Origin of the sequence: Brachybacterium sp. P6-10-X1, assembly GCF_001969445.1 — a bacterium.
Lineage (GTDB): Bacteria > Actinomycetota > Actinomycetes > Actinomycetales > Dermabacteraceae > Brachybacterium.
Genome location: NZ_CP017297.1, coordinates 911,995 through 969,665, shown reverse-complemented (window position 1 = coordinate 969,665; position 57,671 = coordinate 911,995). Strand labels below are relative to the sequence as shown.

50 protein-coding genes (1 of these 50 running past the window's edge) are annotated in these 57,671 nt (G+C 72.0%); 37 read left to right on the top strand and 13 right to left on the bottom strand.

Annotation, left to right across the window (positions count from 1 at the left end):
- Nucleotides 1-1,718, bottom strand: partial view of a bifunctional proline dehydrogenase/L-glutamate gamma-semialdehyde dehydrogenase gene (locus BH708_RS04430; RefSeq protein ID WP_076810780.1) — the 5' portion only. 1,711 nt of this gene lie to the left of the window's left edge; only the first 1,718 of its 3,429 coding nucleotides appear in the window; it begins with the start codon at nt 1,716-1,718; its stop codon lies off the left edge, out of view.
- Nucleotides 1,719-2,124: 406 nt separating this feature from the next.
- Between BH708_RS04430 and BH708_RS04425 the strand changes: the two genes are divergently transcribed.
- Nucleotides 2,125-2,511 (top strand): hypothetical protein, encoded by a 387-nt coding sequence (locus tag BH708_RS04425; protein ID WP_076806934.1) that lies wholly within the window; start codon nt 2,125-2,127, stop codon nt 2,509-2,511.
- A 97-nt stretch (nt 2,512-2,608) separates the two neighbouring features.
- On the opposite strand, the gene BH708_RS04420 is transcribed toward BH708_RS04425, so the two are convergent.
- Together BH708_RS04420 and eis are read right to left on the bottom strand one after the other, a co-directional pair.
- Nucleotides 2,609-3,226: a thymidine kinase gene (locus tag BH708_RS04420; RefSeq protein ID WP_076806933.1), complete on the bottom strand. Its 618-nt coding sequence runs from the start codon at nt 3,224-3,226 to the stop codon at nt 2,609-2,611.
- Nucleotides 3,227-3,323: 97 nt separating this feature from the next.
- Nucleotides 3,324-4,544, bottom strand: a complete 1,221-nt coding sequence (eis, locus tag BH708_RS04415; protein ID WP_076806931.1) for an enhanced intracellular survival protein Eis — start codon at nt 4,542-4,544, stop codon at nt 3,324-3,326.
- Between the two features lie 66 nt (nt 4,545-4,610).
- Between eis and BH708_RS04410 the strand changes: the two genes are divergently transcribed.
- The 8 genes from BH708_RS04410 to holA all read left to right on the top strand — a co-directional run bounded on the left by BH708_RS04410 (nt 4,611) and on the right by holA (nt 15,658).
- The gene (locus BH708_RS04410) at nt 4,611-5,576 is read left to right on the top strand and encodes a sugar phosphate isomerase/epimerase (RefSeq protein ID WP_083713272.1); all 966 of its coding nucleotides are present in this window, start codon (nt 4,611-4,613) and stop codon (nt 5,574-5,576) included.
- 196 nt (nt 5,577-5,772) lie between these two features.
- Nucleotides 5,773-6,804: a 3-oxoacyl-ACP synthase III gene (locus BH708_RS04405; protein WP_076806929.1), complete on the top strand. Its 1,032-nt coding sequence runs from the start codon at nt 5,773-5,775 to the stop codon at nt 6,802-6,804.
- Nucleotides 6,805-6,860: 56 nt separating this feature from the next.
- Entirely contained in the window at nt 6,861-9,509 is a 2,649-nt protein-coding gene (locus BH708_RS04400) for an alpha/beta fold hydrolase (protein WP_371330006.1), read from the top strand.
- Entirely contained in the window at nt 9,506-10,501 is a 996-nt protein-coding gene (locus BH708_RS04395) for an NAD(P)-dependent oxidoreductase (protein WP_076806926.1), read from the top strand. The genes BH708_RS04400 and BH708_RS04395 overlap by 4 nt, the downstream gene beginning before the upstream one ends.
- Before the next feature lie 49 nt (nt 10,502-10,550).
- Nucleotides 10,551-11,246: a vitamin K epoxide reductase family protein gene (locus BH708_RS04390; RefSeq protein WP_076806924.1), complete on the top strand. Its 696-nt coding sequence runs from the start codon at nt 10,551-10,553 to the stop codon at nt 11,244-11,246.
- Nucleotides 11,247-11,385: 139 nt separating this feature from the next.
- Nucleotides 11,386-12,276 carry a helix-hairpin-helix domain-containing protein gene (locus BH708_RS04385; RefSeq protein WP_083713270.1) on the top strand — a complete coding sequence of 297 codons (891 nt, stop codon included), beginning with the start codon at nt 11,386-11,388 and terminating at the stop codon, nt 12,274-12,276.
- Complete coding sequence (locus BH708_RS04380; RefSeq protein ID WP_076806922.1) at nt 12,273-14,636, top strand: ComEC/Rec2 family competence protein; 2,364 nt, start codon at nt 12,273-12,275, stop codon at nt 14,634-14,636. The genes BH708_RS04385 and BH708_RS04380 overlap by 4 nt, the downstream gene beginning before the upstream one ends.
- 35 nt (nt 14,637-14,671) lie before the next feature.
- Nucleotides 14,672-15,658 (top strand): DNA polymerase III subunit delta, encoded by a 987-nt coding sequence (gene holA, locus BH708_RS04375; RefSeq protein ID WP_076806920.1) that lies wholly within the window; start codon nt 14,672-14,674, stop codon nt 15,656-15,658.
- A 271-nt stretch (nt 15,659-15,929) separates the two neighbouring features.
- Here holA and rpsT read toward each other — a convergent pair whose 3' ends face one another.
- Together rpsT and BH708_RS04365 are read right to left on the bottom strand one after the other, a co-directional pair.
- Nucleotides 15,930-16,196: a 30S ribosomal protein S20 gene (gene rpsT, locus BH708_RS04370; protein ID WP_076806919.1), complete on the bottom strand. Its 267-nt coding sequence runs from the start codon at nt 16,194-16,196 to the stop codon at nt 15,930-15,932.
- A gap of 359 nt (nt 16,197-16,555) precedes the next feature.
- Nucleotides 16,556-17,191: a type II toxin-antitoxin system PemK/MazF family toxin gene (locus tag BH708_RS04365; protein ID WP_076806917.1), complete on the bottom strand. Its 636-nt coding sequence runs from the start codon at nt 17,189-17,191 to the stop codon at nt 16,556-16,558.
- Between the two features lie 62 nt (nt 17,192-17,253).
- On the opposite strand from BH708_RS04365, the gene BH708_RS04360 reads away from it, so the two are divergent.
- The 5 genes from BH708_RS04360 to BH708_RS04335 all read left to right on the top strand — a co-directional run bounded on the left by BH708_RS04360 (nt 17,254) and on the right by BH708_RS04335 (nt 22,633).
- On the top strand, nt 17,254-18,981 hold the full coding sequence (locus BH708_RS04360) for a circularly permuted type 2 ATP-grasp protein (RefSeq protein WP_083713269.1): 1,728 nt from the start codon (nt 17,254-17,256) through the stop codon (nt 18,979-18,981).
- Nucleotides 18,962-19,876 carry an alpha-E domain-containing protein gene (locus BH708_RS04355; RefSeq protein WP_076806915.1) on the top strand — a complete coding sequence of 305 codons (915 nt, stop codon included), beginning with the start codon at nt 18,962-18,964 and terminating at the stop codon, nt 19,874-19,876. The genes BH708_RS04360 and BH708_RS04355 overlap by 20 nt, the downstream gene beginning before the upstream one ends.
- Before the next feature lie 113 nt (nt 19,877-19,989).
- The gene (locus BH708_RS04345) at nt 19,990-20,676 is read left to right on the top strand and encodes a M23 family metallopeptidase (RefSeq protein WP_076806913.1); all 687 of its coding nucleotides are present in this window, start codon (nt 19,990-19,992) and stop codon (nt 20,674-20,676) included.
- 140 nt (nt 20,677-20,816) lie between these two features.
- Entirely contained in the window at nt 20,817-21,950 is a 1,134-nt protein-coding gene (locus tag BH708_RS04340; protein ID WP_076806912.1) for a mandelate racemase/muconate lactonizing enzyme family protein, read from the top strand.
- A gap of 2 nt (nt 21,951-21,952) precedes the next feature.
- Nucleotides 21,953-22,633 (top strand): FadR/GntR family transcriptional regulator, encoded by a 681-nt coding sequence (locus tag BH708_RS04335; RefSeq protein ID WP_076806910.1) that lies wholly within the window; start codon nt 21,953-21,955, stop codon nt 22,631-22,633.
- A 91-nt stretch (nt 22,634-22,724) separates the two neighbouring features.
- Here the strand turns inward: BH708_RS04335 and BH708_RS04330 are convergent, their stop codons facing one another.
- Genes BH708_RS04330 through BH708_RS04315 form a run of 4 tightly spaced genes read right to left on the bottom strand, consistent with a single transcriptional unit; the run spans nt 22,725 to nt 26,399 of the window.
- Entirely contained in the window at nt 22,725-23,120 is a 396-nt protein-coding gene (locus BH708_RS04330; protein WP_076806908.1) for a universal stress protein, read from the bottom strand.
- Nucleotides 23,117-24,688 (bottom strand): tripartite tricarboxylate transporter permease, encoded by a 1,572-nt coding sequence (locus tag BH708_RS04325; RefSeq protein WP_076806907.1) that lies wholly within the window; start codon nt 24,686-24,688, stop codon nt 23,117-23,119. Before BH708_RS04325 ends, BH708_RS04330 begins: the two co-directional genes overlap by 4 nt.
- Before the next feature lie 21 nt (nt 24,689-24,709).
- Nucleotides 24,710-25,315 carry a tripartite tricarboxylate transporter TctB family protein gene (locus BH708_RS04320; protein ID WP_076810774.1) on the bottom strand — a complete coding sequence of 202 codons (606 nt, stop codon included), beginning with the start codon at nt 25,313-25,315 and terminating at the stop codon, nt 24,710-24,712.
- Nucleotides 25,316-25,367: 52 nt separating this feature from the next.
- Complete coding sequence (locus BH708_RS04315) at nt 25,368-26,399, bottom strand: tripartite tricarboxylate transporter substrate binding protein (protein WP_076806905.1); 1,032 nt, start codon at nt 26,397-26,399, stop codon at nt 25,368-25,370.
- Nucleotides 26,400-26,552: 153 nt separating this feature from the next.
- On the opposite strand from BH708_RS04315, the gene BH708_RS04310 reads away from it, so the two are divergent.
- The 9 genes from BH708_RS04310 (at nt 26,553) to BH708_RS04270 (ending at nt 36,914) form a co-directional block, all read left to right on the top strand.
- A complete protein-coding gene (locus tag BH708_RS04310; protein ID WP_076806903.1) occupies nt 26,553-27,437 on the top strand; it encodes a LysR family transcriptional regulator in 885 nt (294 codons plus the stop codon).
- Between the two features lie 148 nt (nt 27,438-27,585).
- The gene (kdgD, locus tag BH708_RS04305; RefSeq protein ID WP_076810772.1) at nt 27,586-28,557 is read left to right on the top strand and encodes a 5-dehydro-4-deoxyglucarate dehydratase; all 972 of its coding nucleotides are present in this window, start codon (nt 27,586-27,588) and stop codon (nt 28,555-28,557) included.
- Nucleotides 28,558-28,600: 43 nt separating this feature from the next.
- Entirely contained in the window at nt 28,601-30,241 is a 1,641-nt protein-coding gene (locus BH708_RS04300) for an aldehyde dehydrogenase (NADP(+)) (protein ID WP_076806901.1), read from the top strand.
- A gap of 53 nt (nt 30,242-30,294) precedes the next feature.
- A complete protein-coding gene (locus BH708_RS04295) occupies nt 30,295-31,563 on the top strand; it encodes an enolase C-terminal domain-like protein (RefSeq protein WP_083713860.1) in 1,269 nt (422 codons plus the stop codon).
- A 7-nt stretch (nt 31,564-31,570) separates the two neighbouring features.
- A complete protein-coding gene (locus BH708_RS04290) occupies nt 31,571-32,512 on the top strand; it encodes an AEC family transporter (RefSeq protein ID WP_076806898.1) in 942 nt (313 codons plus the stop codon).
- Between the two features lie 150 nt (nt 32,513-32,662).
- Nucleotides 32,663-34,537: a translation elongation factor 4 gene (lepA, locus tag BH708_RS04285; protein ID WP_076806896.1), complete on the top strand. Its 1,875-nt coding sequence runs from the start codon at nt 32,663-32,665 to the stop codon at nt 34,535-34,537.
- Nucleotides 34,537-35,289, top strand: a complete 753-nt coding sequence (locus BH708_RS04280; protein ID WP_076806894.1) for an MOSC domain-containing protein — start codon at nt 34,537-34,539, stop codon at nt 35,287-35,289. Before lepA ends, BH708_RS04280 begins: the two co-directional genes overlap by 1 nt.
- Nucleotides 35,286-36,461: a radical SAM family heme chaperone HemW gene (gene hemW / locus BH708_RS04275; RefSeq protein ID WP_076806892.1), complete on the top strand. Its 1,176-nt coding sequence runs from the start codon at nt 35,286-35,288 to the stop codon at nt 36,459-36,461. Before BH708_RS04280 ends, hemW begins: the two co-directional genes overlap by 4 nt.
- An 81-nt stretch (nt 36,462-36,542) precedes the next feature.
- A complete protein-coding gene (locus tag BH708_RS04270) occupies nt 36,543-36,914 on the top strand; it encodes an iron chaperone (protein ID WP_076806890.1) in 372 nt (123 codons plus the stop codon).
- Nucleotides 36,915-36,993: 79 nt separating this feature from the next.
- Here BH708_RS04270 and BH708_RS04265 read toward each other — a convergent pair whose 3' ends face one another.
- Nucleotides 36,994-37,980, bottom strand: coding sequence for a DUF4870 domain-containing protein (locus BH708_RS04265; RefSeq protein ID WP_076806888.1), 987 nt, complete (start codon nt 37,978-37,980; stop codon nt 36,994-36,996).
- Nucleotides 37,981-38,112: 132 nt separating this feature from the next.
- A complete protein-coding gene (locus tag BH708_RS04260) occupies nt 38,113-39,009 on the bottom strand; it encodes a DUF3097 family protein (protein ID WP_157235739.1) in 897 nt (298 codons plus the stop codon).
- Nucleotides 39,010-39,171: 162 nt separating this feature from the next.
- On the opposite strand from BH708_RS04260, the gene hrcA reads away from it, so the two are divergent.
- From hrcA to BH708_RS04230, 6 genes are all read left to right on the top strand, one after another.
- Nucleotides 39,172-40,182, top strand: a complete 1,011-nt coding sequence (gene hrcA, locus BH708_RS04255) for a heat-inducible transcriptional repressor HrcA (protein WP_172805787.1) — start codon at nt 39,172-39,174, stop codon at nt 40,180-40,182.
- A 106-nt stretch (nt 40,183-40,288) separates the two neighbouring features.
- A complete protein-coding gene (gene dnaJ, locus BH708_RS04250) occupies nt 40,289-41,425 on the top strand; it encodes a molecular chaperone DnaJ (RefSeq protein WP_076806882.1) in 1,137 nt (378 codons plus the stop codon).
- Between the two features lie 27 nt (nt 41,426-41,452).
- Nucleotides 41,453-42,241, top strand: a complete 789-nt coding sequence (locus BH708_RS04245; protein ID WP_076806880.1) for a 16S rRNA (uracil(1498)-N(3))-methyltransferase — start codon at nt 41,453-41,455, stop codon at nt 42,239-42,241.
- A 285-nt stretch (nt 42,242-42,526) separates the two neighbouring features.
- Nucleotides 42,527-43,522, top strand: a complete 996-nt coding sequence (locus tag BH708_RS04240) for an ATP-binding cassette domain-containing protein (protein ID WP_076806878.1) — start codon at nt 42,527-42,529, stop codon at nt 43,520-43,522.
- Nucleotides 43,519-44,346 (top strand): ABC-2 family transporter protein, encoded by an 828-nt coding sequence (locus tag BH708_RS04235; RefSeq protein WP_083713267.1) that lies wholly within the window; start codon nt 43,519-43,521, stop codon nt 44,344-44,346. Before BH708_RS04240 ends, BH708_RS04235 begins: the two co-directional genes overlap by 4 nt.
- On the top strand, nt 44,339-45,196 hold the full coding sequence (locus BH708_RS04230; protein WP_083713266.1) for an ABC transporter permease: 858 nt from the start codon (nt 44,339-44,341) through the stop codon (nt 45,194-45,196). The genes BH708_RS04235 and BH708_RS04230 overlap by 8 nt, the downstream gene beginning before the upstream one ends.
- A 484-nt stretch (nt 45,197-45,680) precedes the next feature.
- Here BH708_RS04230 and BH708_RS04225 read toward each other — a convergent pair whose 3' ends face one another.
- Nucleotides 45,681-46,223, bottom strand: coding sequence for an NADPH-dependent FMN reductase (locus BH708_RS04225; RefSeq protein WP_076806876.1), 543 nt, complete (start codon nt 46,221-46,223; stop codon nt 45,681-45,683).
- Between the two features lie 77 nt (nt 46,224-46,300).
- Between BH708_RS04225 and BH708_RS04220 the strand changes: the two genes are divergently transcribed.
- The 6 genes from BH708_RS04220 (at nt 46,301) to leuA (ending at nt 52,857) form a co-directional block, all read left to right on the top strand.
- Nucleotides 46,301-46,663, top strand: coding sequence for a histidine triad nucleotide-binding protein (locus tag BH708_RS04220; protein WP_076806875.1), 363 nt, complete (start codon nt 46,301-46,303; stop codon nt 46,661-46,663).
- Nucleotides 46,660-47,706, top strand: coding sequence for a PhoH family protein (locus BH708_RS04215; protein WP_076806874.1), 1,047 nt, complete (start codon nt 46,660-46,662; stop codon nt 47,704-47,706). Before BH708_RS04220 ends, BH708_RS04215 begins: the two co-directional genes overlap by 4 nt.
- Before the next feature lie 120 nt (nt 47,707-47,826).
- Nucleotides 47,827-48,288 (top strand): rRNA maturation RNase YbeY, encoded by a 462-nt coding sequence (gene ybeY, locus BH708_RS04210; protein ID WP_076806872.1) that lies wholly within the window; start codon nt 47,827-47,829, stop codon nt 48,286-48,288.
- Nucleotides 48,289-48,454: 166 nt separating this feature from the next.
- Nucleotides 48,455-49,792 (top strand): hemolysin family protein, encoded by a 1,338-nt coding sequence (locus BH708_RS04205; RefSeq protein ID WP_076806870.1) that lies wholly within the window; start codon nt 48,455-48,457, stop codon nt 49,790-49,792.
- Entirely contained in the window at nt 49,785-50,816 is a 1,032-nt protein-coding gene (gene era / locus BH708_RS04200) for a GTPase Era (RefSeq protein WP_157235736.1), read from the top strand. Before BH708_RS04205 ends, era begins: the two co-directional genes overlap by 8 nt.
- A gap of 331 nt (nt 50,817-51,147) precedes the next feature.
- The gene (leuA, locus tag BH708_RS04195) at nt 51,148-52,857 is read left to right on the top strand and encodes a 2-isopropylmalate synthase (protein WP_253705553.1); all 1,710 of its coding nucleotides are present in this window, start codon (nt 51,148-51,150) and stop codon (nt 52,855-52,857) included.
- A gap of 228 nt (nt 52,858-53,085) precedes the next feature.
- Here leuA and BH708_RS04190 read toward each other — a convergent pair whose 3' ends face one another.
- Complete coding sequence (locus BH708_RS04190; protein ID WP_253705468.1) at nt 53,086-54,132, bottom strand: DMT family transporter; 1,047 nt, start codon at nt 54,130-54,132, stop codon at nt 53,086-53,088.
- A gap of 91 nt (nt 54,133-54,223) precedes the next feature.
- Between BH708_RS04190 and BH708_RS04185 the strand changes: the two genes are divergently transcribed.
- Nucleotides 54,224-55,150 carry a LysR family transcriptional regulator gene (locus tag BH708_RS04185; protein ID WP_076810762.1) on the top strand — a complete coding sequence of 309 codons (927 nt, stop codon included), beginning with the start codon at nt 54,224-54,226 and terminating at the stop codon, nt 55,148-55,150.
- Nucleotides 55,151-55,267: 117 nt separating this feature from the next.
- Complete coding sequence (locus BH708_RS04180) at nt 55,268-57,592, top strand: M28 family peptidase (RefSeq protein WP_083713263.1); 2,325 nt, start codon at nt 55,268-55,270, stop codon at nt 57,590-57,592.
- The last annotated feature ends 79 nt before the right edge of the window (nt 57,593-57,671 follow it).

Genomic DNA, 57,671 nt, shown 5'->3' with positions numbered 1-57,671 from the left:
ATGACCTCCAGCAGGTCACCGCGGTGTGCGGCCAGGGTCCCGGCGGCGCGGCGCAGGACCTGGGCCCGCTTCTGGACGGGCAGCGCCGCCCAGTCCTGCTGGGCCTCGAGAGCGCGGGTCAGGACCGACTGCACGCCCTCGACCGTCTCGATCCAGGCGTCGGCCGCCTCCTGCTCCCCGAGGACGGAGGTGCGGATCCGGTAGGTGACGGCCTCGGCCCATTCCTGGTTCGCGGCGGTGGAAAGATCGGTGTCGGGAGTGTTGCGGAAGGCCCCGGGGACGGCCGGCAGCGTCGTCGTCCCGAGCTCGACGGCCTCGCCGGCGGGGCTCTCGTGGGCGCGGTCCTGGTCACGATGGGTGGCCACCGAGGTCTCGGTCAGCGCCCGGGCGAGGGCACGGGAGAAGCGCTGCTCCTCGCGGGTGAACAGGTCCGGCTCGGTGTCGAGCTCGAAGGCGGCCGACAGGAAGTTCTCCGAGGACGCGTTCTCCTCCAGCCGACGCACGAGGTAGGAGACGGCGACATCGAAGTGGCGGGGGTGGACCACGGGGACGTACAGCCGCATGCTGCCGGTCGCCTCGCGGACCACGGCCTGCTGCCCCGGGGCCATGCCCGCGAGCATCTCGAACTCGACCCCGCTCCCGGGGCCGACGGGGATCTCCCGCTCACCCATCAGCAGATGCGCGAAGGCGACGTCGAACAGGTTGTGCCCGGCCACGCCCAGCTGCACGGACCGCAGCTGCTCGGGATGCAGTGCCTCGAGCAGCATCCGCTTGTACTGCGCGTCGGTCTCCTCCTTGCTGAGCAGCGGAGCCTGCGTCCACCCGTGCACGGAGGCGTCGACCTTCTCCATCGCGAGATTCGCGCCCTTGACCAGGCGCACCTTCACCGGGGCCCCGCCGGAGGCGACACGCCGCTCGGCGAAGCGGCGCAGCCGCGCCATCGCCGAGGGGGCGTCGGGCAGGTACGCCTGCAGGACGATGCCGGCGTGGAGCTGGGCGAGCTCGGGGCGGTCCAGGAGCTTCTCGAAGACCTGCAGCGTCAGCTCGAGGTCCCGGTACTCCTCCATGTCCATGTTCAAGAACGTGGGGTGCTCCGCGCGGGCCGCGTCGAGGTAGAGCGGCAGCAGGACCTCGACGATGTGGTCGACGGTCCGGGAAGCGGCCCACAGCGGCAGGTGGTCCACGATCGACGAGACCTTGATCGAGGCGTAGTCGACGTCCGGACGGGCGACGAGCTCGCGCACGCCCTGCAGGCGCCGCGACGCCTCCTTCGCCCCGAGCACGGCCTCGCCGAGCAGATTGATGTTCAAGGTGGTGCCGTCCGCGGTCAGCCGCGTGATCGCGGTGGTCAGCGGTCCGCTGCGGGCGTCGAGGATGAGGTGGGAGACCATTGTGCGCATGGCGGCCTGCGCCGTGGGAACGACGACGGAAGGGGCCAGGTGGGACGCGCTGCCGCCGAGGGAGACCACTCGGCGCAGCGCGGGCGGGAGGAACCCGGGCGGGTCCTGGGCCAGGCGGCGCAGCTCGACGGCCGCGGCCTTCGGATCCTCGGGCCGGATCACGCGGTCGACGAAGTCCAGGGTGAAGTTCAGGCCCTGCGGATCGCGCAGCAGATCCGAGAGCATCTTCGCGGCTCCGGGGATCGGCCGGGTCGCGGCGGCCTCGACCCAGGCGCGTACCTGAGCGGCGACATCCTCGATGGTCAACGTGGTGGTCATGCGCTCATCGAGCGGGAACTGCGACGGGGACAACAGGTCATCTCCTCGGTCGCCGTGCAACCACGGCGGGAACGGTCGGCGCGGGGCATCGTTGCCCTGCAGTGATCGTAGAGCTTTTGCCGGCGCGTCGTCTGAGGATCCGATCGCGCGCGCGTGCGGATTGTGTGACCGGAGTGGAACGGGGCGGGGACGAGGCACGCACGACGCGGGGTGGGACGACCACGGCACGGGCACGAGACGCGCAGGAGAAACGCAGGGAGAGTGCTCCGACGGGGGCGCCGATAGCGGCGGAGGAGGCGGACGGTGGCGCTGTCGGGGCGAGGACCGGTCGGTCGGACTCTCGCCCCATCGTGACCCTCCTGTGACACGATGCGGTCCACGACATCGACGATCCCTGGAGGCAGCGATGAAGAAGTTCATTTTCCTGGCCGGACTCGCCATCGGCTTCGTGGTCGGCTCGCGAGCGGGTCGGGGCCCCTACGAGTCCCTCGAGCGCACCGCACGCCAGGTCGCGGACGATCCCGAGGTGCAGCGACGGGCTCACCAGGCCAAGGACACCGCCGAGCGGGTCGCGCAGGACACCGCGAGCACCGTCAAGGAGAAGGCACCCGAGGTCGCCTCCTCCGTCAAGGGCGGGGTGGCCGGGGCGGCCGGTTCCGCCAAGGAGCGCCTCGGCGGCGGAGCCGAGGGCGAACTCGATGAGGACGCCGAGGTCCTCGCCACGGCCTCGAAGGATTCCGCGGATGCCGGCGGCGACGGCGAGGTCGGGGAGGACCGCCCGCTCAGCTCCTGAGGAGCGCCCGCCGGACGATGTCATCGCGGGCCGTGCGCCGCTGACGGGCGCGGCGCGCCATGTCGTTCCCGGTCGGCCGACCACGCCATCTTCACAGTCAGCCCAGCACGTGCACGCCGGCCGTCTCCTGCTCCTGCATGAAGCACGGTCCGCACAGCGACACATAGCTGACGGGGCCCGCCTGCGCCTCGTCGATCGCGACCTGATCGCCCTCGAAGACGAAGCGGCCGTCGACCATGCGGCAGTTGAACTCGGCCTGCGATCCGCAGCGGCACATCGTCGGGAGCTTCTCGACGTTGTCGGCCAGCTCGAACAGTCGCAGCGCGCCGGGGAACGTCGCGGTGCGGAAGTCGGTGCGCAGCCCGTAGCAGATCACCGAGATGCCGTCCTGCTTGGCGACGCGGAACAGCTGATCGATCTGGGCGGGGTCGAGGAACTGCGCCTCGTCGACCAGCACGGCGTGCAGGGGCCGCAGGCCGCGCTCGTCGGCGATCGCATGCACGTGCTCGCGCAGCTCCTCGCCGGAGCGGGCCAGGACGTCGACCCGGCGCCGGGCTCCGCCACGCGCGACCACCCAGTCCTCGCCCTTGGTGTCCAGCGCCGGCTTCACCGTGAGCGTGGCCAGGCCCCGCTCGTCGTAGTTGTAGGCGGTCTTGATCAGGGTGTCGGACTTGCCGGAGTTCATCGCTCCGTACTTGAAGTGCAGCTTGGCCATGGGGACGGCTCCGGGGTCGATGATCGGCGGGGACCGGGGGCGGGGGATCGGTGCCGACCCAGCGTACGGGGCCGGCCCCGGTGCCCGACCCGACGGGTCAGAAGGCGTCCATCACGCTGGGCCGCGGCCCGGCCAGCAGGGCGTCCAGGAAGGCTTCGGCGGACGGCTCCGCCCGGGCCGCCAGGTCCAGCCGACGGGCATCGGCCAGGGTGCGGCCCCCCACGAGCAGCAGGGAGGCGGCGTGGACGTCCAGCCGCACGGTGCCCAGGATCTCCGTGTCGCCCTCCCCGTCCCCGTGCGTCACCGTGATGTCGCCGTCGGCCGCGGTCACGAGCCAGCGCCCTGCGGCACGGCCGGTGCCGGACGGAACCGTGTCGTCGACCACCTCGAGACGGATCGCGCCGCGCAGCGCGGCCGGCGCGCGCCGCGCCCGGAGCATCGCCGCGGTGTCGATCACCCGCATCATCACCAACGGCACCGGGCCCGGCGCCGGGCGTGAGCCGCCGCCGGGCAGAGCGTCGAGCACCGGGTCCTCCGTGCGCAGACGCAGCGTCGCCTCCTCGGTCACCGTCGACCATGACCCCAGCGAGCGCAGCAGGGCGAGACGGTCCTCGCGGGTGCGGCCGAAGATCTCGTGCACCTCGAGCCCGGAGCCCGGGCCGGAGCCCCGGGTCCAGGAGAGGTAGCCGTGGTCGGCGCCGGACTCGTCCGCGAGCAGCAGAGCGGACCAGCCCCCGCCGGGCATGCCCTGCGCGAACAGCGGCCCCTCGCGCCGCAGCATCGCGTTCTCCCCGGCCGTCAGCTCCCGGTACAGGGCATGCAGTCGCGGCAGGGTCACCTCCGTGACCGGGACCAGGCGCCGACCCGCGACCGGGGGCAGACGCTGCAGATCGACCAGCGGAACGACCAGGCGCTCGCCCCGGGCGACCACCTGGTAGCCGAAGCGGCGGTAGATCGACGGATTCGAGGGGTACAGCATCGAGGCCGCCATCGACTCCGCGGCGCAGCGGTCGATCACCCCCGTCAGCAGTTCCCGGAAGACCCCGCCCCCGCGATGGGCCGGGTGGACGGCGAGCCCGCCGACACCACCGCAGCGCACGACCCCGCCGCCGAGGGTGATGTGGTCGTGGCGGATCCGGGCACCGGCGGCGAGCACGCCCTCGACCCCTCCCGGCAGGTCGAGCGAATCGATCCCTATCGCGGTCTGGCCGGGGTCGAAGGGGCGCGGCCCGGTGTCCTCGAACACGCCGCCGAAGGCGTCGGCCGTCATGGCCCGGTAGGGGACGTAGTCATCGGCAGTGAGGTCACGCACGCGCATACTGCCGAGTCTAGGGCGAGTGCTGTTGCATACTGACTGCGCCCGTCCTACCGCTGAGGAGATGCCGTGAGCCCACGCCGTGACCGCCCGGCGACGAGCACGCCGCGCTCGGGTGCCCGAAAGCCCCTCACCCGGCCCAACAGGGCTCAGCGATCCAGCCGTGACGCGCTGACCCGTCGGCTCTCCGCGGGCGACCCGCGCAGCGACCAGGCACCGCAGCGTCGCATCCCCGTCGGCCTGTCGACCTCGTCCGTCTTCCCCTCGGGGGTGGAGGAGGCCTTCCGCCTGGCCGACCGGATCGGCTACGACGGCATCGAGGTGATGGTCTCCTACCCCAAGGACAGCCAGGACCCCGAGCTGCTGCGCACCTACTCCGAGCGCTATGACCAGCCGATCCTCTCCCTCCATGCACCCACCCTGTTCTTCCTGCAGGGCCTGTGGGGCCGTGACGCCTGGGTGAAGGTCGAGCGCACCGTCGAGATCGCCAAGGAGCTCGGGGTGCCCACCGTCGTGGCGCACCCACCGTTCCGCTGGCAGGGCAGCTACGCCCGCGACTTCGTCACCGGGGTGGCCGAGCTCGAGGACAGGCACGGCATCGCGATCGCCGTGGAGAACATGTACCCGTGGCGTCTGGGGGTGCGGGAACTGCTGAACTACCTGCCCGATCACGACCCCACGGACGAGGACTACTCGCACGTGACGGTCGACCTCTCCCACGCCGCGACCGCCGGCGACGACGCGCTGGAGATGATCGACCGGCTCGGGGACCGCCTGACCCACCTCCACCTGGCCGACGGCTCCGGTCGCACCACCAAGGACGAGCACCTGCCCCCGGGGGAGGGCAACCAGCCCTGCGCCGAGGTGCTGCGCCGCCTGGCCAACCGCGGCTGGGAGGGCTCCGTGCTGCTCGAGGTCAGCACCAGCAACAACACGGACAAGCGCGAGGCGATCCTGCGCCAGTGCCTGCTCTTCGCCCGCCACCATCTGGGCCACCACCTCGAGGACGACGAGCGCGGCGACAGCGGGGCGTGAGTCCCGGACCCCGCACGGTGGACGACGTGGGATCCGCCACCCGGGCAGACAGCCCTCAGGTGACGGTGTGAGAATGGCGGGTGCATGTACCCGTCCTGGTCGTGACCGCGCCACCGTGCGCGACGCATCTCAGCGGCGTCCGCTTCGCGGCCATGCCACCAGCAATCGCACGAGACGAACGAGGTAGCGCACGCAGATGGGGAACGGGAACACAGGATTCGTCCACCGCAATGCCTCCCTGCTCTCGGTCGAGATGACCCTGCCGCAGGTCACGGTCACCTCCGACGAGATCGACGACATGCTGGCCCCGGCCCGCAAGAGGCTGCGTCTGCCCAAGGGAGTGCTCCAGCGCGTCGCCGGCGTCTACGAGCGTCGGTGGTGGAAGGACCGTGACAACGGCTGGAAGCAGGGCGTCGTGCTCGCCGCCGAGCGCGCCATGGCCAAGGCCGGCATCATGCGCGACCAGGTCGGTCTGATGATCAACGCCTCGGTCTCCCGTCAGCACCTCGAGCCGGCCGTCTCCACCGGGATCCATCACTCGCTCGGGATGCCCCCCAGCTGCATGAACTTCGACATCACCAATGCGTGCCTCGGCTTCGTCAACGCCATGACGATGGCCGCCGGCATGATCGACGCGGGGCAGATCAAGTACGCCCTGATCGTCGGTGCCGAGGACGTCGAGGAGGTCCAGCGCGGCACCATCGACCGGCTGAACTCCAAGACCTCCACCCGGGACGACTTCAACAACCAGTTCGCCTCCCTGACCCTGGGTTCCGGGGCGGCCGCGGCGGTCATCGGCCCGGCCGACGAGCACCCGGAGGGCCATCGCCTCACGATCACCCAGGCCCGTGCCGGCACGCAGCACCACGAGCTGTGCGTGGCCGACATGCAGGACATGCGCACCGACTCCGCCGGTCTGCTGGAGAACGGGATCGAGCTGATCCTGGACACCTGGAAGAGCGCCAACGAGGCCGGCCACGACTTCAAGAGCATCGAGCACGTGGTCCCGCACCAGGTCTCGATGGTCTACACCCGCAACTTCTCGAAGATCACCGGGGTGGGCATGGAACGCATCCCGGTGACGTTCCCGGACTGGGGCAACATCGCCGCTGAGGCGGTCCCGATGACCCTGGCGCACATCCAGGACGACGTGCAACGGGGCGAGCGCGTGCTCCTGATGGGGGTCGGGTCCGGCCTGAACACCGCGATGATGGAGGTCCAGTGGTGAACACCGGTGCCCGCAGGACCGGCCGCCGTCGGGCGGCGAGCGCCGACGTGCCCGGCATGCCCGGCGTGGATCCCCGTCTCAGCCGCACCCTCGAGGTGCGCGACCACGCGGGGGAGCTGCGTCGCTGGCACCTGCTGGACTCGGGCCCCTGGCTCGCCGAGCGCGGCATCACCCCGCGCGGCACGCTGCTGGCCGTGCACGGCAACCCGACCTTCTCCTTCCTGTTCCGCTCCCTGGTGAGGGAGGACATCCCCTGGCGCCTGGTCGCGGTCGACCAGCTGGAGATGGGCTGGTCCGAGCGCACCGGCGTGAAGCGCCGCTACCAGGACCGGATCACCGACCTGTCGCTGCTGACCGACGCGCTCTCCCTGCGCGGCCCCGTGGTCACCGTCGGCCACGACTGGGGCGGCCTGATCTCCGCCGGATGGGCCCTGGACAACCGTCATGACCTGGCCGGGATGATCCTGACCAACACCGGCCTGCACCAGGAGCTGGGAGAGTCGCTGCCGAGGGCCCTGCAGCTGGCCACCGCCCCGGGGTTCCGCAGCGCCTCGACCTCGCTGACCGACACCTTCCTGCGCACCACCCTGTCGCTGTGCAGGCCTGCGCTGACGCAGGAGGTCCAGGACGCCTATCTCGCGCCCTACCGCACCCGTGCGCGCCGCAAGGGCATCGACCAGTTCGTCGCGGAAATCCCCGCCGCTCCCGACCACCCCTCCCGACCCACGCTCGAGCGCGTCGCGGAGGGCATCCGGGAGCTGACGGTCCCCACCCTGTTCGCCTGGGGCCCGAAGGACATCACCTTCTCCGACCGCTACCTGCGCGATCTGATCGATCGCGTGCCCCATGCGGACGTGCACCGCTTCGAGAAGACCTCGCACCTGGTCTGGGAGGACGCCGACGTCGCCGGTCTCGTCGCCGAGTGGCTGGCCGCGCGGCTGGGCCCCGACACCGGGCAGGACGATGTGTCGCAGGACGGGGCGGTCGGTGTCCGGCGCCCGGTCTCCTCCTACGCCGAGCCGGTCCCGGAGCGCCGTCTCGGCGAGCCGATCGCCCGCCTGGCCGCCGATCCCGCCCACGCCCACCGCCCCGCCGTGGTCGAGATGGCGGGCGCCGACGGGCGGCGCCGCGAGATCTCCTGGTCGCTGCTCAGCCGCCGCGTCGACGACATCGCCGCCGGCCTGCTCGGGCACGGCGTCCGTCCCGGCGACCGCGTCAGCATCCTGATCTCCCCCGGAGCCGACCTCACCGCCGTGCTGTACGCCTGCCTGCGCATCGGCGCCGTCGCCGTGATCGCCGACGCCGGCCTGGGCGTGCCCGGCCTCACCCGCGCCGTGATCGGCTCCCACCCCGATTGGGTGATCGGCATCCCCAAGGCGCTGGTCGGCGCCCGGGCGATGGGCTGGCCCGGCCGACGGATCAGCGTCGAGCAGCTGCCCACCGTCGACCGGGTCGCCCTCGGGGTCGAGACCTCGATCGCCCAGCTCGCGACGTCCGGGTCGATGATGCGTGAGCTCGGTGCCCCGCTGGACGCCCCCTGGCCCGAGCCCGACGCGGACGCGGCGATCCTGTTCACCTCCGGCTCCACCGGCCCGGCCAAGGGCGCCGTGTACACGCATCGGCAGATGAGCGCGATGTTCACCGCCGTCGGCGACACCCTCCAGCTCGATCCCGAGCGCGGCCTGGTCGCCGGCTTCGCCCCCTTCGCACTGCTGGGGCCGGCGCTCGGCGCGCCGTCCGTGGTGCCCGACATGGACATCACCCGGCCCGGTGAGCTGACCGCACCGGCCCTGGCCGCGGCGATCGACGCGCTCGGCGAGCCCGCCGTGTTCACCGCCCCTGCGGCGCTGCGCAACATCCTGGACACCGCCCCCCAGCTCGACGAGTACGGCCGGGCGGCGATCGCGAGCGCGGCGAGCTTCTTCTCCGCGGGCGCGCCGATCCCCGCGCACCTGCTGCGGGAGCTGCGCGCCCTGATGCCCCGCGCGAGGGCGCTGACCCCCTACGGCATGACCGAATGCCTGGCGGTCGCGGCCATCGACCTCGAGGGGATCGACGCGGCGGGCGAAGGATCCGGCGTGTGCGTCGGCCGCCCCGTGCCCCGGGTCGAGCTCGCCGTCGCCCCGATGGACGGCGAGGGGCGCACCAGCGGCGAGATCTCCCAGGATCATGGCGTGACCGGCGAGGTGCTCGTGCGCGCCCCGCACGTGCGCGACCGCTACCTGATGCTGTGGGGCACCACCCACCGCTCCATGCGCTTCCCCGGCTGGCACGCCACCGGAGACGTCGGCCACCTCGACGAGGACGGCCGGCTGTGGATCGAGGGCCGCGCGGATCACGTCCTGGCCACGGCCGACGGGCTCTTCACCCCGGTGCAGGTCGAGGACGCGGCCGAGACCGTGCCGACGGTGCGCCGAGCCGGCGCCGCCGCCGTCGGCCCCCGCGGCACCCAGCAGGTCGTCGTGATCCTGGAGACCGAGGACGGCTACCGGCCCGGCACGGCGGGGCGGCCCCGGGCCGCCACCACCTCCCTGCAGGAGGCCGTCCGCCGCGCCGTGCGCGAGCGCTCCGGCGCCGAGGCGGTCGCCGTGTTCACCACCAGCTGCCTGCCCACCGACATCCGCCACAACTCCAAGATCGACCGGGCGGCGCTGTCCCGCTGGGCCGGACAGACCCTGCGGGGGGAGAGGGCCGACGCCCTGTGAGCGCCCCGACGATCCTGGTCACCGGTGCCTCCGGCATGCTCGGCGGGGCCGTCGCGCGGACCCTGCGAGATCGCGGAGCCCACGTGCGCGCCTTCCAGCGCCGCCCGGCAGGGATCGACGGCGTCGAGGACGTCCTCGGGTCGCTGACCGAGCCCGGGGACGTCCGTCGGGCGATCGCCGGGGCCGACGCCGTCCTGCACCTCGCCGCGAAGGTCTCCATCTCCGGTCCCGAGCACGAATACCGCGCGATCAACATCGACGGCACCCGCAACGTGCTGGACGCCCTGCGTGCGGGCGGCGGCGGGACGCTGGTGAACGTCTCCTCCCCGTCGGTCGCCCACCTCGGCCGCGCCATCGAAGGCCTGGACGCCACTCCTGCGGACCCCTCCCGCGCTCGCGGCCCGTACTCCCGCACCAAGGCCGCCGCCGAGCTGCTGGCCATGGAGGCCGACGGGACCGATGGCCTGGCGGTGACCACCGTGCGCCCGCACATCGTGTGGGGGCCCGGCGACACCCAGCTGGTGGGCCGCATCGTGGACCGGGCGAAGAACGGCCGGCTGCCGCTGCTGGACGAGGGCATGGCCCTGATCGACACCACCTACGTCACCAATGCCGCCGACGCCATCGTCGCCGCGCACGACCGCATCGACGCGGTGCACGGCGAGAGCTTCGTGATCACCAACGGCGAACCCCGCACGGTGCGGGACGTGTTCCACGGGTGGTGCGACGCCGCGGGCGTCGCCCGCCCGAGCCTGCGGATCCCCGGATCCGTGGCCCGCTTCGCCGGCCGCGTCGTGGAGCGGGTGTGGGATGCGCGCCCCGGGCACGACGAGCCCCCGATGACCGAGTTCCTGGCCGAGCAGATGTCCACCGCGCACTGGTTCGACCAGCGCCGCACCCGCGAGCGCCTGCAGTGGACGCCGCGGGTCACGATGGACGAGGGCAACGAGCATCTCGCCGCCTGGTTCCGCGAGCACCCGGTCACCGCCTGAGTCCTCGTAGCGACCCCCCGCCACCGCCGCACGGAAGATGCCGCCCGCCATGAGCCAGAACGCCCCCGCCCCCGGACCCGACGGCAGCGCCGATCCCACCGACGCCGAGCTGCTCGCGGAGATCGACGCCGAGCTCGCCGCGGAGCGCGCCGCGGCCCGACGCGCGCCGACCCGGCTGACCGGCGCGGTGCTGCTGATCGGCGGCCTGCTCGGCTGGATCGCCGCGCTCGCGCTCCAGCTCGACAAGGAGATCCTGCTCGCGAATCCCGGGGCGTCCCTGGGATGCGACATCAACCCCTTCATCTCCTGCGGCGACGTGATGATGACCTGGCAGGCCTCCGCCCTGGGGATCCCGAACCAGGCGATCGGGCTGGCCGGCTTCGCCATCATGGCGGTTGCCGGCTCCCTGATGCTCAGCGACACCCAGGCGCCGACCTGGTTCCGCTGGGCCCGCCTGGGAGGGATGACCTTCGCGTTCGGATACGTCCACTTCCTGGCGATCTCCGCGATCTTCCTGATCGAGGCGCTGTGCCCGTGGTGCATGGTGATCTGGGCCGTGACCGCCCCGATGTTCTTCGCGAACCTCGCCCATCTGATCGAGAACGGCGACCTGCGCATCCCCGGGCCCCTCGGTCGCGTGCTGCGCCACTGGGTGGTCCTGAGCCTGATCTGGTACGCCGTGGTGATCATCGCGATCCTCGCCGCCTTCTGGCAGCAGTGGCTGGCGGTGGCCGGACTGTCCTGAGGGCGCCGGCGCGCCGGTCGACGCTCGCCGCGCGACGCCACCGCTGCGGACGCAGCGATCCTTCCTCCCCAGGGCCGCTCCGTCCCCAACGCGGTGTCGTCGCTGGTCCCCGCGCCGCGCCCTTCCTAGGGTCGCGGCCATGGGAGCACAGCCTGGATCCGCCGACGGGGGACGCGGCCCGGCCGGACGGCATCGCCGCACCGGTCAGGCCCTGATACCCCGCCGCGACCACACCGGCGGCGATCACACGGACGGCGACCGGCCCCGCCGCCTCGCGCTGCCCGCGCCGTCCCCGTCGGCGCTGGTGGGGATCGCCGTGCTCGTGCTCATCGCCGTGGGCGTCATGCACCTCTCCGGCGCGGGCTCCGCCGTCCCGCTGAGCACGGAGCCGGTCTCCGCGGAGGAGACGACGACGGCCGAAAAGAGCGGGAGCGAGGGCGGGAGCGCGGCCTCGGACAGCGGCGACGGCCAGGGGCCCCCGGCCTCCGGACAGAGCACCGCGGCCCCGGAGAGCGCGGCTGCCGACCCCTCGAGCCCGGCGGAGCTCGTGGTGCACGTCTCCGGGGCGGTCGCGAGCCCGGGCGTCGTGCGCCTGCCCGCCGGGTCCCGGGTGGACGACGCCCTGCGCGCCGCGGGCGGAGCGAGCGAGGACGCCGATCTCTCCGCCGTGAACCTGGCCCGGCCGGTGGCCGACGGTGAACAGATCTACGTGCCCCGACCAGGGGAGGAGCCGCCGGCCTCCGCTGCACGGGACCCCGGCGCTGCGGGGAGCGCCCCGGGTGCCGGGAGCGGCGCCGGAGTCGGAGCGGGAGGCGAAGACCGTGCGGAGGACGGGGGCACGCCGATCGACCTGAACACCGCCGGTCCCACCGAGCTGGAGGCGTTGCCGGGGGTCGGCCCCGCCATCGCTCAGCGCATCGTTGAGCACCGGGAGAAGAACGGTCCCTTCGCCTCGGTCGATGCCCTGCTGGAGGTCTCCGGGATCGGCCCCGCCACGCTCGAGGAGATCCGCGGGCGGGCCACGGTATGACCGCGGCCGATCTCCGCCTGCTCCCGGCCGCCACCTGCATCTGGGCTCTCGCGGTGCTCGGCGTCACCGCCGGCACCGCCGCAGCGATCGCCGGCGGCGCACTGCTGATCGCCGCGGTGCTGACCGCGCTCCTGCTGGTCGACAGGCTGCGGACCCGCCACGGGCTCCTCGCGCATCTCGCGATCGTGGTGCTCGCCGGCGCGCTGCTGCTTCCGGCCCTGGAGCGTCACGGCGGCACCGACCAGCGCCTGCAGGAGGCGGCCGAGGACGGCCTGATCGTCGAGCTCAGCCTGATCGCGGGGGAGGATCCCGCCCCGCCCGAGGCCGGGCCCGTCTGGGCCCGCAGCGGGATGCAGGCCATGGCGCGCACCGTCGCCGGACCGGCCCGCCTGGGTCGCGAGCGGGTCGAGCTCCCCGCCTCGCTGCCGGTGCTGGTGCGGGCCGAGGGCGACCATGCCGACGTCCTGGCGCAGACCCGCGACGGCGAGACGATCCACGTGCGCGGCGCCCCGCGCAGCAGCGGGGGCCTCATCGTGCTGGAGGCCACCGCGATCTCCCGGGCCGAGGTCTCGCCCGGGGCGGACCGGCTCCAGGCCGCCCGCCGGGCGCTGCGCGACCGGGCGCGGCAGGACACGGCGCATCTGCCCGCTGACGAGGCGGCGCTGGTCCGCGGGATGACCACGGGGGACACGGCCGGGCTCGGCGCCGGGACGGAGGAGATGATGCGACGCGCGGGGATCTCGCATCTGATCGCCGTCTCCGGGGCGAACATCGCCCTCGTGCTCGCCACCGTCCTGGGGCCGCTGCTGCTGGCCGGGGTCCGGCGTCGCCCCCGTCTGGTGGTCGCCGGCGCGGTGATGGCGGGATACGTGTGGCTGGTCGGTGACGAGCCCAGCGTCCAGCGCGCCGCGACCATGGCTGCCCCGCTGCTGGCCGCCCGCTTCGCCGGGGTGCGTGCCTCGCCGGTCGCGGCGCTCGCCCTGACCGTCGCCCTGTGGTCCGTCCTGGACCCGGTCACCGCCGCTTCCGTCGGGTTCCTGCTGTCCGCGCTCGCCACCGCTGCGATCCTGCTGGCCGCGCCGCCGGTGGCGGGGGTGCTGGTCGAGCTCGGCCGCGGACGGTTGGGCAGGACGGCGACGCTGGTGATCGCGGTGCCGCTGGTCGCCCAACTGGCCTGCACGCCCCTGCTGATCCTGCTCACCCCCGAGGTCTCCGCGTGGGCGGTCCCGGTCAACCTGCTGGTCGCCCCGCTCGTCGGCCCCATCACCGTGATCGGCCTGCTGGCCCTCGTGATCGGCACGGTCTGGCCCGCGGCGGCGCAGCTGCTGGACACCGTCGCGGCCGGGGGAGCCCACCTGGTGCTGCTCGTCGCACGCACCGCGGACTCCCTGCCGGGCTCGCGGATCCCGGTGCCCGAGGGGGCGACGGGCGCTCTGCTGGCGATCGCCGCGCTGCTGGGACTGACCCTCGCGATCGCCGCCCGCAGGGTGCCGCTGGTGCGCTGGGGGACCGCCGCGGTGCTGGTGGCCGCCCTCGCCCCGGGGATCGCTCGGGTGCTGCCGAGCGGCGACGTGCCCGACTGGACCCTCGCCGTCTGCGCCGTCGGCCAGGGCGATGCGGTGCTGCTGCGCGCGAGCGGGGATCCGCAGCATGCGCCGACGGTGCTGATCGACACCGGCCCGGATCCCGCCGCCCTGGACCGGTGCCTGGACCGGCTGCACGTGGCGAGCATCGACCTGCTGGTCCTGACCCACCCGCACCTCGACCACACCGGCGGCCGGATGACCCTGACCGGGAACCGCACGCCCGCCGCCCAGTGGATCTGTCCGCTGCCCGAGGCGGCGGACGAGGCGGTCCCCGGCGTCCCGACGACGGTGGCCACCACAGGCCGCTCCTGGCACGAGGAGGGGATCGCCCTGACCGTGCTGTGGCCCGGGTCGGCCGCGGACGCCGTGTCCGCGACCGCGCGGGAGGAGGGGGCCGGGGAGGGGGACGCGGCGAACGACTGCTCCGTCACCCTCGCGGCGACCTGGGCGGACGGCACCCGTCTGATCGCCCTCGGCGATCTGGAGCCCGCCGCCCAGGCCGAGGTGCTGGCGGCCGGCCCCGGCGCCGCGGACATCGTCAAGGTCGCCCATCACGGCTCCCGCCGTCAGCACGAGGAGCTGTACCGGCGCGTGGAACCCGAGCTCGCGCTGATCACCGTCGGCCAGGGGAACACCTTCGGTCATCCCACCGAGGAGACGCTCGGCCTGCTCGCCGGTCTGGGCACGCCCGTGATCCGCACCGACGTTCACGGCACGGTCGTGCTGCAGGCGGCCGACCCCGCCACGGCGCGATCCGTCGGCCCGGCCCGATAGGATCATCTCTCGTCCCCGAGCAGTCAGGAGCCCCCGTGAGCGATGTCGAGTGGCACAGCGTCGCCCTCGCACCGATCGTGCTCGTCCACGGCACCGAGACGCTGATCGCGGACCGAGCGGTGCGACGTCTGCGGGCGCTGGCGAAGGAGGAGGACCCCTCGGTCGCCTTCCACGACCTCTCCGGGGAGTCCGCCGGGCCCGGCTCCCTCACCCAGGTCGCCAGTCCTTCGCTGTTCGGGGAGCCCCGCTTCGTGGTCGTGCCCGATCTCCAGTCCGCCCCCGACGCCCTCGTGCTCGAGATCCAGGAGTACGCGAAGAACCCTGAGGCCGACGTGACCTTGGTGCTGGTCCACCGCGGCGGCAATCGCGGCAAGAAGCTGCTCGATGCTCTGAAGAAGGCAGGAGTGCCGCGGGTCGACGCGAGTCCCGTCAAGCGCGCCGGGGACAAACAGGCCTTCGTCGCCGCCGAGTTCGCCCGTGCCGAGCGGCGCATCCAGCCCGAGGCGGTGGCCGCCCTGGTCGACGCCTTCGGCACCGACCTGGCCGAGCTCGCCGCCATCAGCCGCCAGCTCATCGAGGACACCACCCCGGACGAGGGGGAGCAGGCCGCGCGACTCACCGCCCAGGACGTGCACGCCGTGACCGCGGGTCGCGTGGAGTCCACAGCCTTCGCCGTGGCCGATGCCGCGATCGCGGGCAAGGAGCAGGAAGCGCTCCAGCTGCTCGCACAGGCCCAGCTCGCCGGGGCGGATCCGGTCCCGATCGTCGCCGCGATCGCCTCCAAGATGCGCTCGCTGGCGAAGGTCACCGCCTCCGGGTCCGGCCCGCGCAGCCTCGGGATGCCCGACTGGATGCTGCGCAACCTCTCCCGGGAGGCCAGGAGCTGGACCGACCGCTCCCTGGCTCGCGCGCTGGAGGCAGTGGCCCGCGCCGACCACGAGGTCAAGGGGGCGGGGCGCGATCCGCGCTGGTCCGTCCAGCGCATGGTGATGGAGATCTGCCGCGCCCGCCGAGCCCGCTGAGGTGGGTCGGCGGGTCCTGCCCCTCGGGTGACCGCCGCATCCACCGGCGCTCCGCCAGCGATCAGGGCCTCCACAGGGGGTGCTTGCTGGCATGGCACCCGTGGATGCGATTCTCAGGCCTGCTCATCCGGGGCCGGGCCAGGTCGGTCCGGGCCATGGCATGCTCCGCAGCGCGAGCGATCCTCCGGCCTGCGATCCGGACCGCCCGTCATACGACGAGGCCCCGCACACCGTCGTGGTGTGCGGGGCCTCGGTCCGTCGAGCAGGACGCTCAGGCGTGCGCCCGAGCCACCAGCTTGGCGAGACCGGACTTGCGGTTCGCGGCCTGGTTCTGGTGGATGACGCCCTTGGAGACGGCCTTGTCGAGCTTGCGGGACGCGGTCTTCAGCGCCTCGTCGGCCGCGGCGGCGTCACCGGTGGAGACGGCTGCGCGCACCTTGCGGATGTGCGTCTTGAGCTCGGACTTCACGGCCCGGTTGCGCAGACGCGCCTTCTCGTTGGTCGTGTTCCGCTTGATCTGGGACTTGATGTTTGCCACGAAGACTCTTCTCTAGTGCTGCTGAGGTGGATCATCCGGGACGGCCGAGGACGGATCCGACGGGGACGGCGGTGGGGATTCGCCTGGAGACGTCGGTACCGGGTCGCTGCCACGGGTACGCGCCCGGGTCGCACCACCGTCACCCCCTGAGACACGGCGGGGACACGGCATGCGCACACCGAACGGTATGTCACACATACGAGATACGACTTTACCAGACCCTCGTCGCGGAGCACGCGTGGTGTGCGGCGTGTCTCGTGCCGGTCCGAGCAGGTCAGAGGGCTCGCCGTGGATGTGTCCGCCGGGGCCGCGGGAGGTGCGCCCGGTGTCGATCCGATGACGGGCGTCCCGCTGCCGGATCACCCTGCCCGGCCGCGCGCCCTGCGCACCGCGGCGGCCACCCGGTCGAACCGCGGCTCGTCCAGGCGTCCGCCCTCGCGGCGCACCGCATCCGGGTCCAGGCGCAGCAGACGATCGGCGCGCACCTCGGAGGGCCGGCCCTGCCGGTCCCAGTCACCGGAGCCGATGTCCACCCAGGTCGATCCGTGCTCATCGGTGATCACCTCGCCGCCGTCGGCCCGGTCGCGGGAGGTGAGCATCAGGGCGATCAGCACCTCCCCGGAGCCGTCGAACCCGCCGGCGGAGGCCTGCTCCCGGGCGAGCACCAGCACCGGTCGGTCCTTGCCGCGCGTGATGTCCTCCTGGAACGGCACCCACGCCCACACCACCTCGCCCGGATCCGGGCGGTGGTCCTCGCGCGGCGCGTAGGAGATCGCGAGGGGCCGGGATCCGCTCCGGTCCCGCAGCGCCCCGACCCCCTCGGCGGCGTCGCCCCGGTCCACGGCGGGACCCGCCGCACGGGAGCCCCCGTCGGCCCCGCGCGAATGCTGCGCGGCACGGACCGCGCGGCGCCCCAGGCCCCGGACCCCGCGGCGCACGGCGGGGGAGCGGGCAGCGGATCGGACCAGGGAGAGGAGGCGGGAGGGCAGGGACATGATGCTCGCTTCCTGGGCAGGTGCGCCCACGGCGACCGGAGGACGGTGTGAGAATGGTAGGCATGTCAGCCAGCTCCCTGTTCCGCCGCGTCCAGCCGGGCTCGGGAAGTGACGAGATGTTCGCGGCCGACGGGTCGGTGCGAGACACCTACGCCGCACTGCACGACGCTCTCGCCGGCCTCGGGCCCGAGGAGTTCCGCACGCGCTCCGAGTCCCTCGCCCACAGCTACCTCGACCAGGGGATCACCTTCGATTACGCCGGGGAGGAGAGACCCTTCCCGATCGACGCGATCCCGCGGGTGATCGCCGCGGACGAATGGGCCCGCGTCTCCCGGGGGGTGGCGCAGCGGGTGCGCGCCCTGGAGCACTTCCTCGACGATCTCTACACCGACCAGCGGGCCATCGCCGACGGCGTGATCCCCGCCGAGCTCGTCACCTCCTCGACCTATGTCGTCGACGCCATGCGCGGCTACCGGCCGCCCAATGGCGTGCGCATCCACATCTCCGGCATCGACCTGGTCCGCGACGGCTCCGGCGAGTTCCGGGTGCTCGAGGACAACGTGCGCACCCCGAGCGGCGTGAGCTACGTGCTCTCGAACCGACGCGCCATGGCCCAGACCTTCCCGGAGCTGTTCGCGCCCCGCCCCGTGCGGCGCGTCGGCGAGTACCCCGGTCGTCTGCTCAGCGCCCTGCAGGCCGCAGCGCCGGATACCGCGGGGGAGGAGCCCACCGTGGTGGTGCTGACCCCGGGCCGGTACAACAGCGCCTACTTCGAGCACTCCCTGCTGGCGCGCACCATGGGCGTCGACCTGGTGGAGGCCGACGATCTCGTGGAGCGGAGCGAGCGCATCTACATGCGCACCACCGCCGGTCTGCGCCGCGTGGACGTGATCTACAAGCGCACCGATGACGACTTCATCGATCCCGAGGTGTTCCGCTCCGACTCCGTGCTGGGCGTGCCCGGGCTGGTCCGCGCGATCCTCGCCGGCAACGTCGTGGTCTCCAACGCCATCGGCAACGGCATCGGCGACGACAAGCTCACCTACACCTACGTGCCCGACCTGATCCGGTACTACCTGCGCCAGGAACCGATCCTGCCCAACGTCGACACCTGGCGCCTGGAGGAGCCCGAGTCCCTGACCGAGGTGCTGGACCGCCTCGACGAACTGGTGGTCAAGCCCGTCGACGGCTCCGGCGGCAAGGGCATCGTCATCGGGCCGGCCGCGAGCCGCGACGAGCTCGACGCGCTGCGCGAGCGGCTGCTGACCGACCCGCGCGGCTGGATCGCTCAGCCCGTCGTGCAGCTGTCGACCATCCCCACCCTGGTCGACGAGGGCCCGGAGGACCGGCATGTGGACCTGCGCCCCTTCGCCCTGAACAGCGGCGACGACGTGTGGGTGCTGCCCGGCGGCCTCACCCGCGTCGCCCTCCCGCGCGGGGAGATGATCGTGAACTCCTCCCGCGGCGGTGGCTCCAAGGACACCTGGGTGCTCGCCACCGAGCGGGCCGCCGCTCCCGGAGCCGGCTCGGGGCAGCAGCGGAGCGCGAGCTCCGCATCCACCTCCGCCTCGGGCGAGGAGCGGATCGAGGACCCTCTGGACGAGGACTACGACGGGTTCGACGATCTCCCCGAGGAGGGCGCGGAGCGGACGGGACGCGAACCGGACCCCGTGACCTCGACGATCCCGCTGCTGGACGACGAGGATCTCGATGATCCGGATCGCACCGGCGGCGCACCGGCGGCCGTCGCCGAGAAGGAGGAGGACGCTGATGCTCAGCCGGATCGCTGATTCCATGTTCTGGATCGGCCGCTACGTCGAGCGCGCCGACCAGACCGCCCGCATCCTCGACGTGACGCTGCAGTCGATCACCGAGGACGCCGCGCAGGAGGAGCCCGTCGCCTGCGCCGGGGTCTACGAGATCTTCGGCGTCGCCGACCCGCCGGACGGCGACCTCACGGTCCAGCGGGTTCTCGACCACCTGGTCACCGACCGCCAGAACCCCTCCTCGGTGGCCGGCGCGCTGCAGACCGCCCGCGAGAACGCCCGCGGTGCCCGGGAGGTGCTGACCACCGAGGTCTGGGAATCGCTGAACACCACCTCCCTGGGCATGCCCCGCGGGGTGCGGCCCTCCCGCATGCACGGCGCCTTCCAGTTCGCGAAGGACCGCTGCGCGGTGGTCAACGGTCTGGTCGACGCCTCGATGACCCGCGATGAGGCGTGGCTGTTCCTGCGGATCGGCCAGCTGCTGGAGCGGGTGGACATGAACGCCCGGATCCTGCAGGCCCATGATCTGGAGGACTCCTCCGACGCGGCGACCGTGATGCTGCTGCGCAGCTGCAGCGCCCACGAGGCCTACATCCGCTCCTACCGCGGGCGCGTCCGGGCCTCCCAGGCGATCGAGTTCCTCCTGCTGGACTCGATCTTCCCCCGCTCGGCCGCCCACTGCCTGCTCGAGATCGACGAGGCGCTCGACACCCTCGCGAAGCTCCACGGCAGCAGCTTCGACCGGATGGGCACCGCGGAACCGGGTCGGCGGATCGTCGGGCGTGCCACCGCCAGCCTGCGCTTCCGCTCGCTCGAGGACATCGTCGCCGACTTCGACGACGAGATGGACCAGCTGCAGCGGGTGACCGGTGCCATCACCCGCGCGCTCGGCAGCACCTACTTCCACCCCGCGAACTGACTCACCGGTCGGGGAGCGGGTATGGCGGGAGCAGGCATGGCGGGAGCAGGCATGGCGGGAGCAGGAATGGCGGGAGCGGGTATGGCAGAAGCGAGGACGTCCGGAGAGCAGGGATGACAGCGCCGCTGCTTCTGGGGCATCCGGGCCACGGCCGCTGGCTGGTGCAGAACAGCCCTGCGGATCGGGTGCCCAGCCACGGCATCTCCCTGCTCGCCCTGGACCACTCGATCGACCTGGTCCCGGCCGACGACCGCGGCCGCACCGCACCGGTGCGCCTGCGCTCCCTGGTGGCCCCGGAGCCCCCCGAGGCGTTCCCCGGGTTCGGGCGGGAGCTGCTGGCGCCGCTGGACGGCGAGGTGGTGGCGGCCCACGACGGCGAGCCGGACCATCCGGCCCGTCGGGGTCTGCCGTCGGTCGGCTACGCGCTGACCCAGCGCCGCCGCCTCGCCGACGGCTGGGCCGGCCTGGCCGGGAACCACGTGATCCTGCGGGCGACGGCGCCGCGGATGTCGACCCACGACGGTGCTCCCGGCGACCCAGCCGACACCGGTGCGTCCGGCGACGTCCGCGTCGTGTACCTCGCCCTGTGCCACCTGCGGCGCGGCAGCCTCGTCGTGCGTCCCGGGCAGCGGGTCGCGGCCGGGGAGCGGTTGGCCGGCTGCGGCAACTCCGGCAACAGCACCGAGCCGCACCTGCACCTGCAGGCCATGACCGCCGCCGACCCCTCGGCCGCGGGCGCCGTGGCGATCACTTTCCCGGGCGGTCTGCCGCGCAACGGCACGGTGCTCGACATGCCATGAGCGGGTCGCCGGCGTCGAAGGAGTCCGTGGGGTCGAGGAGGCGGGCACGGCCGGGCGGGATCGACGTGCCCGCAACACGTATGAAACAGGTCACCGACTTGTATGATAGGTGAATCTCGACCGCCCGACGAAGGACTGCCATGACGTACACGCCCGATGCCATCCGCCACCTCCGCCTGTCGACGGCGACCCTCCCGCTGGCCACCCCGATCTCCGACGCGAAGGTCTTCACGGGGCGTCAGCGCCCGATGACCGAGGTCGTCTTCCTCTTCGCCGAGATCACCACCGAGCAGGGACACGAGGGCCTCGGCGTCAGCTACTCCAAGCGTGCCGGCGGTCCGGCGCAGTACGCGCATGCGAAGGAGGTCGCCGAGGCGGCGATCGGGGAGGACCCCAGCGACATCGCCAAGCTGTACACGAAGCTGCTCTGGGCCGGGGCCTCCGTCGGCCGTTCCGGGGTCGCCACCCAGGCGCTGGCGGCGATCGACATCGCGCTGTACGACCTCAAGGCCAAGCGCGCAGGGCTGCCGCTGGCGAAGCTGCTCGGGGCGCACAGGGACAGCGTGCGGACCTACGACACCTCCGGAGGATTCCTGCACGCTTCGCTGGACGAGGTGCGCGAGCGCGCCGACCGCTCCCTGGCCGAGGGGATCGGCGGGATCAAGATCAAGGTCGGCCTGCCCGACGGCGCCGAGGACCTGCGCCGGGTCGCCGCCGTCCGCGAGCACCTCGGTCCGGAGATCCCGCTGATGGTCGACGCGAACCAGCAGTGGGATCGGCGCACCGCCCTGCGCATGGGGCGGGCGCTGGAGGAGTTCGATCTGGTGTGGATCGAGGAACCGCTGGACGCCGAGGACGCCGAGGGCCACGCCGCACTCGCGAGCGCCCTGGACACCCCGATCGCCACCGGGGAGATGCTCGCCTCCGTGACCGAGCACGAGCGTCTGATCGACGCCCGGGCCTGCGACGTCCTCCAGCCCGATGCCCCGCGGGTCGGTGGGATCAGCCCCTTCCTGAAGCTCGCCACCCTCGCCGACCACGCCGGCCTCGATCTCGCCCCGCACTTCGCGATGGAGATCCACCTGCACCTGGCCGCGATCTACCCGCGCGAGACATGGGTCGAGCACTTCGACTGGCTCGACCCGCTGTTCGAGGAGCGGCTGGAGACCCGTGACGGCCGCATGCTGGTCCCCGACCGACCCGGCCTCGGCATCACCCTGAGCGGACAGGCGCGGGCCTGGACCACCGAGTCGGTCGAGTTCGGCACGGCCTGATCATGGCCGCGCACCGCACCGCCGCCCTCGTCGAGGAGCTGCGCCGCCGCATCGTCGACGGCGAGATCGCGCCCGGCCAGAAGCTGCCCAGCGAGAGCGAGCTCATCGCCGCCCACGACGTCAGCCGCACCGTCGTCCGCGAAGCCATCACCCGCTTGCGGGCCGACGGGCTGGTCCGCACCCGACGCGGCGCGGGCAGCTACGCGCTGACCCCGCCGGCCGACTCCGAGGGCGCGTGGCCGGCCCGACCGGTCCGCACGGTCGCGGACCGGCGCGCCCTGCTGGAGCTGCGCACCGCGGTGGAATCCGAGGCGGCCGCCCTCGCCGCCGAGCGTCGCAGCGAGGCGGACCTCGCCGCGATGGGCGATGCCCTGGCCCGCTTCGCCGAGGTCGTCGGGGCACCGGCCGCCGCGCTCGAGCACGACTTCGCCTTTCACCGCGCCGTCGCGGAGGCGTCGGGCAACCCCTTCGTCCTCGACCTGGTCGATGCTCTCGGGCCGACGATGATCGCCATGCCGCGCCGACGTCTCGAGGCATCCGCGGATTCCGCGACGACCGACGGGACCGTCCGTCACGAGCACGCCGCCGTCCTGGCGGCGATCACGGCCGGCGATGCCCGCGCGGCGGATGCGGCGATGCGCACGCACCTGGTGGGATCGCGGCGGCGGCTGGCGGGCCAGTGAGCGGCTGCCCTGCGGCGAGCGTGCCCCGGGGAAGCTCCGACCGGCGGTGAGCTCCCGGCCGGCGGAGCGCCCAGACTCGGGATGACACCTGTTACGCGGGCAGCTTCGCCGCCAGCACCGTGCGGTCGGCCTGCAGCAGGATGCGCTGCGCGGTCGATCCCATGATGAACTTGCCGACCTGCGAGCGATTGCGCACGCCGATCACGATCATGGAGGCGTCCCGCTCGGCCGCCAGCTCGAGGATCACCTCGGCCACGTCGTCACCGTGATGCTGGCGGTGGAACTGGACCGGAACACCGGCCGCCCGGACCTGCTCGTGCAGGCGGTCGCGGTCGGCATCGCTCGCGGCGGACTGGTCCACCGCCACCCCCTCCCGGCGGGAGTTGACGATCAGCAGATCCTCGTCGCGCTGGCGCGCCTGCTCGATGCCGGCGGCCACGGCGGCTTCCCCGACCGGGGTCGGGACATAGGCGATCACGATGGTCATGCGTTCTCCTTGGTGTTCTGCTCCGCGTCCGCGGCGGCGCCGGAGGGCCCGGCGGTGGTGCCGGAGGGCGTGGACGGTCCTGAGGGGGTGCGGCGGCGGGAGGCGGAGCGGATGATCGGCAGGACGGCGACGACGACGAACAGCGCCAGCAGCACGGCCGTGATCGGGCGGGTCACGAACCCGGTCAGGTCGCCGCCGAGGACCAGCAGGGACCGTCGCAGATTCGATTCCAGCAACGCTCCCAGCACGAAGGCCAGCACCAGGGGCCCCGGTTCGAAGGCGAACTTCTTCATCAGGTAGCCCAGCGCTCCGAACAGCACCACGAGCAGCACGTCGAACATCGAGTTGCGGACCGTGTAGGCGCCCAGCAGGGTGATCAGCGCCGTGATCGGGGCCAGGATCGCTCCGCGCACCCGCAGGATGCGGACGAAGAGGCCCACCAGCGGGATCGCCAGGATCAGCAGGATCAGATTGCCGATGTACATCGAGTTCACCACGCCCCAGAACAGCTCCGGGTCATCGGTGATCAGCTGCGGGCCAGGGGTGACGCCCTGGATCAGCAGGGCCCCGAAGATGACGGCCATGGTGGCGTTGGCGGGGATGCCGAGCGTCAGCAGCGGAATGAAGGAGCTGGTCGCGGCCGCATTATTGGCCGACTCCGGCGCGGCGACCCCTTCGACAGCGCCCCGACCGAAGCGCTCAGGATGCTTGTCGCGCTTCTTCTCCATCGCATAGGCGGCCATGGACGAGATGGTGGCGCCGCCTCCGGGCAGGATGCCGAGGAAGAAGCCGAGCACGGATCCGCGGCCGACCGGGGCGATCGAGGTCCTCAGGTCCGAGCGGGTGGGCCAGACGTTCTCGACGGCGATCGGGGACTGTGCGGTGCGGTGACGCTCCTCCATGTTGGCGAGGATCTCGCCGACGCCGAACAGCCCCATCGCCACGGTCACGAAGCTGATGCCGTCGGCCAGGGAGAGATTGTCGAAGGTGTAGCGCTCGGCACCGGTGAAGGTGTCCCGGCCGACGGTGGCCAGCAGCAGGCCGATCGCTGCGGCGATCATCGCCTTGAGCTTCGATCCGCTGGAGATGGTGGCGACCAGCAGGATGCCCACCAGTGCCAGAGCGGTGTACTCGGGCGGGCCGAAGTCCAGCGCGAAGCCGGCGACCAGCGGCGCCAGGACGGTGAGAGCGATGATGGCGACGGTGCCGCCGACGAACGAGGCGATGGCGGCGACACCGAGTGCGGTGCCGGCCCGGCCCTGCTTGGCGAGGGCGTAGCCGTCGAAGGTGGTGACCACGGTGGACGCCTCGCCGGGCAGGCGCAGCAGCACCGAGGTGATCGTCCCGCCGTACTGGGCGCCGTAGAAGATGCCGGCCAGCAGGATGATCGCGGTGACCGGCTCGACGGCGTAGGTCAGCGGCAGCAGGATCGCGATGGTCGCCGCCGGGCCGAGGCCCGGCAGGACGCCGACGAGCATGCCGATCACGACACCGAGCAGGCAGTACAGCAGGTTCGTGGGGTCCGTGACGGTGCCGAAGCCGTCCAGGACCGGCTGGAGGAAATCCATGGTGTGTCTCCGGGTCGGCGGTCAGAACAGGTGCGGGACGGAGGTGCCCAGCGCCGCGATGAAGATCAGGTAGAACGCGACGGGGATCAAGACCGAGCCCAGCAGCGCGGACCGCCAGGACTCACCGCCAAGGATCTTCAGCCAGACGAAGCAGAGCAGCGCGGCGGGGATCTCGAAGCCGACCACCGGCATCAGGGCCACCATCGCCAGCAGGGTCAGGAACCCGACGACGGGGATCAGGGAGGCCCGCGAGAACCGTTCGCCGCCGCTGCCGCGACGACCGACCAGCAGCTGGGCGAGCGCCAGCACACCGATCACCACGCTGATCACGAAGGGCCAGGTCCCGGGCTCGGGTCGGGCGGGGGAGCCCACTCCGAGCCCGACGGCGCCGACGACGCCGAAGACGGCCAGGGCGAGCGCGGCCAGGCCGGCCACGAGATTGGCCCCCGGGCCGGCAGGCCCCGGACCGTCCTCCTCGTGGATGACGAGGTCGGGTTCGTCGGCCGGGCCGAGGGCATGGGCCGCAACGGCCTGGTCCGAGGCATCCGGGCCCGGATCCGCGGCAGAGCCCTCGGGCGCGGTGTCGTCGGTGGCCGGGCCGGCACTGCGGTCGGTGGGTGGGGTCATGGTGCGGCTCATCTCCGTGCGCCTCCGGTCGGTGGATGGACGGCCTGCTCGCTCACTCCGCGGCGAGCGAGATGCCGTGCTGCTCAGTCAGCTCGCGGTAGGTCGTCGCCAGCTCGTTCCACGTCGTGAGGACCTCCTCGCCCGAGATGCCCGTGGGGGTGAACATGTTCTTCTCGTTGAACTCCTGGTAGGACTCCGATTCCAGCGTCGCGTCGATGCCGGCGATCAGCGTCTTCTTGACGTCCTCGGGCAGGCCCTTCGGAGCGGCGACCGCCCGGTACTGGGAGACCGGCACCTCGTAGCCCTCCTCGATCGCCGTGGGAGCGTCGGGCAGGTAGGTGTTGCGCTCCTCGGAGAAGATGACGATCGGGACCACGGTGCCGGCATCGATCTGCGGCTTCGCCTCGCCGAGCTGGATGGTGGCGACATCGACCTGATCGCCCATGACCGCCGTCAGAGCGGGCGAGCCGGAGTCGAACGGGACCTCGCTGCCCTCGATGCCTGCCTGGGCGAACAGGATCGCCTGGGACAGCTGGGAGCCGGTGCCGACGCCGGTGGTCCCCATGGTGAGGTCGCCGCTGGCGGCCTTGACGTCCTCGAGGGTCGTGAATCCGGACTCCGCGCTGGCGACCAGGATGTAGTCGTCCTGGGACAGGCCCTTGAGCACGTCCAGGTCGTCGAGCGAGGGGACCTCGTCCTCGCCCAGGGCGAGTGGGGTGATGGTGATCAGGGTGGCGTTGAGCAGGATCAGGTTCTGCCCGTCGGGGGCCATCCCGGCCACCTCCTGCGTCGCCAGCGCACCGTTGGCGCCGGGGCTGTTGACCACCGGCACGGAGACGCCGAGCTCGGCGCTGAGGCCGTCGGCCGTGGCGCGGGCGATGCGGTCGGTGGATCCGCCCGCGGCCTGACCGACGTGCAGGGTGACCGCGCCGGACGGGAAGTCGCCTCCGCCGCCGGAGTCGGAGGCGGCATCCTCGGGTCCGGACCCGGAGGCGAGGTTCCCGCCGCAGGCGGTGAGAGCGAGGGCGGTCGCGGAGGCCGCGGACAGCCCCAGGACGGAACGGCGATTCGGGGTGAAGGACACGGGGGATCTCCTGGGTCGGAACGGCGGTGTTCGGTGGGGCGGCGATCGGTCGGCGTGCACCGGACCACGAATGCTGCGATGCGTCGACCGTAGAGAGCGTCTACGATGCCTGTCCAAGCCCGTTACGGCATCGAGTGATACCTGGAGTGCATCGTGTTCACCTTGGACCAGGCCCGCCACTTCATCGCCGTCGCCGAGGAGCTGCACTTCGGCCGCGCCGCGGAGCGGCTCGCGATGACCCAGCCGCCGCTGAGCCGTCAGATCCAGAAGCTGGAGCGCAGCGTGGGTGTCGCCCTGCTGGAGCGCGACAGCCGGAAGGTGTCGCTGACCGCGGCCGGAGAAGCATTCCTGGCCGAGGCGCGGCGGCTGGTGGTCGCCGCCGACCGGGCTCCGGCCGCGGCGCGACGGATCGCCTCGGGCCGCGCCGGCGAGATCCGGATCGGCTTCACGGCCGCGACCGGGTTCAGCCTGCTGGGCCCGCTGCTGAGAGAGATCACCGGTGCCCTGCCGGATGTCGACCTCACCCTCGAGGAGCAGGTCACCGGCGAGCAGGTGAGTGCTCTGCAGGCCGGCGATCTCGATCTCGGGCTCGCACGGCCGCCGTTCGACTCCGAGCTGTTCGAGTCGTGGCTGCTGTTCTCCGAGCACCTCCTGCTCGCCGTCCCGACCGGCCATCCGCTGACCCGCCTGGGGCGAGGGCTGCACACGTCGGATCTCGGGGACGAGCCGCTGATCATGCACCACCCCACCCGCGCGCGGTACTTCTACGACCTGGTCATCCGACAGCTGCCGGTCGAGCACGGCAATGTCGTGCACACGGTGAGCCAGATCCTCACGATGATCTCGCTGGTCGCGGCGGGCCGAGGCGTCGCCTTCGTCCCGGAATCGGCACGCGTGCTCGGGATCGAGGGCGTCGAGTACCTGCGGCTGGCCGACCTCGCCCCCGACGCGGTCGAGCTGCACGCCATCTGGAGCCGCCGCGCCCACAACCCCGCGCTGTTCCGCGTCCTCGAGGCGCTCCGGACCATCTCGAGCTGAGGGTCGTCGCCGCGACGGCGCGGTCGGCAATACCCGTATGGCATCACTGGATGCCGAATCGGGCTTGGACAGGCATCACCAGATGTTCTTACGGTCGGGGCACGACCCCGTCCGCGCCACCCGGCGCCTCGCCCGAAGGATGATGCACGTGGCCCGTTACACCCCCCTGGAACTCGCCGACACCCTCAAGGAAGGGCTGCTGTCGTTCCCGGTCACCCCGTTCGACGCCGCTCTCGCCGTGGACGAGACCGCCTACCGCACGCACCTCGCGTGGCAGGCGAGCTTCCCCGTCGCGGGCCTCTTCGCCGCCGGCGGCACCGGGGAGGGCTTCAGCCTCACCCCCGCCGAGGCCGCGACCGTCACCCGCGCCGCCGTCGAGGAGGTCGGGGACCGCGTCCCCGTGCTCGCCTCGGCCGCCGGGTCCACCGCCCAGGCCGTCCAGAACGCCCGGGACGCCGAGGCCGCCGGCGCCGAGGGCCTGCTGCTGCTGCCGCCCTACCTGACCGAATGCGACCAGGAGGGACTGGGCGCCCACGTGGCCGCCGTCTGCTCCGCCACCCGCCTCGGCGTCATCGTCTACAACCGCGCCAATGCCGTCTACTCCGCCGGGACCGTCGCGCGCCTCGCGCAGCGCCATCCGAACTTCATCGGCTTCAAGGACGCGATCGGTGACATCGAGCAGCTCACCCGCGTCTGCACCCGCAACGGCGATCGACTGTTCTATCTGGGCGGTCTGCCCACCGCCGAGGTCTTCGCCCTGCCGCTGCTGCAGCTGGGCATGAGCACCTACTCGTCCGCCATGTACAACTTCGTGCCCGAGTTCGCCCTGGCGTTCTACCGTGACGTGCGCCATCAGGATCGCGCCGCGGTCACGGAGAAGCTCGAACGGTTCGTCCTGCCGTACCTGGAGATCCGCAACCGCGTGAAGGGATACGGCGTCTCGATCATCAAGGGCGGGCTGGCTGCCGTCGGGCGTGACGTCGGCCCGGTCCGCAGCCCGCTGCAGGACCTCACCGAGCGCGACATCGCCGACCTCTCCGCGCTCATCGACGCCGCCGGCGTCCGCCCCGGCAGCGGCGCCGAGCTGCCCGGCGTCCCCTCCGCCGCGCAGCCCGCCTGACCGACCGCCCCGCCCCCGCCGTCGCTGTCCCGAAGGAGCACCGATGACTGACACCACGACCACTTCGCACACCTCGACCACCTCGACCCGGGCGATCCCGACCGGTCGCTCGATCCTCGCCGGCGAGTCCGTCGTCGGCGCCGGAGCCACTGTCCACGGCGTCGACCCCGCCACAGGGGAGATCCTCGAGCCCGGTTACGCCCTGATCGACGAGGACCAGCTCCGCACCGCCACCGCCGCGGCCGAGGCCGCCTTCGCCTCCTTCCGCGGCCTGGCCCCCGAGGACCGCGCAGCCTTCCTCGAGCGCATCGCCGACAACCTTGACGCGGTCGGCGAGGAGCTGGTCGACCGCGCGATGGCCGAGACCGGACTGACCCGGGCCCGGCTGACCGGCGAGCGGGGCCGCACCACCGGTCAGCTGCGCCTGTTCGCGGGCGTCGTGCGCCAGGGCGACCACCACGGTGCGCGGATCGACCCGGCCAGGCCCGAGCGCACCCCGTCGCCGCGCGCCGACATCCGCCAGCGCACCGTCCCCCTGGGGCCGGTCGCGGTGTTCGGCGCCTCGAACTTCCCGCTCGCCTTCTCCACCGCCGGCGGCGACACGGCCTCGGCGCTGGCCGCCGGATGCCCCGTCGTGGTCAAGGCCCACAATGCCCACCCGGGGACCGCCGAGATCGTCGGCCGCGCTGTCACCGATGCCGTCGCCGAGACGGGCCTGCACCCCGGCGTGTTCTCGCTCGTGTACGGGCAGGGTTCGCTGATCGGCCAGGCCCTGGTCGCCGACCCGGCGATCCAGGCCGTCGGCTTCACCGGCTCCCGTGGCGCGGGGCTCTCCCTGGTGGCGACGGCCGCCGCCCGGCCCGTGCCGATCCCGGTCTACGCCGAGATGAGCTCGATCAATCCCGTGTTCCTGTTCGACGGCGCCCTGCGCGGCGACGTCGAGGCGCTCGCGACGGCCTTCGTCGGCTCCGTGACCGGATCCAGCGGACAGCTGTGCACCGCACCCGGTCTGGTGTTCGTCCCATCCGGCCCGGCGGGCGACGCTTTCGCGAGCGCCGTCCGGACGGCGCTGGGGACCACCTCGGGACAGACGATGCTCACCGCCGCGATCGCGGACTCGTGGACCGCCGGGGTCGAGGAGCTCGGCGGACGGGCCGGTGTCGAACTGCTCGCCCGCGGCATCGCCGGCGAGAGCGAGAACGCACCGGCACCGGCCGTGTTCGCCACCGACGTGGCCACCTTCCTCTCCGACGACGTGCTGCAGCAGGAGGTCTTCGGCGCGGCCTCGCTGCTGATCCGCTACTCCTCGGCCGACGAGCTGCTCGACGCCGCCGAGCACCTCGAGGGACAGCTCACCGCCACCCTTCATCTCACCGAGGCCGACCATCCCGCGGCGGCGCCGCTGCTGCCGGTGCTCGAGCACCGGGCCGGACGGATCCTGGCGGGCGGTTGGCCCACCGGGGTCGAGGTCGGCCACGCCATGGTCCACGGCGGGCCCTTCCCTGCGACCTCGAACAGCCGCACGACCTCGGTGGGGACCCTCGCGATCGACCGTTTCCTGCGTCCCGTCGCCTACCAGGACATCCCTGACGAGCTGCTGCCGGCACCGCTGCGAGAGGACAATCCGTGGCACCTCACCCGTCGCCGCGACGGTCTCCTCGAGTCCGCGGGGGAGGAGGCGTGAGCGGCCCTACCCTCGTCGACCTCGAGATCGTCCCGGTCGCCGGGCACGACTCGATGCTGCTGAACCTCTCCGGCGCGCACGGACCGTTCTTCACCCGCAACATCGTCATCGCGACCGACTCCGAGGGCCGCGAGGGCCTCGGCGAGGTCCCCGGCGGAGAACTGATCCGGACCACTCTCGCGGAGGCCGCCGAGCTCGTCGTCGGCCGACCCGTCGCCCAGTTCCGGTCGCTGCTGCGGGAGGTGTCGAGGACCTTCGCCGATCGCGATCTCGGCGGGCGCGGGAATCAGACCTTCGACCTGCGCACCACCATCCACGCCGTGACCGGCCTGGAGTCCGCGCTGCTGGACCTGCACGGCCAGTTCCTGGGCGTTCCCGTGGCGGAGCTGCTGGGCAGTGGCCGACAGCGCGACGCGGTGCCGGTGCTGGGCTACCTGTTCTACGTCGGCGACTCCGACGGCACCGACCTGCCCTACCTGCGCGAGAGCGACGGCAGCGACGACTGGAGCCGCCTGCGCCGCGAGGAGGCGATGACGCCCGAGGCGATCGTCCGCCTGGCCGAGGCGGCGCGGGACCGCTACGGGTTCCGCGACTTCAAGCTCAAGGGCGGGGTCCAGGCCGGCGAGGAGGAGGCCGAGGCGGTCATCGCGCTGAAGGAGCGCTTCCCCGAGGCCCGCATCACGATCGATCCCAACGGCGGCTGGCTGCTCCAGGAGGCGATCGGTCTGGGCCGGCGCCTGGACGGGGTGCTGGCCTACGCCGAGGACCCCGTCGGCGCCGAAGGCCGGTTCTCCGGCCGCGAGACCATGGCCGAGTTCCGCCGCGCCACCGGATTGCCGACCGCGACCAACATGGTGGCCACCGACTGGCGCGAGCTGGCGCACACGGTGCGCACCGACGCGGTGGACATCCCCTTGGCCGATCCCCACTTCTGGACGATGGCCGGTTCGGTGCGGGTGGCACAGCTGTGCGACGAGTTCGGCCTGACCTGGGGCTCGCATTCCAACAACCACTTCGACATCTCGCTGGCGATGTTCACCCAGGTCGGCGCCGCCGCCCCGGGGGACATCACGGCGCTGGACACCCACTGGATCTGGCAGGACGGTCAGGGGCTGACCACGCGGCCGCTGCCGATCCGGGACGGGGAGATCACGGTGCCGGAGTGCGCGGGGCTCGGCGTGCAGCTGGACCGGGAGCGGCTCGCGGCGGCGCATGCGCTGTACCGCGAGCAGGGGCTCGGCACCCGCGACGATGCCTCGGCGATGCAGTACCTGGTGCCGGGATGGGTGTTCGACCCGAAGCGCCCCTGCCTGGTGCGGTAGGGGCCGCGTGAGCGGGGTCCTGCTCGGATTCGGCATCGTCCTGGCCCTGATCGCCATCGGGGCCGTGGCCGCCGGCCTGCTGCCGAGCAGAGCGAGCGACATGCAGCGCGGGCTGCAGCCGACGATCTACTACGTCACCAATCCGGCCCTGATGCTGGTGCTGGTCTCGGACGCGGACCTCAGCGCGATCGTCGGCGTCTTCACGCCGATCGCTCTGCTCACCGCAGCGCTGGTCGGCGGTCTGTACGCGCTGGTCAGCCGTCTCGCCCTGCGCCGCCCGGCGGGCCAGACGGCGAGCGGCGCCATGGCCTCCTCGTATGTCAATGCCGGCAACATCGGGGTGCCGATCGCGATCTACGCGGTGGGCGGCACCGATCCGGTGGTGGCCGTGCTGCTGGCCCAGCTTCTGGTGATCGCCCCGGTCTACCTCACGATCTTCGCCTGGTGCAGCCGGGGTCCGGAGTCCGCACCGGCGACGGTCCCGACCTGGCGGAGCATCGCGTCGACCGTCGCGAACCCGGTCACCGTCGCCACCGCGGCCGCCGTGGCCCTGTCCGTCTCCGGGATCACCCTGCCGACGGTGCTGTGGACGCCGGTCGAGATGCTCGGTCACGCCTCGATCCCGCTGCTGCTGCTCGTGTTCGGGATGAGCCTGATCGGGAAGCGACCGCTGGGCGACCGGGAGATGATCGGTGACGTCCTGCTCGCCGCGGCCATGAAGCTCGCCGTGATGCCCGTTCTCGCGTGGGCCGTCGCGAGATTCCTGTTCGGCCTCGAGGCCACTGAGCTGTTCGCGGTCACGGTGATGGCGGCCCTGCCCACCGCCCAGAACGTCTTCCTGTTCGCGAGCCAGTTCCGCCTGCGGTCCTCCCTCGTGCGGGACGTGCTGCTGCTCAGCTCCCTGCTCGGCCTGCCCGCCGTGCTGATCGTCGCCCTCGCGCTGGGGTGACGCCGGCGCGGCCGGTGTGTGGTTGCTCCGCCCCGTGTGACGTCGGTCCGTCGGCCGCGGCGGGCTGGGAGAGTCACCGGCCCTCGTGAGACGATGTGGCGATGCCCCGCGCGCCCGTGCGGCGGACCCAGCGAGGAGAGGACGTAGCCGGTGACCCCGAGGATCGCGGCCGAGGAGGCCCGGGACATCCTTCCCGCGTCGACACCCCAGGAACGGCTGCGCAACTTCTGCATCATCGCGCACATCGACCACGGCAAGTCCACGCTCGCCGACCGGATGCTGCAGATCACCGGGATCGTCGACGAGCGCGCCATGCGCTCCCAGTACCTCGACCGCATGGACATCGAGCGCGAGCGCGGCATCACCGTGAAGTCCCAGGCCGTCCGGATGCCGTGGCAGGTCGACGGCACGAACTACGCCCTGAACATGATCGACACCCCCGGCCACGTGGACTTCACGTATGAGGTCTCCCGCTCCCTCGCCGCCTGCGAGGGTGCGATCCTCCTGGTCGACGCCGCCCAGGGCATCGAGGCACAGACGCTCGCGAACCTGTACCTCGCCATGGAGCACGACCTCACCATCATCCCGGTGCTGAACAAGATCGATCTGCCCGGCGCGGAGCCGGAGCGGTACGCCGCCGAGATCGGGCAGCTGGTGGGCGTGGACCCCGACGACGTCCTGCGCGTCTCCGGCAAGACCGGCCTCGGCGTCGAGGACCTGCTGGATCACGTGGTCGACACCGTGCCGGAGCCCGAGGGCGAGCCGGACGCCCCGTGCCGCGCGATGATCTTCGACTCCGTGTACGACACCTACCGCGGCGTGGTCACCTACATCCGTGTCGTCGACGGATTCCTGAAGTCCCGCGACCGCATCGACATGATGTCCACCGGGGCGCACCACGAGCTGCTCGAGATCGGGGTCAGCTCCCCGGAGCCGCATCCCACCCCGGGCATCGGGCCCGGCGAGGTCGGCTACCTGATCACCGGCGTGAAGGACGTCCGCCAGTCCAAGGTCGGCGACACCATCACCACGTCGGTGCGCGGCGCCGAGGAACCGCTGCCGGGGTACTCGGAGCCCAAGCCGATGGTGTTCTCCGGTCTGTTCCCGATCGACGGCTCCGAGTACCCGATCCTGCGGGACGCCCTCGACAAGCTCAAGCTCAACGACGCCGCCCTGAACTACGAGCCGGAGACCTCCACGGCGCTCGGCTTCGGGTTCCGCGTGGGCTTCCTGGGCCTGCTGCACCTGGAGATCATCCGCGAGCGCCTCGAGCGCGAGTTCAACCTCTCCTTGATCTCCACCGCACCCAGCGTGGTCTACCAGGTCACCATGGAGGACGGCACCGAGGTCGAGGTCATGAACCCCTCCGATTTCCCCGAGGGGAAGGTCGACTCGATCACCGAGCCGCTCGCCTCCGCCACCATCCTGGTGCCCAGCGAGTTCATCGGCGCCGTCATGGAGCTGTGCCAGTCCAAGCGCGGTGATCTCGGCGGCATGGACTATCTCAGCGAGGACCGCGTCGAGCTGCGGTACACCTTGCCGCTGGCGGAGATCGTCTTCGACTTCTTCGACCAGCTGAAGTCCCGCACCCGCGGCTACGCCTCGCTGGACTACGACGTCTCCGGCACCCAGGTCGCGGATCTCGTCAAGGTGGACATGCTCCTGCAGGGCGAGCCGGTCGACGCCTTCAGCGCGATCGTCCACCGCGACAAGGCCTACGGCTACGGCGTCGAGATGGCCGGGAAGCTGAAGAAGCTCATCCCCCGCCAGCAGTTCGAGGTGCCGATCCAGGCCGCCATCGGGGCCCGCATCATCGCCCGCGAGAACATCCGTGCGATGCGCAAGGACGTGCTGTCGAAGTGCTACGGCGGCGACATCTCGCGCAAGCGCAAGCTGCTGGAGAAGCAGAAGGAGGGCAAGAAGCGGATGAAGAACATCGGCTCCGTCGAGGTGCCGCAGGAAGCCTTCATCGCCGCGCTGTCCTCCGACGAGGGCGATATGCCCAAGGATTCCAAGAAGAAGTGATGAGCGCACCTGCTCCGCTGAGCGTCCGGATCGATCAGTCCACAGGCGGGACGATCGCCGCGGTCTGCACCGTCTCCCAGCTGTTCCCGGTCGCCGCCAGCGGCCTGATGAGCGGGATCGACAAGCGTCCCGTCGACGGGCCCGTCCGCCTGCTCACCCACGGGGTGCTCGGCGATGTCCAGGGTGACCGCGAGAACCACGGCGGCGTGTTCAAGGCCGTCTACGCCTTCTCCCGCGAGACCCGGCTGGCGCACGCCCGGGAGAGGGAGCTGGACCTGCCCGACGGATCCTTCGGCGAGAACCTCGTGACCTGTGGGCAGGACACCGACGAGACGGTGATCGGGGAGCGCTGGCGGATCGGCGGTGCCGAGATCGAGGCGACCACACCGCGCAACCCCTGCGGCACGTTCGCAGCCTGGATCGGGGACCCCCGCTGGGGCCGCCGCTTCACCGGTGCCGGCCGCGCCGGTGCCTACTTCCGCGTGCTGGTGCCGGGGGAGACGCGCGCCGGGGACGGGATCGAGGTGCTCTCCCGTCCCGGCCACGGCGTCACCATCGGCGATGCCTTCCGGGGCCTTGACGCCCGGCAGGCACGGGCCCTGCTGGGCTGGGCCCGAGAGACCGGGACGGTGCTGTACGACTCCCTGGCCCGCGTCGCCGAGACCGCTCTGCGCCGGGCGGGCGAGAGCACGGACTTCCCCGAGCACCTGCGCTCGAGCGGGCGCGGCCTCGGACCGGGGACGGGCCGGTGAGGGCGGGGTCCGCGGACGAGCGACCCCGCGACCTCTCCGTCTACATCCACGTCCCGTTCTGCGCCGTGCGCTGCGGGTACTGCGACTTCAACACGTACACCGCGACCGAGCTGGGCGGCGGCGGGTCCCAGGCGGAGTACCCCGCCAACGCACGGGCCGAGATGGACCTGACCCTTGCCGCCGATCGCGCCGCCGGCTACGACTACGAGCGGGTCTCGACCGTCTTCTTCGGCGGCGGCACACCCACCCTGCTGCCGGCCGACGACCTGGTCTCGATGCTCGACCATCTGCGCACGGTGATTCCGCTGGCCCAGGACGCCGAGATCACCACCGAGGCGAATCCGGATTCCGTCACCCGCGCGTCCCTGTCCCGCCTCGCCGCGGGCGGGATCACGCGGGTCTCCTTCGGCATGCAGTCCGCCGTTCCGTCCGTGCTGGCCACCCTGGATCGCACCCACGACCCCGAGCGGGTCCCGCAGGCGGTCGCCTGGGCACGCGAGGCCGGTCTCGACGTGAGCCTGGATCTGATCTACGGCACACCGGGGGAGACCGTCGCCGATGTCGAGACCTCCGTGAAGGCTGCGCTGGCCTGCGGGGTCGACCACATGTCGGCCTACTCCCTGATCATCGAGGGGAACACGGCGATGGCCCGTCAGCTGCGCCGGGGCGAGCTCGAGGCACCGGACCCCGACGACATGGCGGACAAGTACGAGCTGATCGACGATCTCGCCGCGGCCGACGGCCTCAGCTGGTACGAGGTCTCGAACTGGGCCCGCACCGAACCGCAGCGCTCCCGCCACAACCTCGCCTACTGGCGCGGCGGGGACTGGTGGGGGATCGGGCCCGGCGCGCACCGTCACCGTGACGGTCTGCGCTCCTGGAACGTGAAGCACCCCAGTCGTTATGCGCGGATGCTCGCGAGCGGCGAGATGCCCGTGGCGGACTCCGAGCAGGTCGCCGACCAGGACCGCCAGGTGGAGCGGATCATGCTCGAGCTGCGGCTCGCCGACGGGCTCCCCGTCGGAACAGTTCCCGAGCGGACCCGCGGCATGCTCGAGGTCCACCGCGAGCGCGGGCATCTGGATGCCGAGGCCCTCGCCGACGGGCGTGCGGTGCTGACCCGACCAGGCCGGCTGCTGGCCGACGCGGTGATCCGCGACCTCGTGCCCTGACCGGCGCCGATCGTGCCCTGACCGGCGCGGCGCACGCCCGGGTCTCGTCAGTCCCGGGTGGCGCGGTCCACAAATGGGGCGATGACCAAGCCCACCTCGATCGACGAGCACCTCGCGAGCCTCGATGGACGCGCGGCCTCCCGGCTGCGTGAGCTGCGAGCTCTGATCCACGAGGCCGCGCCCGAGGTCACCGAAGCCCTCACGTGGGGAAACCCGGCGTTCCTCCATCCCAGCGGCATGATCCTGGTGATCGTGGGGACCTACGCCGCCCATGCGAATCTCGCCGTCACGCCGAGCACCCGGGAGGCCTTCGCCGCCGAGCTCACGGAGTTCGGGACCGGCAAGGGCACGGTGAAGCTGCCTGACGACCAGCCGGTGCCCACGGATCTGCTGCGGCGGATGGTCGCCTATCGCCTGGCGGAGTACGAGCAGCGCGGCGTGACCTGGATGTAGCGGCCGACGACGGCGAAGCGCCCCCGGAGACCGAGGCGGTCTCCGGGGGCGCCGGGGCATGGCCCGCAGGCCGTGGACATCAGCGGAACAGGCGCAGGTTTGCCGGGTAGTTCCACCACTCGCCCTGGTAGGCCTTGATGGCACCGATGATCGCGAAGATCGCCTGGACCACCGTCGGCACGAACATGAGCCCGAAGAGCACGGCCCCGATGCCGAGAGTGAGGATCGTGATGATCGTGAACAGCACGCCCATCGCGAGGGAGACGACCAGCGCGGCGATGGTGCCGTTCAGCGCCTCGGCGGCGTTGTAGCGCACGAAGCGGTGACGGTCCTTGAACACCACGAACAGCACGATCTGGGCGATGAGGCCGCCGATGAACGGGATGACGAACTGCAGCAGCGCGGCCAGATGCACCACGAGCGCCCAGGTCTTCGCGTCGGAGTCATTCATCCCCTGCCCGGACAGCGGGCCGTCGTAGATGCCCTTGAAACCGGGCGGGGGAGTGTTCAGGTCGACAGCGCCGGGAGCGGCGTACCCCTCGGGCCCGCCGCCGTAGGAACCCTGCGGGCCGTACGTGCCCTGGGGGCCGTACGTGCCCTGCGGACCGGGCGCCCCCGGCGCGTCGTACGCGTCCTGGGGGTCGTCGATGCCCAGCGGGTCGTCGGTGCCCTGCGAGTCGCCGGTCGTGCCGGGTCCGGCCTGCTGACCCGGTTGACCGGGCGCTGCGTAGGGGCTCTGCGGGCCGGCCTGGCCCTGGGCGCCCGGGGTCCCGCCGGCGGGGGTGCCGTGGGGATCCTGACCGGCCGACGGGGAGGGGGCGGAGGTGCCTTCGGCCGCGGGGCCCGGCCGCATGCTGTCGTCGTAGGCGTAGGGATCGTGCGGGTGCAGCGCCGGATCAGAGGTCGGGCTGCCCAGCTCATGCTCCGGGACGTCGTGCTGCGCGCCGTCGCCCTGCGGCGCGGCGGCGTCCTGGGGCGCAGCGGTCCAGCCCGGGCTCTGCTGCTCGGGGGCGGCGCTGCCGGGCTCGGTACCGTACGGGTCGTGCGGGTGCGGAGTCTGGCTCATGGTTCCTTCTTCGAACGGGCCGGCCGGGAGGGCCGACGTCGGACTGACTCCCTCAGCCTAACCAGCGCGGTCCCCGTCGTCTCCGGGGCGGGCCGCCATGTCGGATGGGGGATGGCCCCCAGGCCCTGCTCGTCAGGAGGGATCGACCGTCACGAAGTCGATGAGCTCCTCGATGCGCCCCGACAGCGAGGGCTCGACGTCGGCGTAGGAGCGGACGGTCGACAGGATCCGCTGCCAGCCGATGCCGATGTCGGCCGTGTCCTCGTGCGGCCAGCCCAGCGCTGCGAGGGAGCCGACCTTGATGTCGGTCCCCTTGGGGATGTGCGGCCACTCCCGCAGCCCCACGCGGGCCGGGCGCACCGCCTGCCAGACGTCGACGTAGGGGTGGCCGAGCACCTCGACGTTCCCGCGGGCGCCGGGCAGCTTCATCACCTCGGCCGCGATCCGGGACTCCTTCGACCCGGGCACCAGGTGGTCCACCAGGATGCCGAGGCGTCGACCGGCCGACGGGCCGAAGGCCTGGACGCGCTCGACGAGGTTGTCCGCGCCCTCGAGCTGCTCGACCACGATCCCCTCGATACGCAGGTCGTGCCCCCACACCTTCTGCACCAGCTCGGCGTCGTGCGTGCCCTCGACCCAGATCCTCGAGGCGCGGGCGGTGCGGGCCCTCGCCCCCTCGACGAAGACCGAGCCGCTCGCGGAGCGCTTGCGCGCCGGGGCCTGCGCACGAGGGGCCGGCCGCGTGAGCAGCACCGGCTTCCCGTCGATCATGAAGCCCGGGCCGAGCGGGAAGGTGCGGCGCGCGCTGCGGCCGTCCTCGAGCTCGACGACGTGTTCGCCGGCGATCTTCTCCACACGGGTGATGGCGCCGGTGAATCCGGTGGAGGCCTCCTCGACGACGAGGTCGCGCCGGGCGGGGACCTCGCGGGCGACGGGGCGACGACGATGATGGGCGGGCGGACCGGAGGACAGCACGTCAGGGCCGTACCGGTCGGGGAAGCGATCGGATGCTGCAGGCACGCGCGACACCTTACCCCCGTGGCGAACGCCTCCCCGCGCGCATCGCCGGGGGCGCGTAGGATTGGCACTCGGCACGGGCAGGTGCCAGATCTGGTCCTCGCGACGCTGGTCACGCCCGTCGGCCCCCGATGACAGGAACGCACGGAACGCAGAACGCACGGCATGCAGGAGGTGAGGCACACGGACGCCCGGAAGCTGCAGATCCTCGGCGCGATCGTCGAGGACTACGTCTCCACCCGTGAGCCCGTCGGCTCCAAGTCCCTGCTGGATCGTCACGAGCTCGGGGTCTCCGCCGCCACGGTGCGCAACGACATGTCGCTGCTCGAGGAGGAGGGGCTGATCCATCAGCCCCACACCTCCGCCGGTCGTGTGCCCACCGACAAGGGGTACCGCGCCTTCGTCGACCACGTCGCGACCGTCAAGCCGCTGTCGGCCCCCGAGCGCAGCGCGATCCGCACCCTGTTGGAGGACTCCGGTGACGTCGAGGAGCTCCTCGGCCGCACCGTGCGCCTGATGGCGCAGCTCACCCAGCAGGTCGCGATGGTGCAGTACCCGGCCCGACGCCAGGCGCGCGTCCGCCACGTCGAGCTGGTCAAGGTCGCCGATTCGCTGCTCCTGGTCGTGCTGATCACGGAGTCCGGTCGGGTCGACCAGCGCACGGTCCCGGTGCTCGCGGCTCGGCCCGCCGAGTCCTACCTCGACCTGCGCGACCAGCTCAATCGGGCCCTCTCCGGCCGAGAGGTCACCGACCTCGCCGTGCCCCTGGCCGACCTGCTCGAGACGCTCCCGGCGGCGGAGCGCCCCTCGGCCCGGGAAGTGACCGATGCGCTCGTGTCCCTGGCGGCGACGCGGGCGGAGGATCGGATCGTGCTGGCCGGGACCGCCAACATCGCCCGCTCCGCCGAGGACTTCGCGCGCGACGTGGAGCCTCTGCTGGACGTGCTCGAGGAGCAGCTGGTGCTGATGCGCCTGTTCACCGAGATGCACGCCTCGCCGGGAGCGGTCGAGGTGCGGATCGGGTCCGAGCTGCACGATCGCGCCCTGCATCAGGCCGCGCTCGTCGGCGCGGGATATGGTGCAGGATCGCATCTGGCGATCCTCGGCCCCAGCCGTATGGACTACGTCGCCGGCATCTCGACCGTCCAGGCCATCGCCCGCTACGTGTCCCGCTACCTCGAATGACCTCCCGGCGCGCGGATGCGTGTCGACCTGCCAGCCCCACCGCCCGGTGCCTGCTGCCGCACGCCGCGGCCCGGCCACCCCGACTCCCCGGTAAGGAATCCTCACCGTGAACGACGACTACTACGAGCTCCTCGGCGTCTCCCGCGACGCCTCCACCGAGGAGATCAAGAAGGCGTACCGGAAGCTCGCCCGGACGCTGCACCCCGATGTGAACCCCGACCCGGAGGCGGCGGAGAAGTTCAAGAAGGTCTCCCAGGCCTACGAGACCCTCTCCCACTCCGACAAGCGCCGCCAGTACGACATGGGCGGCGGCCCGGGCATGGGCGGCGGTGGCGGCTTCGGGGGCTTCGGCGGAGGCGCCGGCTTCGACGTCAACGACATCTTCGACATGTTCGCCGGCGCCGCCGGGATGCGTGGGGGACGCGGCCAGGGCCCGGTGCCCCGCCAGCGCCGCGGCGGCGACGTGCTGCGACGGGTGAAGATCGACCTGCGCGACGTGGTCTTCGGCACCGAGGAGGAGGTCACTTTCCGGACCGCCGAACAGTGCGAGCGCTGCGACGGCTCCTGCTGCGAGCCGGGCACCAGCCCCACCCGCTGCACCGCCTGCAACGGCTCCGGCCACGTCCAGCGCGTCGCCCAGTCGCTGCTGGGCCAGATGGTGACCATGGCCCCGTGCCCCACCTGCGAGGGTCACGGCGACGTCATCGAGAGCCCCTGCACCGGCTGCTCCGGGCACGGCCGCACCCCGGCCGAGCGCACCGTCACCGTGAAGGTCCCCTCCGGGGTCGAGAACGGCACCCGCATCCAGCTGCGCGGCCAGGGCGAGGTCGGCGAGGCCGGCGGCCCCTCCGGCGACCTGTTCATCGAGCTCGCGGTCACCGACCATGAGATGTTCGACCGCGACGGCGAGGACCTCGTGACCACGATGTCGGTCCCGATGACCTCCGCCGCCCTCGGCGCGACGATCCCGCTGGAGACCTTCGACGGCAACCAGGACATCGACGTCAGGCCCGGCGCCCAGCCCGGCGACGAGATCACCCTCAAGGGCCTCGGCGTGACCCCGCTGCGCCGAGAGCGGCGCGGCGACATCCGCGTCGTCCTCGACATCGACGTGCCCACCACGCTCAGCGAGCAGGAGCGTGAGCTGCTCGAGCAGTTCGCCGCGCTGCGCGGGGACGAGACCACCCGCCGCAAGGGCCACGGCCCCTTCTCCAAGCTCCGCGATCGCCTGCGCGACCTCTGAGCGACCGACGACGGCAGTAGCCCTGACATGCCCTCCACCCCGCCCGGGTTCCTGATCCTCGACGACACGCTCGCGACCGCGCGCGAGGGCGAGGTCCTGACCCTGGACGGGGAGGAGGGACGGCACGCCGCCAAGGTCGCCCGCATCGGCGTGGGGGAGCAGGTCCTGCTCACCGACGCCCCGGGGCGCCAGGTGCTCGCGGAGGTCACCACCGCCCGCAAGGAGGCCCTCGAGCTGGCTCTGCTGGAGGACCCGAGCCCGGGCGTCGAGCGCCTGCCGCGCTTGAGCCTGGTCCAGGCCCTGGCCACCGGCGGCCGCGACGAGCAGGCGATCGAATCCGCCACCGAGCTCGGCGTCGACCGGGTCGTGCCCTGGATCGCGCGCCGTTCCGTCTCGATCTGGCGGGGGGAGAAGCTCGCCAAGGGCCGGGCCCGCTGGGCGGGCACGGTGCGGGCCGCCGTCAAGCAGTGCCGCCGCCCCGGGATCCCCGCGGTCGACGCCCCGGTGACGACCGCCCAGCTCACCGACGTCCTCGGGGAGCTCGCCGCCGACCGGACCCTCGTGCTGGTCCTGCACGAGCAGGAATCAGTGAGCCTGATGAGCCTCGCCGAGCAGCTGCAGGCGGCCAGCGAGAACGGGATCGAGGAGATCGTGGTGATCGTCGGCCCCGAGGGCGGGATCGACCCCGACGAGCTCGACGCCCTCCGCGGGGCCGGGGCGCTCTCCGTGCTGCTGGGCCCCGAGGTGCTGCGCTCCTCGACCGCGGGCCCCGCCGCGATCGCGGTGCTCAGCAGCCTCGTCGGCCGCTGGGGCTGAGCGGGTTCGACCGGCCGCTGGGGCCGATGCTCCTCCAGCAGCCGATGCTCCACCAGCGACCGGGGCTGCACCAGCGAGCGGGGCTGCCGCCTCGCCGACCGGCAGGGCCGCCGCACCTCCTCCCACCGGCCACCCGCTGTGATCTGCTCCCATCGGATCCGTGAAAAGCGGGTGAGCCGGGGCACACCGCTGTGTAGGGTCGATCACCATGAGCCCGGACGCCCTGCTGCCCGACGTCCTGGAACCCGACGTCTCGGCACCTCGGGGGACGAGGGGCGGGCATCGATGATCCTCGCCGAGAACCTGGTCAAGGAGTTCACGCGGCCGCAGCGAGTGCAGGGCCGCTTCTCCGGGGTGCGCTCCTTCCTCAGCACCCGGACCGTGACCACCCGTGCGGTCGACGACATCTCGCTGCGCATCGACGACGGCGAGATCGTCGGCTACCTCGGTCCCAACGGCGCCGGGAAGTCCACCACCATCAAGATGCTCACCGGCATCCTCGTGCCGACCTCCGGACACATCGAGGTCGAGGGGATCGTGCCGTGGAAGCACCGCCGGGCGAATGCGCGCAGCGTCGGCGCCGTCTTCGGCCAGCGCACCCAGCTGTGGACCGACCTGCCGCTGCGGGAGTCCTTCGAGCTGATCGCGAGGCTCTACGGGATGGGCCCGGCCGAGTACCGGCGCTCTCTGGAGACCTTCGTGGACCTGCTGGAGATGGGCTCGTTCCTCGACACCGCGGTGCGGTCGCTGTCGCTGGGGCAGCGGATGCGCGGGGATCTCGTCGCCGCGATGCTGTACCGGCCCCCGGTGCTCTACCTCGACGAACCCACCGTCGGCCTGGACGTCGTCGCCAAGGCGCGCATCCGCGACTTCATCGCCGAGCAGAATCGCACCGAGGGCACGACCGTGCTGCTGACCACCCACGACATCGCCGATGTCGAGCAGCTGGCCCAGCGGGTGGTCATCATCGACGAGGGACGGATCCTCTACGACGGCGACCTGGAGAGCCTGCGCGCCCGCTACGCCCCCTTCCGCGAGATCGTGGTGAGCGCCCCGACCCTCTCCGAGGACCTCGAGGTGCCGGGGCTGACGCTGACCCGCCTGGTCCCCGCCGGCGACGAGATGCGGGCCACCTTCCGCTTCGACCCCGCCCGGATCCCGGCCCCGGCGGCGATCGGGCGCCTCACGGGCAGCCTGGAGATCACGGACCTCTCCTCCCGCGAGCCGAACGTGGAGGATGTGATCCGCCGGATCTACACCGAGCGGGGTGTGCGGGCGTGAGCCTCGCAGCGCCCGTCGGCCAGGACCGCCTGCTGGTCGGGGGGATCCGGGCCTCGATCGCCCACGCCGCGCGCGCCCAGTTCGCCTTCCGCGCGTCCACCTGGACCGGGATCGTCGGCTGCGTGCTGCAGGTGATCCTCGTGCACCTGGTGTGGAGCGCGGTCTACGGCGACCGCACCGACGTCGCCGGCGTCGCCCAGGTCGATGCCATCACCTACGCCGTCCTCGGCGTGCTGACCACCACCGTCTTCCAGCCGTTCATGTTCGACTCCATGCTGGGCCGGCTGCGCACCGGGGCCATCGCCTTCGACGTGATGCGGCCGATCTCCGCCGTCCCGCTGGCCCTGGCCCGCCAGGTCGGCGGGACCGTCGGCCAGCTGCCTGCGGCTGCCATCGCCCTCGTCGTGGGCCTGGCGCTCGGGGCGATCGCCCTGCCGGGATCCTGGCTCTCGGGCCTGGCCTGCCTGGTCTCGCTGTCCTTGGGATTCGTCATCGCCCTGCTGGTGAACTTCACGGTCGGCCTGGTGGGGTTCTGGACCCTCGAGGTGGGCGGCGCGTTCCTGATCTACCGGATGCTCGCGCAGTTCTCCTCCGGGGCGCTGATCCCGCTGTGGTTCATGCCCGACTGGCTCACCGGCATCCTCACCCTGCTGCCGTTCTCCGCGCAGATCTTCGTGCCGCTGTCGATCTACGTGGATCGCGACCCCGGATGGCACACCGTCCAGGCGATCGGGATCCAGGCGGTCTGGATCCTCGTGCTCATCGCCCTGGCCGCCCTGGTGTGGCGACGTGCCATCCGACGGTTGGTGATCTTCGGTGGCTGAGGCATCCGTCGGCGCCGCGCCGATCCGCCGCGGCTCGCTCGCCCGGCCGATCCCGGCCTGGCGCACCTACACGATCCTGCTCGGGGCGACCTGGCGCAGCATGCGGGTCCACCGCGTGAACCTGATCCTCACCTTCCTGGGCAGCGCGGCGCTGCAGGGGACCCAACTGGCCTTCATCGGGGTGCTGCTGGGAGCCTTCGGCACCATCGCGGGCTGGGAGGTGTACGACGTGGCCTTCCTGTACGGGCTGCGACTGACCGCGCACGGCGTGTGCACCATCAACTTCGGCCAGCACCGGGCCAGTGCGAACGTGGTGCGCGACGGGCACTGGGACCGCTACCTCCTGCGCCCGGCGCCGCCGTTGATGCAGCTGCTGACCCGGTTCTTCAACCCGGGAACGCTCGGGGACCTCGTCCTCGGCCTGGCGATCCTCGGCGTCGCCGCTTCCCAGCTCGGCATCGACTGGTCGCTCTGGATCGTGGCGTACATCGCGGCCGCCGCGATCGGGGGAGGACTCGTCGAGGCCGGGCTGCAGATCGGCATCTCCGGGCTGGACTTCCGGATGGGGCCGACCACCCGCGTCAAGGACACCATCGACCGTGTGCTGACGGACTTCGGCGCGTACCCCATGACGATCTTCGGCACCGCGGGGACCTACCTGCTGACCTTCCTGCTGCCGCTGGCGTTCATGGCCTACCTCCCGGCGACGATCGTGCTGGGCCACGCGGATGAGCTGGTGGTGCCGCTCTGGCTCGCGCTCGGCTCGCCACTGGCCGGGCCGCTGATCCTCGGCGCCGGGGTGGCGGTGTTCCGGTACCTCTCACGGTTCTACGCGAGCCCCGGGCACTGATCGCGGCGCGCCCGGTGCCCGCTCGTCGGTTCCACCGATGCGTCCCGTGGGTGGTGCGGATCCGTGGAACGGGCGTGAGTCTGCGGCGCGCCGTGGGTTGGGCCGCGGAGGCCGTCGCGGGGCGCGCCCGGTGCCCGCTCGTCGGTTCCACCGATGTGTCCTGTGGGTGGTGCGGATCCGTGGAACGGGCGTGAGCTTGCGGCGTGCCGTGGGTTGGGCCGCGGAGGCCGTCGCGGGGCGCGCCCGGTGCCCGCTCGTCGGTTCCACCGATGCGTCCCGTGGGTGGTGCGGATCCGTGGAACGGGCGTGAGTCTGCGGCGCGCCGTGGGATGGGCGGCGGGGGAACCGAGGACGAGGCCCCGGTGCAGGCCGACGACGGGGCCCCATCCCGTGCAGGCCGACGACGAGGCCCCGCCGACGCAGGGGCGACGACGGGGCCGGAAGGCGTGGGGGAGAGGGATGAGACTCTCGGATCGATCGAACGTCAGGCGATGGGGGCGGGGACCTTCGACTCGATCGCGAGGAGCGCGGTCTCCAGGGCTGCGGCCTTCTGCTCGGTGATGAACAGCTCGCCGTCGACCGAGAGGTCCTCGCGGAAGCCGAGGCCCACCGTGCCGACGATGTCGGCATCCAGGCGCAGCATCAGCTTCTCGAGCAGCGGCAGCACCTCCTGTGCGGCGCCCCACCCGTAGCCGACCAGCACGGTGGGCAGACCGTTCCATTCGGAGTACAGGAAGTCGATCGCGTTCTTCAGCGCACCGGTGTAGGAGCCGTTGTACTGCGGGGTGAGGATCACCACGGCGTCGAGCGCGCCGATCCGCTCGCCCCAGCTCCGACCGTGGGCGGTGGTCTTGTCCGCGCCGGACTTCGGGCTCGTCGGCTCGTCGAAGGAAGGCAGGGCGACGTCGCGCAGGTCGATGAAGTCCAGGTCGAACCGATCCCCGGCGGATTCGGCGACCCAGCGGGCCACCTTCTCCCCGACGCGGTTGGGGCGGGCGCTGCTGATGATGATTCCGAGCTTCGTCATGATGATTTAAACTTCTCATACAGTCGCGGGCATCCCAAAACGGCTGTGCGATGAGTCGCTCCCGTAGACTTCGGGACATGCCTGAGACCGCCACCGAACACCATGACCCGGACTGCGTCTTCTGCAAGATCCTCGCGGGCGAGATCCCGTCCGATCGTGTGTACGAGGACGAGGAGGTCATCGCCTTCAAGGATCTGAATCCGAAGGCGCCGGTCCACGTCCTCGTGGTTCCGCGTGAGCACCGCCGCGACGTCCGGGAGCTCGCAGAGCAGCCCGAACTGCTCGCCCACGTCGCCACCGTTGCCGGGAAGATCGCTGCTGACCAGGCGAGCGGCGACTTCCGATTGATCTTCAACACCGGCGCCAGCGCCGGCCAGTCCGTCTTCCACGTGCACGCGCACGTCCTCGCGGGCGGCAAGCTCGCAGAAGGAGAGATGTGACCGACCCGCTCACCCCGGCCCCGGGCCGCGCCCCGCAGGCGCACGAACGGACGCTGGCGATCCCCGAGCATCTCAGCCCCTTCCAGGTGCTCGGCGAGAACGATCAGGCGCTGGCCGCTCTCGAGGACGCCGTCCCCGACACGGACGTTCATGTGCGCGGCCACCAGGTGACCCTGCGCGGCACCGAGGACGCCCTGCGGCGCAGCGAGCACATCATGCGCAGCCTGATCGACCTGGCCGGTACGGGCCAGGCCGTGACGGCCGAGGCGGTCCAGCGCGCCGCGAACCTCTACGGGGACGACCGCGGCTCGGGCCAGAAGCTCGAGCAGGTGCTCTCGCGCACGGTGCTGTCCTCGCGGGGCCGCAGCATCCGGCCCAAGACGCTGGGCCAGCAGAAGTACATCGAGGCCGTCGAATCTTCGACCGTCACCTTCGGGATCGGTCCGGCCGGCACCGGCAAGACGTACCTGGCGGTCGCATTGGCCGTGCAGCAGCTGCTGAGCAAGCAGGTCAACCGGATCATCCTCACCCGTCCGGCGGTGGAGGCGGGGGAGCGGCTGGGCTTCCTGCCCGGATCGCTGAACGAGAAGATCGACCCCTATCTGCGCCCGTTGCTGGACGCGCTGCATGACATGCTCGACCCCGAGTCGATCCCGCGCCTGATGAACGCCGGCACCATCGAGGTCGCCCCCCTGGCGTACATGCGCGGACGCACCCTGAACGACGCCTTCATCATCCTGGACGAGGCCCAGAACACCACTCCGGAGCAGATGAAGATGTTCCTGACCCGGCTGGGCTTCAACTCGACGATGGTCGTCACCGGCGACGTCACCCAGGTCGACCTGCCCGGCTCCCAGAAGAGCGGGCTGCGGGTGGTCGAGCAGGTGCTCGGCGGGATCGACGACATCTCCTTCTGCCGCCTCTCCTCCCGCGACGTGGTCCGCCACCGACTCGTCAGCGACATCGTCGAGGCCTACGGGCGCTGGGAGATCGATCCCGGCGGCCATCGCGACGTCCGGCACCGCCCCGCCTCGGGGACGTGAGCGGTGGCCCGCGGTCCCGGGACGGGAGTCCTGAGCCCCGACCCTGACGACCCGACCTGCATGACAGAGCACCGAGAACGAAGCACCGAGAACTGAGCGCCGAGAGCTGAGCACCGCACCATGACCATCGAGATCCGCAACGAGACCACCGCCGTCGTCGACGAGAACGAGTTCGTCGAGTGCGCACGCTTCGTCTTCGAGGCGATGCATCTGCACCCCGCCACCGAGATGTCGATCCTCTTCGTCGACGAGGACGCGATGGAGAAGCTCCACGTGCAGTGGCTGGATCTGCCCGGTCCCACCGATGTGATGAGCTTCCCGATGGATGAGCTGACGCCCGGTTCGGCCGAGCAGCCGGCCCCCGAAGGGCTGCTCGGCGACGTGGTGCTGTGCCCGAGCGTCGCCGCCAAGCAGGCGGCGGAGGCCGGTCACAGCGCGGTCGAGGAGATGCTGCTGCTGACCTGCCACTCCATCCTCCACCTGCTGGGCTACGACCACATGGAGGACGACGAGCGCACGGTCATGTTCGACCTCCAGCGCAAGCTCCTGCTGACCTTCCTCGCCTCGCGAGAGTCGAGCTGATCGCCCCCATGCTCGACGAACCTCATCCTCCCCCGGCCGCCGACTCCGGCTCTGCCCCTGTCGCCGGCCCTGCCCCCGTCGCCGGCAACGTCCCCGTCGCCGGCACTGCCCCTGATTCCGGTCCCGTCCCTGTCTCGGACGGGGCCTGTGCAGCACGGCGGTGCCCATGCTGACCGCCCCGCTGCTCGTCCTGATCCCACTGGGTCTGGCGGGGCAGGTGGTCGCGGCCGTGCTGACCGCGGTCGACGCGGCCCACCTGGCCGTCTCCCGCGGCTCGCTCGAGAAGGCCGTCGCCGATCAGCCCGGCCCGGTCCGCGCCCGCGTCCTGGACCAGCACGGCGACGGCGCCCGCACCCTCGCCTCGGTCTCGCTGGGGCGCATGCTCGCCGAGGCCGTCACGATCGCCTCCGTCGCCGCGATCACCTTCCTGATCTTCGATCAGCTGGGCGCCGACAGCGCCTGGGCCGCGCCGCTCCTCATCACCATCGTGCTGGCCGGTCTGCTGCTGCTGGTGGTGCTGGCCATCTCCCCGCGCACCATCGGCCGGGGCCGCCCCGAGTCCGTGCTGATCTCCACCCGGTGGCTGGTGGCCGCCGCCCGATTCGTCCTGTGGCTGCCGGCCGGCGCGCTGACCAGCGTCGGTGAGAACCTCGCCTCCCGGCCCGGGAATTCCGAGAGCCCCGAGGACGGAGCTGAGAAGGCGCGGCAGAACGTCGATCGAGCGCTCGAGGACGAGCATGTCGCGGACGGGGAGCGGGACATGATCCAAGGGGTGTTCGACCTGCGCGAGACGATGGTCCGCGAGCTGATGGTGCCCCGCACCGACATGGTGGCCCTGGACGTCGACGCCTCCGCGAAGAAGGCGATGCGGCTGTTCGTCCGCTCCGGCTTCTCCCGCATCCCCGTGATCGGCGAGACCGTCGACGACCTGCGCGGCATGCTGTACGCCAAGGACGTCATGAAGGCGATCCACTCGCCCTGGGACCCGCGCCCCGAGCGACCCGTCGGCGAGATCATGCGCCCGGCGCGCTTCGTGCCCGAGTTCGTCGCGGCCGACGAGGTGCTGCGCCAGATGCAGACCAGCCACGTGCACATCAGCGTGGTGGTCGACGAGTACGGGGGCGTCTCGGGCATCGTCACCATCGAGGACATCCTCGAGGAGATCGTCGGCGAGATCGCCGACGAGCACGACCCGGATGAGCCCGAGATCGAGGACCTCGGCGGCGGCCGCTACCGGGCACCCGCCCGGGCCGGGCTCACCGAGGTCGGCGAACTGTTCGACCTCGAGATCGAGGACGACGACATCGACAGCGTCGGCGGCCTGCTGGGCAAGGCGATCGGCCAGGTGCCGATCGTCGGCTCCCGCGCCGAGACGCACGGCCTGGTTCTCGAGGCCGAGAAGACCTCGGGGCGCCGCCGCCGGCTGTCCTCCGTGATCGTCTCCCGGGCTCCGGAGCCGGGGCCCCCGCCACATGATGCCGACCAGGAGAGCCCCGATGACTGAACCCCTCACCCCCGCCGGCGACGGCACCGGCGCGCGCCCCGCGCCGGACCCCGCTGAGCCGAACACGGACGCTCACGAGCCCGGCGCGCGCCCCGCGCACCGCGCAGGCTTCGTCGCCCTCGTGGGCCGGCCCAACGTCGGAAAGTCCACGCTGACCAACGCGCTGGTGGGGGAGAAGGTCGCGATCACCTCCAGCAAACCGCAGACCACCCGCCGCGCGATCCGCGGGATCGTCAGCGGTGAGGACTCGCAGATCATCCTGGTCGACACACCCGGCGTTCACCGCCCCCGCACCCTGCTGGGGGAGCGGCTGAACGACCTGGTGCGCGAGACCCTCTCCGAGGTCGACGTGGTCGGATTCTGCTTGCCCGCCGACCAGAAGATCGGGCCCGGCGACCGCTTCATCGCCCAGGACCTCGCCGAGATGCGCAGCGGCCGCCGCGGCCCGCGCGTGGTCGCCATCGTCACCAAGACCGACCTCGTCGGCCGCGACCGACTGGCGGAGCACCTGATGGCCGTGGACCAGCTGCTGGACGTCGACGAGATCGTTCCGATCTCGGCCGTCACCGGGGAGCAGGTCGACGTGCTGCTCGAGGTCGTCGCTCGCCACCTGCCCGAGAGCCCGCAGCTGTACCCGGACGACCAGCTCACCGAGGAGTCCCGGGACGACCGCATCTCGGAGCTGATTCGCGAGGCCGCCCTGGAGGGCGTGCGCGAAGAGCTGCCCCACTCGATCGCCGTGGTGGTCGAGGAGGTCGTCGAGACCGATCCCGACGGGGACCCCTTCGCCGAGGTCGCCCCCGGTGAGGGACGCCTGGTGGTGCGCGCGACCCTGTACGTCGAGCGCGACAGCCAGAAGGGCATCATCATCGGCAAGGGCGGATCCCGCCTGCAAGAGGTCGGCTCTCGCGCCCGTGCCGAGATCAACCAGCTGATCGGCCGGAAGGTGCATCTGGACCTGCGCGTCAAGGTGGCCAAGGAGTGGCAGCGTGATCCCAAGCAGCTGGGACGGCTGGGATTCTGACCCTCTGCTCCGAGGGAGCAGTTCGCATCGTGAGCGGCCTCGAGCCGGGCGGCCGACGGTGCTACCGTGACGATCATGCGTGGATCGCTGCTCCTGCTTAGCCGCCGCGACGGGACCTGAACGCCGGGACCCCGCCGCGGCTGACGTTGCGTCCGGCGACCGGTACCCCAGCGAGAAGGACCTTGTGATGACTGAATCCACGACGACGGCTGACTCCACGATCAGCTCCGTCCCCTCCACGACCGCCCCCACCCCGGCGATCGCCGCCGTCGGCGACCCGTCGACCCCCGTCGTCGGCTCCTCGGGCGGAGCCCCTCAGCAGCCCTCGGGCATGCCGATCCACAAGTACCTGCCCTTCCACGAGCAGATCAGCGTGGAGCTGCCGGATCGCACCTGGCCCACCCGGCGCATCACCCGGGCCCCGCGCTGGTGCGCCGTCGACCTGCGCGATGGCAACCAGGCGCTCATCGACCCGATGAACTCCGAGCGCAAGCTGCGCATGTTCGAGCTGCTGGTCGGGATGGGCTACAAGGAGATCGAGGTCGGCTTCCCCGCCGCCTCGACGACGGACTACGACTTCGTGCGCACCCTCATCGAGGAGGACCGCATCCCGGGCGACGTCTCGATCCAGGTCCTCACCCAGGCCCGAGAGCACCTGATCGAACGCACCTACCAGGCGATCTCGGGCGCTCCGCGCGCCGTCGTGCACCTGTACAACTCCACCTCCGCGGTCCAGCGCGACGTCGTCTTCCGGGCCGACGAGGACACCGTGCTGGACATCGCGGTCCAGGGCGCCCTGCTGTGCAAGAAGTACGAGGAGACGACGCCGGACACGCAGATCACCTACCAGTACTCCCCGGAGTCCTACACGGGCACCGAGCTCGAGTACGCCCTGCGCGTGTGCAACGCCGTCATCGACGTCATCAAGCCCACGCCGCAGGACCGGATGATCGTGAACCTGCCGGCCACGGTCGAGATGGCCACCCCCAACGTGTACGCCGACTCCATCGAGTGGATGCACCGTCACCTGGATCGTCGCGACTCGGTGGTGCTGTCGCTGCACCCGCACAACGACCGCGGCACCGGCGTGGCCGCCGCGGAGCTGGGCTACCTCGCCGGTGCCGACCGCATCGAGGGATGTCTGTTCGGCAACGGCGAGCGCACCGGCAACGTGGACCTGGTGACGTTGGGTCTGAACCTGTTCACGCAGGGCATCGACCCGCAGATCGACTTCTCCGACCTCGACGAGGTGCGCCGCACCGTCGAGCACTGCAACCAGATGCCGGTGCCCGAGCGCAGCCCGTACGGCGGCGATCTGGTGTTCACCGCGTTCTCCGGCTCGCACCAGGACGCCATCAACAAGGGCCTGGAGCGGATGGAGTCCGACGCCGAGAAGGTCGGCAAGGCCGTGGACGACATGGTCTGGAGGGTGCCGTACCTGCCGGTGGACCCCAAGGACCTGGGCCGGTCCTACGAGGCCGTGATCCGCGTGAACTCGCAGTCCGGCAAGGGCGGCATGGCCTATCTGCTGCGCACCGAGCACGGTCTGGATCTGCCGCGGCGTCTGCAGATCGAGTTCTCGGGCATCGTCCAGCAGAAGACGGACTCCGACGGCGGCGAGGTCAGCCCGGAAGCGCTCTGGGAGGCCTTCACCGACGAGTACCTGCCGGCCACGGAGGAGTCCAAGCGCTGGGGTCGCTTCGCCATCACCTCCATCCATCAGGAGTCCACCGGCGAGGGCGCGGATCGCATCATGGTCACGCTGGTGGTGGACGGCCAGGAGCACACGGTCACCGGCATCGGCAACGGTCCCCTGGACGGCTTCGTCAAGGCCCTGGCCGAGCGCAAGATCGACGTGCGGATCCTCGACTACGCCGAGCACGCGCTGACCGAGGGCGACGACTCCCTGGCCGCCTCGTACATCGAGTGCGAGATCGGCGACCGCATCTGCTGGGGCGTGGGCGTGGACGGCTCGATCACGCGCGCCTCCCTCGAAGCGATCATCTCGGCCCTGAACCGCGAGCAGCGCGCCGGGCGCTGAGGCGGCACCTGAGCAGAAGAGGGACGCCAGCGACACACCGCGACGTCATACGTCGCGCCGTGCCGCTGGCGTCCCTCATGTGTCGGGTGACGGGCCGGAGTCGGGTGGCGGGCAGGAGTCGGGTGGCGGGCAGGAGTCGGGCGTCGGGCAGGAGGCGGGTGATGGGCAGGTGCGGGGTGGCGGGCAGGTGTCGGGTCCCCGGCCGGCCTGCCGCCTCGCCGCCCGATGTCAGCCGTCTGTGCGGGCCGGCTCCTCGTCGGCGAACACCACCGGCATCTCGCCGGTGACGGTCGCGTGGGTGGGGATGGGCATGTCCCAGCCCGGTTCCTCGTCGATCGGCTGCGGCTCGTCGGGCGCGCCGCTGCGCGCGGTCAGGGTCACCCCGACGCTCGCCCCGACCACCAGGACCGCCGCCAGCACCCGCAGCGGCGTGGCGTCCTGACCGATCAGCAGCACGCCGGTGATCAGGGCGAGGACGGGCTCGAGGCTGAGCAGGATGCCGAACGCGTGCCGGGGCAGTCGACGCAGGGCCGTCAGCTCGAGCGTGTACGGGAGCACGGAGGCCATGATCGCGGTGGCGGCGGCGAGCGCCAGCAGACGCCAGTCCATGAGGCCGATGAGGGCTCCCTCGGTGCCGAAGGGCAGCACGGTCAGGGCGCCGACCGCCATGGCGATCGCGAGGCCGTCCTGGCCGGGGACCAGGCGACCCACCCGGGCGCTGGTGAGCACGTACAGCCCCCAGAACACCGCTGCGATGAGGGCGAACATGACCCCGATCAGGTCGAGGGAGGCCGCACCGGAGAGGGATTCGATGCCGAACAGGCTCACCCCGGCCAGGGCGAGCGCCACCCACAGCAGATCGCTGCGGCGGGTGGACAGCACGGCCGCGACGGTCAGCGGGCCGAGGAACTCGAAGGCCACCGCGGTGCCCAGCGGGATCCGTTCGATCGCGGCATAGAAGTTCCCGTTCATCGCGCCGACCACGACGCCGAAGACGATCATGGCGATCCACTGCTCGCGGGTGAAGCTGCGGACCCTGGGGCGCACGATCACCAGGAGGATGACGGCGGCGATCGCCAGGCGCAGCGTCGTCGTGCCGAAAGCGCCGAGCTCGCCGAACAGCTGGGTGGCGAGCGCGGCACCGACCTGGAGCGAGGTGCACGAGCCCAGGACGAAGAGGATGGGGGTCATCGGCAGGCCGCTCCCGGCGCCGCCGGGAGTCGCGCCCACCGCCGGCACGTTGCCGGTGGAAGCGGGAGTCGTCGAAGTGGTCACGATGCCACTGTGCCTCGCGAGTACCGACAGGTCTAGCGAATGTTCCCAAGGTGTACCGTGAAGTAGATATTATCGGTTCAAGGAGGTTGTGGTGCTGAGCCTGCATCGCCTGTTCCTGTTGCACGAATTGCACAGGCTGGAGACCATGTCGGCGGTCGCGCAGACCCATTCGATGTCCCCCTCGGCGGTGTCCCAACAGCTCTCTCAGCTGGAGCGGGAGACCAAGGTCACCCTGTTCGAGCAGGCCGGACGACGGGTCGTGCTCACCGATTCCGGGGTGCGGCTGGCCCGCCGGGCCGAGGAGATGCTGGGCCTGCTGGAGTCGGCGGAGGGCGAGCTGAGGGAAGCCCAGGGGGATGTCGGCGGCGTGCTGCGCGTCGCCTCCTTCCAGACGCCTCTGATCGCGCTGGCCCCGGCCGCCATCAGCGTGCTCGAACAGCGCCATCCGCAACTGCGGATCGAGCTGGCCCAGCGCGAGGTCGAGGGGGCCTACGAGGGTCTTCTCGCCCATCGCTTCGAGGTGATCCTGGGGGAGGACTATCCGGGAGGACAGCGGGTCGTGCGTCGCGGCACCGACCGGGAAGGACTGCTGCGCGACCCCATGCTGCTGGTGCTGCCCGACCACGGCCCGTGGTCGCGGGTCCGGTCCGTCGCGGATCTGGCCGACGCCCCGTGGGCGCTGGACCCCGAGGCCGCCCGCACCGGGATCTGGGAACGCACCTACCTGCGTTCCGCCGGGGTCGAGCCGTGGGTCCGCTTCGACACGCCGGATCCGCTTCTGCAGGTGCATCTGGTCCGCTCCGGGCACGCGGTCGCCTTCGTCCCGGGGATCATCGCCTCGGAGCATCTCGGCGGGACCCGGCCCGTGCGCCTGCCCGGCGACCCCCACCGCTCGCTGTACACCGCGGCGCGGGCAGGCGCCGCCTCCCACCCCTCGCTGCTCGCCTTCCGCGCCGCGCTCCTCGAGGCCGGCGGGATGATCACCGAGCTGCAGGGGCTCGAGCGCCTGGCCGGCTGAACCGCCGGAGGCGGGGGACTCGTCACTGCTGCGGGCGTCGGTCCCGTCCTCGCCGCCGGCGCAGATCTCGTCCGGGGGAGGGAGGCGAGAGGCCCACCGACCCTGTAGAACGGGTCCATGACGTCACGACCCGGCAACGATGCTCCGACCGGCCCCGACGACGGAGGACCCGTCGGCCCAACGGACTCGGCGGGCCGCCCGACGGACGACGGCGCAGCGTCCTCCACCGCCGCCGGCCCGTCCCGCCCCGGCGGGCAGAGCCTCCAGCGGTGGCAGATCCCCGCCCTCCTGGCGGTCCTGCTGCTGGTGGCCGGCGTCGGGGTCGCTTCCCGCGGCGTCACCGCCCCGCGGGGGGAGGACGCCCCCGACGGTGTCTTCAGCGCCGCGCGGGCCTCGCAGGCCACCGAGCAGATCCTCGCCGAGCCCCGCCCCGTCGGCAGCACGGCGAACTCCGAGGCTCACGCCGAGCTCTCTCAGCAGCTGTCCGCGCTGGGCTTCGAGACCGCCTCTCAGGAATCGATCGGCATGCGGGCGATCGACGGCGGGGGCACGGCCGGGTACACCGACAACCTCATCGCCACCCGTCCCGGCACGGACCCCACCGGATCGATCGTCCTGGCCACGCACATCGACTCGGTGCCAGGTGCCCCGGGCGCGGCCGATGCCGGCGTCGGCCTCAGCGTGATCCTGGAGACCGTCCGGGCGCTCGGGCCCGAGGCGCAGCGCAACGATCTGGTGGTGCTGCTGGTCGACGGGGAGGAGCGCGGACTGCTCGGCGCCCAGGCCTATCTCGCCGAGGGCGCCGATCAGCTCACCGACCCGGTCGTCGTGCTCAACCACGAGGCCCGCGGCGTCTCCGGTCGTCCGATGGTCACTCGGACCAGCGGCCCGATGCACGCGGTGCTCGGCGCGATGCCGCATCCCGAGTTCGAGTCGTTCACCGGCGCCCTGTTCACGATCATCCCCAACGACACCGATTTCACGCTCTACCGCGACGGCGGCTGGTGGGGCATGGACATGGCGATCATCGACGACGCCTGGGCGTATCACAGCCCCCAGGACGACTCCGAGCACCTCGACCCGGGCACCCTGCAGCACTACGGCGAGATGACGCTCGGCCTGACCCGCGACCTCGCGGCCCGGGACCTGGCCGTTCTCGGGACCCGGGCCGACCGGACACCTGTCCAGACCACCGCCCCCTGGGGGATCGTCGCTCTGCCCCCGCTGCTGGTGACGATCGCCGGGGTGCTCTCGCCCCTGGCGGTGTTGGCCGCGATCCTGGTGCTGCGCCGACGCGGGAGCCTGAGCCTGCGGGGCACCGCGCTCGGTGCCGTGGCCGGGCTGGTCGCGCTGGCGCTCAGCGTCGTCGGGGCGTTGCTGACCTGGGAGCTCGCGGCCGACGCGAACCCGCAGATGCTCTCGCAGGCCATGCAGGAACCCGTGCGCGCCGACCTGTTCCTGCTCGCCGACATCCTGGTCGGCGCGGTGGCGGTGGCCTTGTGCTGGGTCCTGGCCCGACTCCTGATCAGCCGCGCCGCGCTGCTGGCCGGTGCGGGCCTCGCGATGACGGTGCTGCTCGCGGTGCTGGCCGTGCTCTCCCCGCAGCTGGGCAGCTCCGTGATCCCGCCCGTGGTGGTCGCCGCCGCCGGGGTCCTCCTCGCCACCGTGCTCGCCCCGAAGCCCGGCCTCATCGTACGGACCCTCGCCCTGCTGCCGACGGGATGGGTGCTCGGGACCCAGACCTCCGCCCTGTGGGAGTTCGGCATCGCCTCCTCCGCAGGAGGCCTGGCCGGGACCACGGTCCTCCTGCTCGCCGCCGCGGGCCCGCTGCTGCTGTCCCGCCCCGGAGCGGCACCGTCCACCGCGCGCCGCGCTCGACGCCTGCTGATGCCGGTGCTGCCCGCCGTGCTCACCGTCGCCGCCGTCGCCGGGGGCACGGTGCTGACGCTCGCGGCACCGGAGCCGGTCCAGGAGGATGTCCTCGCGCGGGTGGACGGACGGACCGGTCGGACCACCTGGGACGTCCGGGGCACGACCGACTGGGGCCGCGCCCTGGACGGCACGCTCGCCGCCTCCGACCTCCCGCCGCCGACGGTCGAGATCCGGCCCGTCGGCGGTTCCGATCCGCAGGAGGTGAAGATCGTCCTGGTCTCGCCCCGCGAGGCCGCGCAGTTCGACCTCTCCCTCGACGCGGGAGCGCTCGGCGACGTGCGGATCGACGGCAGACCGCTGGACTCCGCCGAACCGCTGGCTACACTGCAGATCGTCGGTGCCCCACAGGACCACGAGGTCACCGTGACCGCGACGGTGCCCGACGATGCCGAGCTGACGGTCCTGGAGACCACGTACGATCCGAGCCTCGCCGCCGGCTGGGTCGCACCGGGTGAGGACGTCTCCCTCGTCCAGCCCCGCGTGCGGATCGCCGTGTCCGAGCAGCTCTGACCCGTCGTCGCGCAGCACGTCTGCGCAGGGAGGATCCCGAGGGTGGCGCCGTCGGCTCCTCCCAGTTATCTTGGCGTCA

Coding starts and splice junctions, on each gene's coding strand:
- BH708_RS04425 (WP_076806934.1), top strand. CDS start 2,125: ATGAAGAAGTTCATTTTCCTGGCCGGACTCGCCATCGGCTTCGTGGTC.
- BH708_RS04420 (WP_076806933.1), bottom strand. CDS start 3,226: ATGGCCAAGCTGCACTTCAAGTACGGAGCGATGAACTCCGGCAAGTCC.
- eis (WP_076806931.1), bottom strand. CDS start 4,544: ATGCGCGTGCGTGACCTCACTGCCGATGACTACGTCCCCTACCGGGCC.
- BH708_RS04405 (WP_076806929.1), top strand. CDS start 5,773: ATGGGGAACGGGAACACAGGATTCGTCCACCGCAATGCCTCCCTGCTC.
- BH708_RS04400 (WP_371330006.1), top strand. CDS start 6,861: ATGCCCGGCGTGGATCCCCGTCTCAGCCGCACCCTCGAGGTGCGCGAC.
- BH708_RS04390 (WP_076806924.1), top strand. CDS start 10,551: ATGAGCCAGAACGCCCCCGCCCCCGGACCCGACGGCAGCGCCGATCCC.
- BH708_RS04385 (WP_083713270.1), top strand. CDS start 11,386: ATGGGAGCACAGCCTGGATCCGCCGACGGGGGACGCGGCCCGGCCGGA.
- BH708_RS04380 (WP_076806922.1), top strand. CDS start 12,273: ATGACCGCGGCCGATCTCCGCCTGCTCCCGGCCGCCACCTGCATCTGG.
- BH708_RS04365 (WP_076806917.1), bottom strand. CDS start 17,191: ATGTCCCTGCCCTCCCGCCTCCTCTCCCTGGTCCGATCCGCTGCCCGC.
- BH708_RS04360 (WP_083713269.1), top strand. CDS start 17,254: ATGTCAGCCAGCTCCCTGTTCCGCCGCGTCCAGCCGGGCTCGGGAAGT.
- BH708_RS04355 (WP_076806915.1), top strand. CDS start 18,962: ATGCTCAGCCGGATCGCTGATTCCATGTTCTGGATCGGCCGCTACGTC.
- BH708_RS04345 (WP_076806913.1), top strand. CDS start 19,990: ATGACAGCGCCGCTGCTTCTGGGGCATCCGGGCCACGGCCGCTGGCTG.
- BH708_RS04340 (WP_076806912.1), top strand. CDS start 20,817: ATGACGTACACGCCCGATGCCATCCGCCACCTCCGCCTGTCGACGGCG.
- BH708_RS04335 (WP_076806910.1), top strand. CDS start 21,953: ATGGCCGCGCACCGCACCGCCGCCCTCGTCGAGGAGCTGCGCCGCCGC.
- BH708_RS04330 (WP_076806908.1), bottom strand. CDS start 23,120: ATGACCATCGTGATCGCCTATGTCCCGACCCCGGTCGGGGAAGCCGCC.
- BH708_RS04325 (WP_076806907.1), bottom strand. CDS start 24,688: ATGGATTTCCTCCAGCCGGTCCTGGACGGCTTCGGCACCGTCACGGAC.
- BH708_RS04320 (WP_076810774.1), bottom strand. CDS start 25,315: ATGACCCCACCCACCGACCGCAGTGCCGGCCCGGCCACCGACGACACC.
- BH708_RS04300 (WP_076806901.1), top strand. CDS start 28,601: ATGACTGACACCACGACCACTTCGCACACCTCGACCACCTCGACCCGG.
- BH708_RS04295 (WP_083713860.1), top strand. CDS start 30,295: ATGCTGCTGAACCTCTCCGGCGCGCACGGACCGTTCTTCACCCGCAAC.
- BH708_RS04280 (WP_076806894.1), top strand. CDS start 34,537: ATGAGCGCACCTGCTCCGCTGAGCGTCCGGATCGATCAGTCCACAGGC.
- BH708_RS04270 (WP_076806890.1), top strand. CDS start 36,543: ATGACCAAGCCCACCTCGATCGACGAGCACCTCGCGAGCCTCGATGGA.
- BH708_RS04265 (WP_076806888.1), bottom strand. CDS start 37,980: ATGAGCCAGACTCCGCACCCGCACGACCCGTACGGTACCGAGCCCGGC.
- BH708_RS04245 (WP_076806880.1), top strand. CDS start 41,453: ATGCCCTCCACCCCGCCCGGGTTCCTGATCCTCGACGACACGCTCGCG.
- BH708_RS04240 (WP_076806878.1), top strand. CDS start 42,527: ATGATCCTCGCCGAGAACCTGGTCAAGGAGTTCACGCGGCCGCAGCGA.
- BH708_RS04225 (WP_076806876.1), bottom strand. CDS start 46,223: ATGACGAAGCTCGGAATCATCATCAGCAGCGCCCGCCCCAACCGCGTC.
- BH708_RS04220 (WP_076806875.1), top strand. CDS start 46,301: ATGCCTGAGACCGCCACCGAACACCATGACCCGGACTGCGTCTTCTGC.
- ybeY (WP_076806872.1), top strand. CDS start 47,827: ATGACCATCGAGATCCGCAACGAGACCACCGCCGTCGTCGACGAGAAC.
- BH708_RS04205 (WP_076806870.1), top strand. CDS start 48,455: ATGCTGACCGCCCCGCTGCTCGTCCTGATCCCACTGGGTCTGGCGGGG.
- era (WP_157235736.1), top strand. CDS start 49,785: ATGACTGAACCCCTCACCCCCGCCGGCGACGGCACCGGCGCGCGCCCC.
- leuA (WP_253705553.1), top strand. CDS start 51,148: ATGCCGATCCACAAGTACCTGCCCTTCCACGAGCAGATCAGCGTGGAG.
- BH708_RS04180 (WP_083713263.1), top strand. CDS start 55,268: ATGACGTCACGACCCGGCAACGATGCTCCGACCGGCCCCGACGACGGA.